Here is a 56,507-nt window from a genome sequence, read left to right on the forward strand (position 1 = left end):
CCTGAACGAAGCGCACTCCCCGAAGTTCGGCGTCTAGGAAGCACCAGCTTCCCTCCACTAAATTTTTTGCTTGCAAAGGAGCACATCATGAGCAAAGAGATCGCAAACCCGATCCCAACCCCTTCGGTGCCAGCGCCGGATATCCTGCGCTGCGCTTACGCAGAACTGGTCGTCACCGACCTTGAGCGCTCGCGCAACTTCTACGTCGACGTGCTGGGCCTGCATGTTTCCTACGAAGACGAGAACCAGATCTACCTGCGTTCCTTCGAGGAATTCATCCACCACAACCTGGTGCTGACCAAGGGCCCAGTGGCCGCGCTGAAGGCCATGGCCTTCCGCGTGCGTTCCACCGAAGACGTGGACAAGGCCGAGGCCTACTACAAGGAACTGGGCTGCCGCACCGAGCGCCGCAAGGAAGGCTTCGTGAAGGGCATCGGCGATGCAGTGCGCGTCGAGGATCCACTGGGCTTCCCCTATGAGTTCTTCTTCGAGACCACCCACGTCGAGCGCCTGCACATGCGCTACGACCTGTACTCGGCCGGCGAGCTGGTCCGCCTGGACCACTTCAACCAGGTCACCCCGGACGTGCCACGCGGCCGCAAGTACCTAGAGGACCTGGGCTTCCGCGTCACCGAGGACATCCAGGACGACGAAGGCACCACCTACGCAGCCTGGATGCACCGCAAGGGCACCGTGCACGACACCGCCCTGACCGGCGGCAACGGCCCGCGCCTGCACCACGTTGCCTTCTCCACCCACGAGAAGCACAACATCATCCAGATCTGCGACAAGATGGGCGCACTGCGCATCTCGGACCGCATCGAGCGCGGCCCAGGCCGCCACGGCGTGTCCAACGCGTTCTACCTGTACATCCTGGATCCAGATGACCACCGCATCGAGATCTACACCCAGGACTACTACACCGGCGATCCGGACAACCCGACCATCACCTGGAACGTGCACGACAACCAGCGCCGCGACTGGTGGGGCAACCCGGTTGTGCCTTCGTGGTACACTGAGGCCTCGAAGGTCCTGGACCTGGATGGCAACGTGCAGGAAATTGTCGAGCGCACCGACGACTCCGAACTGGAAGTCACCATCGGCGCCGACGGCTTCTCCTACACGCGTGCCGGTGACGAGGACGGCTCGTACCACGGCCAGGCATCCAAGGGCTTCAAGCTGGGCAACCAGCTCTAAGCCAGACAAGCTCCCCTAGACCTGGAGCTTGGCAGCTTCCCTGAGCTGCAGCACAAGAATCCCGGGACATCAGCGAATTTCTTCGCCGATGGCCCGGGATTCTTCTTTTTCTGGTTTCGTTCTTCCGAGGAATTCAGACCCGGGCAACGCGCCGTTCGCGCACCGCCTTGCGCCAGCCATCGGCGATGTCCCAACCGACCCCGATGGCGATCCCGAACCCGAGCAGCACCGCCAGGATCCGGAAGACTCCCCCGTTGCCTGCGGAATCCGCGTTCCCGGAAGCGAATTCCTCGCCTCCGGCCTGGGCGATGAACGAGAGGAACTCGGGGTTCACCAGCTCGCCGCCCAGCAGCAGGACCAGCACCCAGGCCGCGAAGAGCAGGGCAAGCACGGTGTTCAGCGCTGCCAGCGCGGTAGTCCAGCGGCGCTGGTCATAAAGCGCGAAAGCGAAGACTGCTTCAAGCACCATCAGGCCGAACAGCGCGCCGATCCACCACGGCCACAGTCCCGGATTGAGGATCGCGATCGGCTCGCCGCCGGTCGGGAAGAATCCGCGCACCGCATCCCACACCACCGCCACGGCGGCGATGGCCAGGAACACCAGCGAGGCGATCAGCTCGCTGCGTCCGGCGCCATCCTCCTGGACCTCAGGCAGCTGGTCGACATCCCACTTCATGCCGGTGTCCGCGCCGGTGCGCTCGAGCACGACGAATACCAGCGTGGTCCAGAAGACCAGATGCACGGCCACCTGCAGCCCGATGGCCAGCGCCTGGACGAGGCTCTCGCCGACCTCAGCTCCGGAGAGCAGCTGGCCCAGCAGCACCGCGCCGACCACGCAGACCGGTACAATCCACAACAGCAGCTTCAGCAGCCGCCACCAGGTCAGGTAGTACTTCGGACCGATCAGGTGCAGCGGCCGGTCCGCGTAGCCCGCGGCAAGCAGGCCGGGATCGCCCAGCTCGGACAGGACTTCGCGTTCAGCCTCGTCCGCGGCCTCACCCTGGTCCGTGCGCGCCTCGATCGCGTCGGCAATCAAGGCTTCGAGCTCGGCGCGGACGTCGTCCTGCAGTTCGGGTTTCAGGCTCCGGATGGTGGCCGAGATGTAGCGTTCGGTCAAGGTGGCAGTCATGTCAGTGCTCCTCTTTGGTGAGCGAGGCGATCGCCGTGGTCAGGGATCGCCATTCGGTGGTCAACGCGTCAGCGAGACGGATGCCGTCGAGCGAGGTCCGGTAGAACTTGCGTGGCCGCGCCTCCTCGGTGTTCCACTCGCTGGTGAGGTACCCCTGCTTCTCCAAACGACGCAGCAGCGGATACAGGGTGTTGGCGTCAGTGGAGAAACCATGATCGCCAAGCTGCTCTAGCAGGCTGTAGCCATACCCGGCGCCGCGCAGCAGCTGCAGGCAGGCCAGTACTACGGTGCCGCGTCGCAGCTCTTGCAGCTGGGTGTCGAACTCTTCCATGTCCACTACATTACTGTGCGCCACACACTACAGTCAATGACACATTAGTGGATCCTGTGGAACGACGTGTTCAGTGTCGTAGCCTGGCAGGCCAAATCCTGCCAACCCGCCTCCCGCCACGCGTAATCTGTAAATCAGCAACAGCCGATCAGTGAGGCAGAACATGGACGAGCAAAAATCGCTAGTTGAATTGGCCAAGGCGATTGCTGACCGCGCCCACGAAGGCCAGGTCGATAAGCTTGGCGCTGCGTATATCGGGCATCCGGCACGAGTGGCCGGCCATGCCCGCGCTCTTGGCGCTTCGCCGGAGGCCATCGCGGCCGCGTGGCTGCATGACGTGATCGAGGATTGCGAGGTGAGCGCGGAGGATCTGCGCAACTCAGGCATTCCCGAAACAGTCATCGAGGCGGTCGAGCTGCTGAGCAAGCGTCCAGGGCAGAGCCTGGAAGAGTATTGCGCAAAAGTACGCGGCAACTCGCTGGCCTTGCTGGTCAAGCAGGCGGATCTGGCCGACAACACCGACCCTGAACGCACCAGCCAACTGGACCCGGTTACCCGGCAGCGGCTGGCCGAAAAATACCGGCGCACCAGGACACTTCTCGGCCTCCTGCAGCAGCCGGGGCTCTAAGGATCGCGTGGAACCCCAAATACTGCAGCTCCCACGCCGGCCCGTAATGCCCCTTGCGTCGACTTTGCAGACTGCCGACTCAAGCACCTGATCACCGCACGCGACATTAAATGCTTGATGTTTCCACCGATGCCCTTGCAATCGAGCGCCATTGGGCAAGACTGGAACCATGGCTACAGGTAGAAGCACAGTGTTCGAAAACCGCAGCCATGCCGGCGCCGCGCTGGGCATGAAGCTGTCCACTCTGCTGCCCGCCGGAGACTACACGGTGCTGGGCCTGCTGCGCGGCGGGGTGCCCATCGCCTACGAAGTCGCAACGGCGCTCGGCGCCGACCTGGGCGCCGTGGCGGTGCGCAAGCTCGGGGTGCCCAGCAATCCAGAGCTGGCATTCGGCGCCATCGCCCGGTATGGGTCCAGCAGCTCCCGCCATATCAACGAGGCCATTTATCGCCGGGCGCTGCAGTATTTCGGCAAGTACGAACTCGAATCCCTGGAACGCGGAACCGGCGCCGATCTGCTGGCCCTCACCGACAGGTTCAGGGACTACTGCCCGGACCTCTCCGGGCGCGACTTGCTGCTCTGCGATGACGGAATGGCCACGGGCGCGACGATGAAGGCCGCGCTGGATCTCGTACAGGAGTTGTCCGCTGCCTCCATCAGGCTGGCAGTACCGGTGGCTTCCCCAGAAACGATTGCCGAATTGGCGCCCCATGTCAATGGCATCTGCGAACTTCTCACCCCAGGCAATTTCACGGCCGTCGGCGCGTTCTACGAGGATTTCGGTCAAGTCAGCCAGGACCAGGTCCTGGAATTGCTGCGCTCGAAGCACTAGAAATCAACATGCTTGCCTTGCGCAGATACTTCTCGCACGTTGGTGCATTTCAGGCTGGTCCCCTTGGACTGCGCCGTAGAAGTCGGAATGGGAAATCAGCAGTATTTCTTCGTGCCCGTAAAGTCCCCGTCCCCGTGGAACTAGAATTGGAACCATGACTGCAACGCTCGTGGCCAAGGACCTTGCCGGTGGCCACGCCCACCGAACCCTCTTCTCGAATCTGAACTTCACCGCCGCACCCGGCGATGTCTATGGCGTGGTGGGCGCCAACGGCGCCGGCAAATCCACGTTGCTGTCGCTGCTAGCCGGGTCCGCAACCCCGCAGGCCGGAACCGTGAGCACCGCCCCGGATTCCGCGTTCATCGGCTGGATGCCGCAGGAGCACGATCGCATTCCAGGTGAAACCATTGCCGCGTATTTGGCCCGCCGGACCGGTTGCGCCGCGGCCACAGCCACCATGGAAACGACTGCCGAAGAACTGGGCAGCGGCAAGCCCGGCGCGGACGATGCCTACAGCGCCGCGTTCGACCACTGGATGGCCTCTGGCGCCATGGATCTTGAAGACCGCATCCCCGAGGTGCTGGCCAAGCTCGGCTTCACCCTCCCGGTCGATACCGAGATGACTGCCCTGTCCGGCGGCCAAGTTGCCCGCGTTGCCCTGGCGGCCTTGCTGCTCTCCCGCTTCGATGTGGTATTGCTCGATGAGCCGACCAACGATCTTGATCTTGAAGGCCTGGAGCATCTGGAGGACTTCATCAAGTCCCTGCGCGCACCGGTGATCCTGGTGTCGCATGACCGCGAGTTCCTCGCCCGTTGCACCACCGGCATCATCGAACTGGACTTGGCCCAGAATCAGGTAGCCACCTATGAAGGCGGCTACGACGCGTATCTCGCCGAACGGGCCATCAAGCGGACCCACGCGCGTGAAGCCTACGAGCAGTTCGAAAGCCAGAAGGCGGATCTCGTCTCCCGCGCTCGCACGCAGCGCGAGTGGTCCTCGCAAGGGGTGCGCAATGCCATGCGCAAGGCGCCGGACAACGACAAGATCCGCCGTCGTGCCAACACCGAATCCTCGGAGAAGCAGGCAGCCAAGGTGCGCCAAATGGAATCGCGCATCGCCCGTCTTGAGGAAGTGGCCGAACCGCGCAAGGAATGGGTTCTGCAGTTCTCCATCGCGTCGGCCCCGCGCGGATCCTCGGTGATGTGCACGCTCAACGAAGCCTCGGTATCCCACGGGGATTACACGTTCGGGCCGGTGTCAGTTCAGGTCAACGCCGGGGACCGGATTGGCATCACGGGCCCTAATGGAGCAGGCAAGTCGACCTTGCTGAACTTGCTGCTGGGCAAGCTGGCTCCGCACAGCGGCTCTGCTTCCTTGGGCAGCTCGGTGAGCATCGGTGAAATCGACCAAGCCCGCAGCCAGCTTTCCGGAGATCTCCCGTTGGGCGAAGCCTTCGAACAGAAAGTCCCCGAGTACTCCGCTGCCGAGGTCCGCACCCTGCTTGCCAAGTTCGGCTTGAAGGCAGACCAGTCCTCTGCATTGGTCGATTCGCTGTCTCCCGGCGAGCGCACCCGCGCATCGATGGCACTGCTCCAGGCGCGCGGGGTGAACCTGCTGGTGCTCGACGAACCGACCAACCACCTGGACGTGCCGGCCATCGAGCAGCTCGAAGAAGCACTGGAAGCATACACCGGCGCGCTGCTGCTGGTCACCCATGATCGCCGGCTGCTGGAGAATGTCCGCCTGTCCGCCCACTGGGAAGTTGCCGAAGGGCAACTAACTGCCCATTTCTAGGGTCTGGCTTGGGCACGTCTTACATAGGCAATTTCACAGCAATCCAACGTAGGATTGGCATCATGGGAGCCGAGTTTTTCAGTTCTTTCGACTGCGAGGTCGACGCCTAGTACCCAAGGATATTCTCTTGAGCAGCACTGCAACACTCCATTCCCAAGGGCCTACACTCAAGCCGGGCGACCCCAAGAGCTTCTTCCACGTCAAGAAGTTGGTCACCGAAGCCGGATTGATTGGCCGCCGACGCGGGCACTATCTCGGCCTGGGCATCGTGCTGACGGTGCTGCTGGCTGGCACCGTTGCCGGATTCATCCTCCTTGGCGACAGCTGGTTCCAGTTGCTGATGGCAGGGGCCTTGGGCCTGCTGCTCACCCAGTTCGCTTTCCTGGCGCATGAGGCGGCACACCGCCAGATCCTCGCCTCGCACAAGCGCAATGACAAGCTGGGCCAGTTCCTGGCCAATATCGTCGTGGGCATCAGCTACCAGTGGTGGATGAACAAGCACAACAAGCACCACGCAACTCCCAATACCGTGGGCAAGGATCCGGATATCGAGTGGGATACCATCTCATTCCAGACGGCCGATGCCCAGCGCCAGCGTGGACTTCTCAAGTGGATCACCAACCGCCAGGGCTACCTGTTCTTCCCACTGCTGACCCTTGAGGGCTTGAATTTGCACATGCACTCGATCAAGTACCTGTTCAAGGCTGAGCGGGTCAAGAACCGCAAGCGCGAAATGACCGGCGTTTCACTGCGTATCGGAATCTACCTAGCCATCGTCTTCTACTTCCTGCCAGTAGGCATGGCTTTCGCCTTCCTGGGCGTGCAGCTGGCAGTTTTCGGCATCTACATGGGTGCATCCTTTGCCCCGAACCACAAGGGCATGCCGATGGTTCCCCAGGACGCACGCATCGACTTCTTCTCCCGCCAAGTACTGACCGGACGCAACGTCATGGCCAAGTCCAGCTGGGGAAACCGCGTGCTATCCCACGTTTACGGCGGATTGAACTACCAGGTGGAGCACCACCTGTTCCCATCCATGCCGCGCGCCAACCTGGCCGGCGTCTCGCGCATCGTGCGCCAGTACTGCGACGAACACCATGTGCCGTACACGGTGGCCAGTGTCCGTGAATCCTACGCGCAGGTCATCACCTACCTGAATAAGGTAGGACTATCGGCCCGGGATCCTTTCGAGTGCCCGATGATCTCCGGTTACCGCGTTAGCGCATAGCGTCTGCGCTAGGCGCACGAGCTAGGAATTGCTGCCACCATAGGCAAGGGTTCCCAGCTCTTCGCCGTTGGCGTCAAGAACAAGCATCTTGTTGCCCTCCTCCAGCTTGGCGGTGGCGGCACGCGAAAGCCAGTCATCCACGCCTTCGCAGTACATCTTGGTCGAAGCCAACGCGCCGAATTCCAGCTCTTCGGATCCGCTCCATGTGCCGGTAATGCGGTTGCAGCCATCACTGCCGGCGACCTTGCCGTCCGCTGAAAGTTCCAGCCACGGCTGGCCTTGTTCCTTGCTGCCCCACAAACCTGCCGGATCCTGCAGTATCACGCTGGTCTCGCTTTCGGTTGGCTGGCTGGCGCCAGACCCGCTCCCGGTAGATGCGCAGGCGGCAACGCCACAGGCCAGAGCTACTGCTGCGCTGCTCAGGAAGAATCGCTTCATGGTCCCAGCCTAGGTCCAGAATCCTCCGCTGACCAGCACCGAATTATGGCTGGGAGTCTACTGGCTGGGTTGGTTCCTTCGGCCCGGCGATCTCGATAGCCCCGGTCACCGTACGCTGCGCGCCGGTGCTGGCCGGAACTACTTCCTCAGCTTCCGGCTTGGCGTGCGCGGCATGGCCATGGCGCAGGTCGATGACGCCGACCACGAGGGTGGCCAAGACCAGCAGCGAAATGGCGACGAAGGAGAGCGACATGGCCAGCGAATAGCCGGCGACGTGATTCATGCCATAGAAGACTGCGGTGATCACCGCAATACCCACGGCCGTGCCCACGCGCTGGGAGGTCTGCATCAAGCCTCCGGCGCTGCCGGAGTTGGCCACGGGAACTTCCATGAGGGTCAGCGCCTGGTTAGGCGAGATGATGAAGCCCTGCGCCACTCCGATGAAGGCCAGCGAAAGCAGCATCCACCAGATGCTCAGCATCCCGCGGTCTTCCAGGATCACCACGGCAATGGTGGCCAGCAGGCCGAACAGTGCGCTGAGGATGCCGCCAATGACCAATTTCCGCCCCAGGGTCATCACGAAGCGGCCAGCGATATCGGAGCTGAAAGCAGAGAGCAGGGCGGCCGGGAGGCAGATCAATCCCGCTTGAAGTGCGCTGAAGCCCTGGGATTGCTGGACATAGATGGCCACCAGCACCCAGACGCTGGAAACCCCCATGAAGTACAGGCCGGCGATCAGCGTGCCGTTGGTGAAGCTGCGGATCTTGAACAGGGCCAGTTCCACCATGGGGTCGCGCCCGCGCTTCTTGTATTTCTTCTCCCACTGGACCCAGAGCACCAGGAGCAGGAAGGCCAAGGCCAGCAGGGACCAGAGCCAAGAGGTTTCTCGGCCCTGCACGAAAGGCAGCAGCAGGGCGAAAATGCCTACCGCCAGCAGCAAACCACCAACTGGATCCAGATCCACCTTGCTCGTTGGCTTGCTGAACAGCGGCTTGGGCAGCCACAGCAACGCCAGGACAATGGCCAGCACGCCAACCGGTACATTGATCAGGAACGTGGAACGCCAGCCGGCGTCTTCGCCAAGCCAGTTGATCAGCAATCCGCCCAGCACCGGTCCGATGGCCACCGAGAAGCCGACGGCAGTGCCCAGCAAGCCATAGGCCCGGCCACGGGCAGCGCCACGGAAATGCTGCTGGATCATGCCCATCACCTGCGGGTTGAGCAATCCGGAGCCGATGCCCATGATGAAGCGCGCAATGTTCAAGACCAATGGATCAGCTGCCAGGCCAGCCAGGACGCTGGCCGCGGTGAAGATCGCGACGCCTGCCACGAACATCACGCCGCGGCCCAGCAGGTCCCCGGCGCGTCCGGCGGCAACCAGCACCACGCCAAAGGTCAGCGCATATCCTGCCAGCACCCACTGCAGGTCGGCCTCGGTAGCGTGCAGGGTGGAACCGATAGCGGGGAGAACCACATTGACGATGCTGACCGATACCAGGGACATGAACATCGCGGCGAGCAGCACGCCGAGCAAACGCCACCGGGCCCCGGCCGAGAGTTCTTCAGCAACTGGTGCCGGATGCGGCTTGCTCTGGGACATGGGCCAACTTTCACACGAATTCCAGGCCGCAGATTCCTGCGGCCCTGCAACCTACAGCGCCAGCCGGTTGGCTATTATTCCCTGTCGACGTGCTTTTTCACTGTTCGGGATTCTCGGCGGTGCGATTGAGCTCAAGCATCTGTGCAATGGCCAGCAACCTCAACTCGATAACTTCCTCGAAGAGGTCGTCGCTGTCTTGCTGAGGCAACTCGAGGGATTGGCGTGCCAGCGGCGTGGGAACTTCCGGGTAGGCGTCAAGCAATTGGAGCGGCACCAGCGAGCTCACATAGTCCAGGCTGTCTTTTGAGCGGCGGTCGTAGTAGTAATCCACATGCATCACGAAACCCAGGACGTCCCGTTCCAGCGCCCGGACCAGCGCTACAGCCTGCTTGAGCGTCAATCCGATATCCACGTAGAACGCTAGGATCCGTTCCATCAATTCGTTGCGGAATGGGCCGGGCTCGACCTTGAGCTTTTCGTCGAGCGCCATCTGCGATGCCCGGGGGTAGGCGCGGTAGGCCTTGCGCGTCGCATTGTAGGCTTCGGTCACACCACGCTTCCAGTCGTTGCAGTCGAATTCAATCAGCGGATTAATCGATATGAATCGCGATACAGCGAGGTTGATGACTTCCTGGCGGTCAGCCACGTAGTTGTACAACGCCCGCGGGGTGACATTGAATTCGGTCGCAAGACGATGCATGGTCAGCGCGTCATAGCCCTCGGCACCGGCTATTTCCAATGCCTTCTGGGCAATCTGATCCTTGCTCAGGGTCTGGAACTCGGAGTCCTTGCGCGGGCGCCCGCGACCTCGTTTTATAGGTTCAGGAGAGGATTTTTCCTTATTTTCGGCCATGCCAAGAGAATATACGCATTCCCTATGGAAAATCCCATAAAGCACCACAAGACCTGAAAACGCTAAAACAGTGCCAGCAACTTCCTGGCCCGCTCATGCCACATGCCCGCGGCTACCGCGAGATGGCCTACGGCGAAGCCCATCCCGCCAGCCAGCCATGGCCACGCTAGAACTGCGCAGTAGGTTCCGGGCAGCGCGGCGACGAATCCAGCAGCCATCACCAGCAGGCCGGCTGCCACCAGGGCAATATGGGCCAGCTTCCAGCGGAACGGCAGCAGCAGCGCCAGCACAGCCAGCAGCGCGGCCGGAGCCGCAATCAGCCACGGTGCACCGCTGAATCCAGCCAGCCCCTGGTAGCTGGCATACCCGACAACAAGGATCAGCAGCACGGCAGCGCAGATGAGCCAGGCTGGCCCTGGCCTGGCCATGGAACCACGCATCATCAGCAGCGGGGTGAATACCTGTGCCCAGAGCAGCACGGTGACCGGGACGAAGTAGAGCGCGAGCGTTCCGCCACCGGCCACGCAGATGGCGGTCATGATCACCGCCCCTAGGATCTGGATGATGGTGCCGGCAATATTCGGAAACCACAACGGCACGAGGCTGAGGATGGCCGGAATGAAGGCCAGCCAAATCAGCTGCGAGCCGATCAGCAATTCAAGTTCCCCCAGGAAGCCGCTTGCTCCCCCGGCAACAAATCCGAAGCCTTGCCCCTCGACCAAGGCGGTCTGGGGCGGGGCGAAGAGCACCACCATCAGGGTGAGCAAGGCAAGCGCGAAGATTGGCCATGCCAGGATGCGCGTCAGGAAGTGCTTGCCGCTGCTGACCTCCAAGGCTTCGGGCTCATGGCGTTCGAATTTGCGCGCACGGGATGCAGGCTCGCCAAGCAGGCGGACCAGATCGCGTTTGCGGCGTCCGCCGCCCGGCAGGCGGAGAATCTCCTGCTTGGTCGTTTCAATGACCTCGTTGCGTTCTTCCAGCGACAAGAAATCCAAGGCCCGGCGAAGTTGCTCCAAATAGTTGCGGGCGGCGCGCGGCAGGTAGGGCTTCATGCCATTTACTCTACGTGCTCCGAGCGCTTGGCCAGCGCAGGAAAAGGGGGCAACGCCAGTGGCGTTGCCCCCTCTTCGAGCAGCGTAGAGGTGTTCGAGCGCTACTTGCCTGCGCCGGCGGTGAGCCCGCCGACAATGTACTTCTGCAGGAATAGGAACAGCGCCATCACCGGGATTGCTGCCAGCACCGCGCCGGCGGCGAAGACCGACCAGTTGGAAGTGAACTCCTCCGAAACGTAGGAGTACAGGCCCACGGCCAGCGTCTGGTTCTCCGGGGAGACCAGGATGACGGAGGCGATGACGAAGTCCGAGGTGCTGGAGATGAAGGACAGCAGGCCGACAACTGCCAGGATCGGCGCCACCAGGCGCAGGATCATGGTGAAGAAGATGCGGGCGTGGCCGGCCCCATCGATCTTCGCCGCTTCATCGATTTCCACTGGAACGGTGTTGAAGAAGCCGTACATCAGGTAGGTGTTCACTCCCAGTGCGCCGCCCAGGTACACCATGATCAAGGCGATCTGGCTGTCGATGCCCAACACCGGGAAGACATCTCCCAGCGAGGTGAGCAGGATGAAGATCGCCACCACTGCCAGCAGCTGGGGGAAGATCTGCACAACCAGCAGGCTGACCAGGCCCACGCGGCGCCCGGTGAAGCGCATCCGCGAGAAGCTGTAGGCGGCCAGCGCCCCGAGGAACACGGAGGCGGCGGCCGTGGTCAGGCCGATGAACAAGGTGTTCACGAACCAAGCACCGAAGGGACGCTGCTCGTTCTGGAACAGCTCCACATAGCTGTTGAAGCCGACGGTGGTGAAGAAGCCGTTGGAGGACAGCAGGGTGCCGTTGGGGTTCAGCGATGCCGAAAGCACATAGAGCAACGGGAACGCCGCATAGATGCACAGGGCTACGCCGATCAGGTGGCGCCAGCCGGTGGTGGCGAACCATTTGCCAAAGCCTCGCCGCAGTGCCCGTTCCCTGGGCGCGCGTGCCGCGGGACGGCCGGTGATTTGGGTGCTCATTAGTTCAGCTCCTCCAGTGCCTTTGTCTGCTTGAAACTGATAATCGAGATGATCGCGACGATCACGAAGATGATGATGGAGAAGGCGCTGGCCAGGCCGTAGTCGCGTTGCGAGCCGACGAAGGCCACCTTGTAGACCATGGAGATCAGGATGTCGGTGGATCCCACGTTCAATCCTGCATCCTGCAGGCGCGGCCCGCCTTCGGTGAGCATGTAGATCACGTTGAAGTTGTTGAAGTTGAACGCGAAGGAGCTAATCAGCAGCGGAGCTACCGAGACCAGCAGCAACGGAAGCTTGATCAAGCGGAAGATCTGAAATGGCTTCGCCCCATCGAGGGTGGCCGCTTCGGAGAGCTCATCCGGAATGGACTGCAGCGCGCCGGTGCAGACCAGGAACATGTACGGGAAGCCGAGCCACAGGTTCACCCAGAGCACCGAGAACTTCGCCAGCCACGGGTCGGTCAGCCACGGGATCTGCGCCCCGCCCAGCAGCACCTGGTTGATGAAACCGAAGTCGCGGTTGAGCATGCCGGCCCAGACCAGGCCGCCCAAGAACGCCGGGAAGGCGTACGGGAGGATCGAGATGACACGGTAGATCTTCCGCCCCTTCATGCGCATGTCGTTGAAGACGATTGCGAGGAACAGGCCCAGGAAGAAGGTGGTTGCCACCGACAAGAAGGCGAAGGCGAATGTCCACACGGTGACGGAGAACAGGGCGTTGCGGATCGAGGAGTCGGTGACCGCGCGGGTGAAGTTGTCGAAGCCCACGTTGATGGACCAGCCGGGCATCAGCTGCGTGCCATCTTCGGCGGTGTACGCGCCGACGCCGGTGTCCTGGTACACCACGCCGGTCTTCCGATCGGTCATGGTGTCGGCGGCTTCGTCGTACTTCAGGGACGAGGTGTACTGGTATGCGGTGCGCCCGTCGCTGGTGCGCAGGGTGCCATCGGCAGGGTTCTCGCTGACCGGAACGGTCAGCGAGGTGACCTCCTGCTGGCGACCCAGCAGGTCGCCGAAGCCCAGTTCGGAGTAGTCCCCCAGGGCTGCAGGATCGACCGGGGCGAACGGCTTATCCGCGTCGCCGAGCATTTGCTGGCCATCGCGCTCGATGAGCATCGCCAGCCCGTCCTGCCCGTCGAGGATGGACACCGGGTAGCCAGCGCTTCCCTCGACGCGGTTCTGGTTGGACTGCAGCAGCGCGGTGATCGCATCGTCCTTGTCCGAGTTGTGTCCCGACCCGTAGTTAGTGAAGGCGATGTACCCCGTGTAGCCGATCACGAAGACCTGGAAGATCAGCAGGAAGATGGTGCCCGGCAGCAGGTACTTGGCCGGCAGCCAGCCGCGCTTGAAGTAGATCACGTTGATCAGCACGGTGATCACGGCGATCGCCGAGGCGATCGCCCAGGCTTCGCGCCCCAGCGCGGTGAAAACCGCGAAGATGGCTGTCGCATCGACGATTGCCACCAGGATGATCTTGGCGAGCATGGCGCCAACGGAGGTGCTGGTGGCGTTGGCGAAGCGCCTGGCCGCCGGTGACAGCTTGGGCTTCGTCTCCTCGGTGCTTGATTGCGGCCCCTGGTGGGCAGTCTTTGTCATCTTCCAGATGTCCCTGTCGATCAAGTGCAGCTAATGCTGCTGGATTGCAGGCGCTGGGGCCAGAAGGATCGCCTTCCGTCCCCAGCGCCATCGGTGTGCCTGGTGGCAGGCGGTACTACTTGGAGATGGCCTTCTCGATATCCGAGGTCATCTGCTTCCAGCGCTTGGCCGGATCAGCCTTGCCGGAGATGATCTCGGCCTCGGCCACACCCCAGAACTCCCATACGGCCGCCATTTCAGGGATGTTCGGCATCGGAACGCCGTTAGCGCCGACCTCGCCGAAGGAGGCGATGGTCTCATCGGACTTGGCAGCTTCGAAGGCCGCCTTGTTGGCTGGCGGTCGGTTGCCTACCTCGTACAGCTCGGTCTGAACTTCCTCGGTGCCGATGTAGTTGGTCAGGAATTCGGTTGCTGCCAGCAGGTTCTCGGTCTTCGAGGAAACGAAGAAGCCCTGGACTGCGACGAAAGGCTGGGCTGGCTCGCCACCAGCCGATGGAATCGGATCGATTTCCAGATTGATGTCAGCGTCTTCGACAGCGTCCACGTTCCATGGACCGGTCAGGAAGAATGGCGAGTCGCCGGAGACGAACTTCTCCTTGGCAATGTCCCCGTCGATGCTGGTCTTCAGGTTGCCTTCTTCGCCCTCTTCAGCCAGCCACTTGGCGAATTCGATGCCGCCTTCGTTGCCGATCTGCAGGTCGGCCGGATCGTAGGCGCCCTTTTCATCGGTGCCGAACACCGGTGCGCCGAAGGAGGTCTGGAATGGGTAGGCGTGGAATGGATCGCCAACATCAGAGACCTGCACCAGGAATGGGAATTCGGTGTCGGCCTTCTCGCCGGCGGCGATCATCTCATCGAACGTCGCAGGGGCTTCGTCGACCAGATCCGCGTTGCGCAGCAGGGCCAGGTTCTCGGTGGCGTACGGAACGCCGTAGGTGTTGCCCTCGTAGCTCATCGCAGTCACTGCCACATCCTGGAACTCGCCGGCCTTGTCGCCCAGCTCAACCGGCTGGACCACGCCGTTGTTAACCAGGTTGCCCAGCCAGTCGTGGGCACCGATGGTGATGTCCGGACCCTTGCCGGTTGGCACCTGGCGCAGGAAGTCTTCCTGGATCTTGGAGAAGTCCTTGATCACCAGGTCCACCTTGACACCGGACTGCTTCTCGAAGTCTGCGGCGGCTTCCTTCAGCACTGGTTCGCGGTTGGCATCGACCCAGACGGTCAGCTTGCCGCCGGAAGCGGCTGCCGGGGAGGATTCCGCGGCGGCCGGGCTCGAAGATGCTGCTGGTTCGCTGGTGGCGGACCCGCCGCAAGCGGTGAGCGAGAGTGCGGCAATCGCCGTCAACGCTCCGCCAAGAAGCCAAGGGTGTTTGTTCACCTTCATGGGATGTCCTTTCGTGACAACTGTGTCATCAGGGACCGGGCTGGCCGCGATATCAGCTATGGCTACCGGTCGGGTCGTGAGTGGTGCGAGTAACACCATATTTGTAAGCGTTTACAGCGTGGCACAGATCATCAGCTTTGACAAGAGTAGCCATAAAATCAGTTTTAATCACCCTTACGTGGAATCACGGCAACTCAAGAGGCGCAATCCGTAGAGCACAATTGCAAGCGTTTACATTCTGCGTCCGATCATTTATCGTTACCGTCATGACTTCAATTCGTTCAGCAGCTGATTTCCCTGTGCAGGCCCAAGACGCGCAGTGGTGGCGCTCCTCGGTGATCTACCAGATCTACCCGCGCTCCTTCGCCGATTCCAATGGTGATGGCATGGGCGACCTGCGCGGCATTACCCAACGCCTGGAAAGCATCGCGCAGCTTTCGGTCGACGCGATCTGGCTTTCGCCATTCTTCACTTCCCCGCAGAAGGACGCCGGATACGACGTCTCGAACTACTGCGACGTGGATCCGCTGTTCGGAACCCTGGAAGACTACGACGCAATGGTGGCCAGGGCCCATGAATTGGGCCTGAAGGTCATCATCGATCTGGTCCCGAACCACTGCTCGGACCAGCACCCATGGTTCCAGGAGGCGCTCCAGGCAGCTCCCGGCTCCCCCGAACGCGACCGCTTCATCTTCAAGGACACCCCGGAAACCGGACACCCGAACAACTGGGGTTCGGTCTTCGGCGGCCCGATGTGGACCGCAACCAGGAACCCGGATGGCAGCACCGGCCAGTCCTACCTGCACATCTTCGATTCCTCGCAGCCTGACTTCAACTGGCACAACGAGGAAGTCCGCGCGATGTTCCGCGACGTCCTGCGCTTCTGGCTGGATCGGGGCACCGACGGCTTCCGCGTCGACGTGGCCCACGGCTTGATCAAGGCCGAAGGCCTGCCCGACTTCACGCCGGACCCCATGGCAGCTTCGATGGGCGGCACCGAAGAACTGGCTCCGTGGTGGGGCCAGGACGGCGTGCATGAAATCTACCGCGACTGGCGCAAGGTCATGGACGAGTACGAGGGCGACCGCGTGCTCTGCGCCGAGGCATGGGTCAATCCCCTGTCGCTGATGGCGAAGTGGGTGCGCAACGACGAGATGCACCAGGCATTCAACTTCCCGTACCTCTCCTGCGATTTCGATGCCAAGCAGATCCGCAAGACCATCGACGAGTCCCTTCATGAGTTCGGCAAGGTCGGCGCACCGAGCACCTGGGTACTCTCCAACCACGACGTGGTGCGCCATGCGACCCGCCTGGCGCTGACCGATGAGAACCCGCAGGGCGAGGGCATTGGCCCGAACACCCCGAACCTGCCAGAGCCTGCCGTCGGATTGCGCCGCGCACGCGCTTCCAGCACGCTGATGCTGGCCCTGCCGGGCGGCGCCTACCTCTACCAGGGCGAGGAACTGGGCCTGCCGGAAGCAATCGACCTGCCCGATGATGCGCGCCAGGATCCGACCTGGTTCCGCACCAATGGCGAACGCTATGGCCGCGATGGCTGCCGCGTCCCCTTGCCATGGGAGAGCGGCAAGCCGGCCTTCGGCTTCAGCTCGACCGGCGAAAGCTGGCTGCCGCAGCCAGCCGGCTGGGATTCCTACGCCCGCGATGCGCAGCTCGAAGACCAGTCCTCCACGCTGAACCTGTACCGCCGCCTGCTGCAGCTGCGCCAGGACCACGCGCTTGGCACCGGCACCCTTCAATGGATCGACGGCACCGAGGACGAGGTCCTGGCCTTCGCCAACGGCAACGTGCTGGTCGTGGCCAACTACGCCGCAACCCCCCTGCCATTGCCGGTGCAGGCGCACAGCGCCACCGAGCTGGTGCGCAGCCAAATGGAGCAGTCCGCGGAACCGGGAATGATCCCGGGCGAAACCGCCATCTGGTTCCAGCTGGCATAGGGAGCAATCAAGTTTCCGGCAGCAGCCGCACCGGGTAACGTTAGGCAGTAGCCGTGGCCATGGGAAAGAGATTTCCCCCCAGCCGCGGCTACTGGCATGAAGGAAGGACATGAAGTGGCCGGAATCAAGGACGTCGCGCAAGCCGCTGGCGTATCCATTGCCACCGTCTCTCGCGCGTTATCTGGGCGGGGTTCGGTCTCTGCGGCCGCGCAGGAGGCGGTGCAGCGTGCCGCCGCGGAACTGGGCTACGTGGTCTCTTCCTCCGCGTCCGGGCTGGCATCGGGCCGCACTCGCAATATCGGCGTGCTCGTTCCGGTGATCAACCACTGGTTCTATGCCTGCGTGCTGGAAGGCATCTCCAGCCGCCTGATGGACGAGGGCTATGACACCACCCTCTACCAGCTGACCAAGGACCGCACCCAGCGCGAGAAGATCTTCTCCGATTTCCTGCTGCGCCAGCGGGTAGATGCGGTCATCGCGGTCAATGTCGAGTTGGCCGAGGACGAGGTCCAGGCGCTGCTGGCGGTGGACAAGCCCTTGGTTGGCGTGGGCGGCCCATTGCCCGGCGTGCCCACGCTGCATGTCAATGACGAAGCGATCTCGGCCCTCGCGACCGGGCACCTGGCTTCCCTGGGCCATGAACGCATCGGCTTCATCGGCGGCAACGCGGAAACCGATGTGGACTTCCTCGTGCCCACCCACCGCCGTACCGGCTATGAGCGGGCCCTGGCCGAGGCTGGGCTTGAAGTGGATGAGTCGCTGATTGTGGGCGCCGACTTCACCATGCCTCAGGGCTACGCAGTGGCCAAGCAGCTGCTGGGCAACCCGGCGTCCCGGCCCACCGCAATCTTCGCGGCCAGTGACGAAATGGCCATCGGCGCCATCCTGGCCGCGCGCGATCTCGGATTGCAGCTTCCGCAGGAACTCTCGGTGGTCGGCGTAGACAACCATGACCTTGCCGAACTTTTCGGCTTGACCACCGTCGAGCAGCGACCGCATGAGCAGGGTCAGCTGGCGGTCGCGATGCTGCTGCGGGCAATCCGCGGAGAGGAACCGGCACAGGCCCACGAATTGGAGCATCGGCTGGTCGTGCGCTCATCTACCACCCGACCGGCCTAGCAGCCTGGACAGGGATTCACCAGCCCGCTGATTCCACTGGCCGCCATCGATATCGCCGATCGCCGAACACGCGAATGCCCGCGCCGGCACCGGATCGCTTGATCCAGTGCCCGCGCGGGCATCGCGCTGCTGTGGAATTAGTGCGCCACAGTCGAGTCGGCCTGTTCGCCCTCGACTTCTTCCAGATGCAGGTTGCGTCCGCGGGTCTCGCCCACCCAGAGCACGGCCGCCACGGAGATGACGGTCAGCACCATGATGTAGACGGCAATCGAGACCGAAGCGCCGGTGGTCTCCAGCAGGATCTGCGCCACGGTGGCGGCGAAGGCACCACCGAGGATAGCACCGAGCGCATAGCCGATGGAGATGCCCGAGTAGCGGATCTGTGCAGGGAACATTTCCGCGTACATTGCCGACTGCGGGCCATAGGACAGGCCCAGGCCAACGGTCAGCACGAAGATGGCGATGGTGTACAGCACGATGTTGCCGGTATCGATCATGAGGAACATTGGGATCATCCAGACGAAGACCAGCGCGTAGCCGATCACGAAGGTCGCGCGGCGCCCGATCTTATCCGAGAGCCAGCCGCCGACCAGGGTGAAGATCAGCCAGCCCACCGAACCAATGGTGGTGGCCAAGAGGATTGGCGCAACCGGCATTTCCAGCACCTTGGTGGTGTAGGAGATGAAGAACGCGATGACCAGGTAGCCGGCGGCGTTGTTCGAGATGAAGATCAGCGCAGCCTGCAGGACCTGCTTGGTGTGGCCGGTCATCAGTTCGCGCAACGGCGTGTGCTCGGCGGCCTTGCGCTGGGAGAGCTGCTTGAAGACCGGGGATTCCTCGACCGCACGGCGGATCATGTAGCCCACGAAGATCAGCGCAATGGAGAGCAGGAACGGGATGCGCCAGCCCCAGGCGATAAAGTCTTCCGGGCTCATGGCAACACGCAGGATGTACAGCAGGCCGGTAGCCAGGATCATGCCGATAGGCACACCGATCTGAGGGTAGGCGCCGAAGTAGCCGCGGCGGTGGTTCGGTGCATGCTCTACCGCCATCAAGGCGGCGCCGCCCCATTCGCCGCCGGCCGAGAAGCCCTGGATCACGCGCAGCAGCACGAGCAGGATTGGCGCGGCCACGCCGATGGATGCGTAGGTTGGCAGCAGGCCGATGGCAGCGGTGGCAATGCCCATGAGGATCAGGGTGAGCACCAGGATGCGCTTGCGTCCGTAGCGGTCTCCCAGGTGCCCGGCAACTACTGCGCCGAGCGGACGGAAGAAGAAGGAGATGCCGATCATTGCGAAGGAAAGGATCTGCGCGATGCCCGGGTTCGACTCGCCCAAGGGCTCGAGGAACAGCGGGGTCAGCAGCGTCGCGGTGAGCTGGGCGAAGATGAAGAAGTCGTACCACTCAATGGTGGTGCCCACGAGGGTGCCGGCAAGTACCCGGCGCTCCTCCTGGGTGCGAGAGACAGTCGATGACATGTGAAGACCTTTTGCGAGTTGTATACCGACCGTTCGGACGGTTATGTGTCGCACACCATCATAAGCGCAGAGTGAAGCGGATCACAAGATCTGCCCCAAACGTGACCCCGTGCAGGCAGGCACTTTGCGACCCGCCCCGCCAGCGAATTCGGTGTTCTAATAGAGAACGACTAAAATCGAAGATAGATCACGGACCTTCCTGGTCCCCATGCTCACTAAGCAGGCCTCGACGACGTTCCCGCAACGCCGCAGGCCAGATTGAAGATCAATGCCTACCTCCCAGACGCTTTCGCGTGGAATCCGCGTCCTTGAAATCGTCGCCAATTCCCCGGTGAACCTATCCATCGCGGAAATCGCCGCGAAGCTGGAAGTCCACCGATCCATCGCCTACCGGATCATCCGCACCCTGGAACAGCATCACCTGCTCAACCGCGATGAGGCCGGCCATATCCGCTCGGCCTCCGGCCTGGCCGTGCTCGCCCGCTCGGTCCAGCGCGATCTGCAGGCGGCCGCCGCTCCCGAGCTCAACGCACTGGCCAACGAGCTGTCCATGACCACCTTCGTGGCCGTCTGGGAACATGACCTGTGCACCACCTTGCAGTCGGTCTCCCCGCTGAACTCCCAGCGAGCGATTGTCCACCGCCCGGGTTCGGTGCACGGCATGGACGTGGGAGCCGCCGGCATCGCAATCCAGTCGCGCTACACCAAGGCCGAGTGGGATGCGCTGGACACGGGCATCGAGTACCGTGACGCTGCCACCCAGGCACGGGTTGACGGCTATGCCACCAGCGAGAATGAAGTCATCCAGGGCGTGAAGTCCATTGCCGTTCCGATCCAGCATTCGGGGCAAACCCCGGCGGCGCTGGCCGTGGTCTTCGCGACCAGCACGGCCGGCAACTACGAGCGCATGATCGAGGAGCTCAAGCACGCGGCGGCACGCATCAGCGACAAGCTCGCGCACTAGGAATTCCCGGCACAGAACGAAATCCCGTGGCACTGCACCTTGATGGCTGCAGTGCCACGGGATTCTGCTCATCCGGCCATGGCGGCCGGATGCACGGTTCTTGGCGTTCGCTCCCTAGCGGACGCGGGCCAGCGACGGAGACTTCGCGACGATGAGCTTCATTGCCACAGCGGCCAGGAAGATCACCAGCGCGCCACCGGTGGAGACCCAGAAGGCGCCGAGATAGCCCAGGGTTTCGGCAAAAACGCCGGCCAGTCCGTTGCCGATCGCGGTTCCCACCACGATGCCGGCAGAGAGCATGGTCATCACGGTGGACAGGCGCTGCGGTGGAGCGACTTCACCGCCCAGGGTCATGACCGTGACAATCACCGGCCCCACGGCAAAGCCTGCGATGAACAGGGCCAGCAGCATCAGCGGCACATTGCCGGCCACGTGCATCCCGAAGCTGAGCACCGTCAGTGCCGCGCCGCACAGGATCCAGCGGTTGATCTGCTTGAAGGATTGCGGCCACGCTGCCACAGAGACTGCAGCAATCGCACTGGAGAAGCCCATGGCGCCATAAAGCAGGCCACCGGAGTTGGAGTCACCCTGCGCGCCGGCAAAGGCCAGGGTACCGGCTGCCGAGGACCCGAAGACCGTGCCCAGCGCCACCATGCCCAGGATCAGGGCGCCGATCGAGGCAACCTGCGCGCCGCTGATCGAGACCTTCGGCGCGTGTTCGGTATTCTTCACCGGCTTCACGGCATGGCCTGTACGGTGCGAGGCGAAGACCGGCACCAGCACGAGGGTCAACAGCGCGGCGAGGTAGAGCGGCAGCACCGGATCCACCAAGGAGGCCAGCAGGCCGACGGCCACCGGGCCGAAGACGAAGCCCAGTTCATCGAACATCGATTCAAGGCTCAGGGCCGCCGACAGCACCTTGTGATTCTTCTTCTGCTGGCGGGTGATGGAGATCCAGCGGACACGGGACATCGGACCGACCTGCGGGCCGGTGGCACCGGTGGCAAGGCACAGGATTGCGAGCAGCGCCGCAGACATGTCGGGGCCGGAATTGCCGAAGAGGGTCAGGGCCACCAGGAGGATCGTGTGGATGACGGCGACAGTGGTCAAGACCGGGCGCTGGCCGACGCGGTCGGCCAGATAGCCGATACTGGGGCCGCCCACGGCGGATCCCAGGCCAACCATGGCCGCGGCCAGGCCGCCCATGGCATAGGAGCCGGTGGTTGCGGTCACCAGGGTCATGGACCCGATGGTGAGCATCGCGAGCGGGAGACGTGCAAGGAAAGTGAGTGGCAGGAACGGTGCTCCCACCAAAGGAACTAACGCGGAGTATCCGGACATTTTCTCGGATTCCTCACTGTTTTCCTTCGACAAAGTATGCTGAGTCAACAAAACTCCATGACGAAGCGTGCGTCGTCCCACACCCCCCGACGCACAAATTTCCCAGACATGCCTGATGGCACTACTTTCAAGATAGCTACTGCCCCAAGGCAAGTCCAATCTATCCAGCCAAGATCACAGCGCCTTCGCGTTCAATGGTGGAACCATGCTGGGTCTTGACCACCGATATCCGGTTGGTGATCCTCTGCTTCATCTCTGCAACGTGCGAGACCAGGCCGATGGTCCGGCCCCCTGCACGCAGGTTTTCCAAGGCCAGCATGACTTCTTCCAGCGTCTCGGCATCCAGCGAACCGAAGCCTTCGTCTACGAAGAGCGTCTGCATGTCCACGGCGCCGGAGTGGTGGGAAATGACATCCGCCAAGCCCAAGGCCAACGCCAGTGAGGCCATGAAGGTCTCGCCCCCGGAAAGCGTCTGGGTCTCGCGGCGCTTGCCTGTCCATGAATCGAGCACCTGCAGCCCCAGCCCGGATTTGGCGTTGCCCTGCTTGGAATCATCATGGTGCAGCGAGTAGCGTCCGCCGGACATCACGTCCAGGCGCTGCGTCGCGGCGATGGCCACTTCCTCAAGGCGAGCTGCCAGCACATAGGTGCTCAGCGTCATCTTGTAGAGGTTCTCTCCCCCGCCGCGCACCACTTCTGCCAGGGAACGCAGCCGGCGATAGGCTTCGATGACCGGACCTGCCTCGGACCGCTGCCGTTCAAGGTCGCTGGTGGCCTGCTCATGGCGAGCCAGCTGGGTCTGTGCCAGGACTTCCTGTTCCCGTGCCGCCTCGAAGCGTTCTTCGGCCTGGGTTGCCAGCACCTGCGCTTGGGCAAGATCTTCCTCGCTGGGTGCGGCGATGCCTTGCCCCGCAAGTTCCTGGGCTTTGATACAGTCCTGGGATGCTTGGAGCGTGGCGATGGCGCTGGCCAAATCCGCATCCGCACGCTGCAATTGGCGCAGGCGATCGCGTTCGGCGCTTTCCAGCAGGGCCGCCTCGAAGGCAGCCAGGTTCTCGAAGCCGGAGGCGGTGCGCTGGCTGTTCCAGGTGGCTTCCGCTTTCCGCACGGCTTCGGCGGCGTCGATCAGGCGGCGCAGGTGCTGCACCGCGCTGGCCAGCCCATTGGACTTCTTCGCCAGTTCCTCCACCAGCTCAGCCAGGTTCTTCCTGCCTTGGCGCAGTTGCGCCAGCTTGGCATCCAGTTCAGCCAGCTGGGATTCCAGGGACTGGGCCTGCTGCTTGGCCGTCGCGTGCTCCAGCGCGGCTTGGCTGGCCCGCGCGTTGTGCTGCTCGGTACGCTGGCGCACCGCATCCAGCTTCGCCACGCGGGCAGCGATCTCTGCCCGCTGCGTGCGCAGCTGTTCCAGTTGTGCCTGGGCCGTGGCGAGTTCTGCCCGCAGGTCAGCGACCGAGGCCTCGCCGGCCGCTTCCTGGGCCGTCTGGAACTTGGCCACCAGCATGTCGCGCGCTTGCGCGGCCTGCTGCCCGGCGGCGCGTGCCGCGGCTTCAGCGGCTTCCCGTTCCTGGATCTGCGCATCGTCGATCAGCGGGGCATCGGCATCGGCCTGGGCCGGGGCTGGATGTTCCTGCGCACCGCAGACCAGGCAGGGTTTTCCGTCTTCCAGTGCGGCGGCCAAGCGCAGGGCGCTTTGGGCCAGCTGCTCGGTGCGCAAGTCGAGCAGGGACTTGGCGGCACCGGCAATGACCAGTTCCTGCGCGCTGGCCTTCTCACGGGCGGCCAGCGCCTTGCGTTCCAGCGCGTCGCGCTCGGTGGCGTGCTTGATCCTGGTCTCCAGCTCCTGGACGCGTGCCTTGGCCTGCTGGAGCTTGTCGCCGGCAGCCACCAGGTCCAGGTCCCCGGCTTCCAGCGTGTCGCGTTCTGCCTTCAGCTTGGCGACTTCGGCTTCGGCCTGGGCACGGGTCTTCTCATGCTCGGCTGCCAATTCGGCGGCCTTGCGCGCCTGGCCGGCGAGCAGATCGCGGCGCTGCTCATCTTCCAGGGCGGCCTTGGCTACCGCCAGTTCCTCGGCCGCCTGCTGGGCGGGCAGGCGCAGCTGTTCCAGGCCGTCGGCATCGGCACCGGGCTCCAGCCCCGTCTCGGTTTCGAGCCACTGCTGGCTGCGCAGCCAGGACTGGTTGGCCTGCTCCTGCGCGGCAGAGGCCTCATGGAGCTGGGCGAGGTAAGCGCGAACCGCCCCGGCCTTGGCATCGGCCTCCAACCGGATGCCAGCGGCCACGGCAGCCTCATGGTTTTCGGCGTAGCCTGCCTGCATGCCCTGCAGCTCGGCCAGGCGAGCGAAAATCCGTCGGCGCTCTTCCAGTCCCTGCGACTGCTCGCGGGTGCGGGTCTTCTCGGCGCGCAGGGCGGCCGCTTCGTCGGCCGAACGCTGGAGGATCGCCGCGATCCGGCGGCGATAGCCGGCGAACTGCTCGGCCTGCGCCATATCCTCGCCCGCCTGCGCCTGGCCAGCGCTCTCGGCGCCGTCCAGCTCGGTTCCGTCCAGCTCGTCGCCGGTTTCGCGGCCGGCCAGGAATGACCGGGCAGCTGAGTGGATGGCTTCCTCGCTGGCGCTCAGGCGCGCTTCCACGCTTTCGGTGTGCTTGCGCGCTTCAGCGAGGCGGGCAGCGAATTCATCTTCGATCCGCGCATAGCCGCTGGTGTCGAAGAGATTCGCCAGCAGCTCTTCGCGGTCCTTGGCCTTGGCCCGCAGGAAGTCGGCGAAGCCGCCCTGCGGCAGCATCACCACCTTGGTGAACTGCTCGCGGTCCAAGCCCAGCAGGCTGCCCAGGATGTGGCCCACTTCGTCATTGCGGGTGGACAGTTCCTGCCAGCCGGAATCGGTGAATTCGCGCAGGAAGCTGGCGGCCTTCTGCTCGGTGGTCTTGTTCTTGCCGCGCTTGGAGGGACGCATCCATGCCGGCGAACGGGTGACCTCGAACCGCCGGTCGCCGATGGTCAGCTCGCAGACCACTTCCGGTGCCAGGCCCGCCGGGGCGTGGTCGGAGCGGATCTGCCGGCTGCCCGCCCGGCTTCCGGGCAGTGCGCCGTACAGGGCATAGCAGATCGCGTCCAGGATGCTGGACTTGCCGGCGCCGGTGGGTCCATCGAGCAGGAACAGCCCGCCGTCGGCCAATTCATCGAAATTGATCTCTTCAGTGCCTGCGAAAGGACCGAAAGCCTGGATTTGGAGTCGGTGGATTCTCACTGGCTGGCCTGTGCCTCTCGGGTGGCTTGGATGACTGAGTCGATGACTTCGCGTTCGGGGTCATCGGCGGCGCGTTCGCGGACGTGCTCCACGAAGTCCCGCACCACCTGCTCGGTGCTGGTTGCCTTGGCCATGCGCTCGGCATAGCTGGCCGGCTGCTCCTTTTCACCGGTTCCTTCAGGAGCGAAGTTCAGCACCACGGTGTCGGGGAAACGGGTTCGGATCGTTGCCATCGCGTCGGCGGGGCGCTCGCTGTCGGTCAGCGTGACCTGGCACCATGCCCCGACCGCGGATTCCAGGTCCGGGTCGGCCAGCAGCTCGGCGAGCTTGCCCTTGAGGATGGCCAATTTCTTCGGCACCGGCAGCAGGATTTCTTCGATGGACTCGATGCCCGAGGCGCTGGTATCGATGAGCCATACGCCCTTGCGCTGGGTGGCCTCGGAGAAAGAGTAGGCCAGCGGCGAGCCCGAATAGCGCACATGCTCCTTGACCTTCTGCCGTCCGTGCAGATGCCCCAGGGCCGAGTAGTCGAAGTGCTCGAACAGCTCGGCCGGCACCACGTCGAGGTTGCCGGTGCTCAATTCGCGTTCCGAGTCGCTGGCGATGCCGCCGGCGGCGAACAGGTGCGCCATAGCGATGGAAACGACCGGCTTCTGACCCGCCCGCAGCTGCTCCAGATGCTCGTCGATCTGCGCGATGGCCGCCTGCACCACAGCTTCATGGCTGGCCTTGGCGACGCCCAAACGTTCCTTCACCATTCGCGGTTCCAGGTACGGGATGCCGTAGACCGCTACCTGGTGGTCGCCGGCATCGCGCAGCACCGGCTGCAGCATGCGCTGGGTATCGGCGATGATGTGTACCCCGGCGGAATCCAGCAGATCGGCGCCGAAGCCCAGGCGGGAGGCCGAGTCGTGGTTGCCGCTGGTGATCACGATGGATGCCCCGGTGGCGCGCAGCTCGCGCAGCACCCAGTTGCACAGCTGGACGGCATCCACATGCGGCAGTGCCCGGTCATAGATGTCCCCGGAGATCAGCACCACGTCAACCTGCTGGTTGATGGTGATGTCGATGATTTCCTGCAGCACTGCCCGCTGCGCTTCGATCAGGGAGGCTCCGTGGAAGGTGCGGCCCAAATGCCAGTCCGAGGTATGAAGCAATCGCATGTGTCCAACCTTATGCAATGCCGCGGACAACTTGGACATTAGAATGGGGGTTGTGAATGAAACCGGTGAAACTGCACTCCTGCCAGAGAACTACTCAGACAAGGTGTTTGCGATCCTCCTCGGCCTGGCCGATGGCGCAACCCACGCCCGTGACGACATTGATCCCGGAGCCACCGAAATCCTCCCGCTCTACCTGGCCGACGGCCTGCTCGAAGCGCTGGAATGGGCCCACGACGGTGTAGCCAGCGACGAAGCGGCCTGCATGTGGCTTGCTGCCCTGCGCGGCTACCGCAAGATCACCGGTTCCTTCCCGGACCGCACCCCGGAACCGCTGGGCCGCTGGATCGACAAGGAATTTTCCAACGTCGAGATCTTCGAGAAGATCCACGACGGCGATCCGCAGAACCTGGCCGGCCTGGACAGCCCCGACATGGGCCAGCCCGGGCGCCCAACCGGTGCCGGTGCCGACTCCACCGGCGTGCTGCCGCGCGCCGCGGCGACCGCGCTGCTGGCCCGGGTCCCGCTGGGCACCACCGAAACCCTGGCCCGTTCGGCGGCCTTCCTGACCCACGACGCCCAGGCGGCCAAGACCGCCGTGGCCGCGGCGAAGATCATCCGCTCGGCCATGGAACGCTCCGAGGCGTCTGCCGGCGAATGGGCTGCGCTGCTCGATGGCCTGGAGGGCCCGTCGGCCGATGCGCTGCGCGAGGTAGCCACCAAGATCGGCGAGAACATCTCGTTGTCCGGACAGGAAGCCTATGACGCCTACTTCGGCGAGCAGGCAGCCGAGCCAGCCGGAGATTCGGACGTGGAGGCCGCCCCGGCGGCTGCCGCCGAGGAAGCAGCCGTGAGGGATCCCGAGGTGGACGCCTACGCTGTTGCGCTGCTGGCGGCCGTCTATGGCACCGAAGCTGTCGGCGAGCGCCCAGCCAGCGCGCTGGATGACATCATCTCCGAGCTGCATGACCGCTGGATGGCGCTGCTCGTCTAGGCGCGCGAAGGGGAGCATGACAAACCTCCGGCCGGCACAGAGCGATCTGTGCCGGCCGGAGTTATCTTTTCTGCTTTTCTCGGCTGCTAGGCGGTGAGCCCGAAGCCGCCCACCATCTGCATGAATTCGCCTTCGGAGATGATGCTGACCCGCTGGCCCTTTTCGCGCAGCCGCAGCACGTGCTTGGCCTTGTTGGTCAGCCGCCCGGTGGCCAGGTCTTCCGGGACGAAGCCGTCGCCGACCACCAGCGCGGTGGTGGCGCGGGTGACGCGCGAGGCGGTCTGCGCTCCGTGCTCGGCCGCCAGTTCCTTGGCCTTGGGGCGCGGCATGGACAGGTTGCCGGTGAACACCATGATCTGGCCGTACAGCGGGTGGCTGGGATCCGCGTTCTCGCTCGGCTTGGGGTTCGGGCCTTCTTGCGGCCAGTTGTTGAAGGCGTCCTGCGGCGGCAGCGGGTTGCCGGCGGCCAGCCAGCCCTGCGCGTCGCGGGTGGCGCGGGACAGTTCGTCGCCTGGCTGCCAGGCCTGGGTCAGGCTCAGCCGGACGCCATAGTGGTCGGCGGTTTCCAACACCGAGGGCTGTGCGCTGCGCAGGGACATGTCGATCATCGCCCACGCGCAGGCCTCGGCGTCGGCCAGCGCTTCGTGGTGGTTCTCGATCGGGTGCCCGGCTTCTTCGGCAACGAAGGGCAGCGAGTAGCTGGGCAGGTCGTAGGCCTTGCGGGAGAGCTTGACGGTGCACAGGTGCGCGATTTCCGGCACGGCGACTTCGCCGGCTTCGCTGGCCGCGCGGATCACGCCCGAATCGAAAGATGAATTGTGGGCCACAAGCACATCGGATCCGATGAATTCCAGCAGCTGCGGAATCTTGTCGGTAACCCGTGGCGCCGCACTCACCATGTCGGGGGTGATGTGGTGGATCGAGACATTGCGCGGGTCGAAGTGGTCGAATCCGGCCGGCGGCTGCATGAGCCACTGCTCGGTTTCGACGATTTTCCCGGAGCGCACCTTGACCAGGCCCACCGAGCAGGCGGAGCCGATAAAACCGTTTGCTGTCTCAAAATCTACTGCTGTGAAGTCCAATGCCACGCCCAATAGCTTACTCGCTTTATCGCTGGCACTGGCATGGGTGTGACGCGCGCGCCGTGCACTGCAGGGTTTTCGCAGGGCGATACCGTGGTGGCAATTCACTGCAGTCCCGGAATTGACCTGTGGATATCAATTGATCGCCAGCCCGCGCGGCGCAATCCAGAGGCAGGGCATCTCACATTCGAAACCTGCAGCCTCGCTCTTGGCGTGCCCGGATCTCAGCTGCGGAACAATTGTCCGTAGTACTCGCTGAGCGCCGGATAGTAATCGGGCTCGAAGACCACGCTCCCCACGTCGGTTCCATCCACCGCGGCGGCCAGCCGATCCAGGTAGAACTCCCATCCCGGCCCGATGGACCCGGCCTGCTGCGGGTCAAGCCCCGGCATCTGGAAGACCAGGCAGCTGCCCTGGCCCGATGCCTCTACCTTCAGCTCCAGCTGCCAAGCCGAATCGCCCGCTCCAGTGCGCACCTGCATCTGGCGCGTGCGCGGATCGCAATGCAGGATCTCCACGCGTTCGGTGGGCGCTTCCTCTTCGGCCAGCAGCACTACCTCGACGGCGCCGCTTTTCGGATCTCCGTGCCAGGATCCGAACCAGAGCGCCAAGTACTCGGAATCGGCCAGATAGCGCCAGATCCTGTCCGGTGATTCAGTGAATTCGCGGCGCAATTCCAGCGCTCCGTGCGCGGTGCGGATTCCGGTGGGCGTAGCGCTCATGGCTGTACTCCTGGGTTGCTCCCCTGCCACCGCGACACTGGCTATTCCAATGCCTTCGCCGACAGTGATTGAAGAATAGCAAAAGCGCTGGTTTCCCTCCCGGAAGGAAAGGAAACCAGCGCTCGTTTCATGTTCTTGGACCCGGCCGGCAAACGGGCTACGCAGTAGCCTTGCGCAAGGTGAGATAGGAGCCGCCAGCCATCAGCAGGGCGACAATGCCGCCCCACAAGGTCACCCCAGCGGCGGTCCAGGTCAGTGCCCACCTCCAGAACTCGCCCCAGGAGTTGGTGAAGGTGAACAGGGCGATGATCCCCAGCACCAGCACACCCAAGCAGATGAAGAATGCCACCATGCCCGTGGTGCGCCACCTCATGTAGATGGTCGCTGCCAGGAATCCGATCATGAACAGCAGCACCATCAGCACGAAGTAGAACAGGATCTGGACCAGCCAGTTGTTATCCGCAATCCATTGCAGCGCGAAGAACTGTCCGCCCATGCCCCAACCATCAGTAGCAACTTCCAGCAGTCCCATCAGGTAGTAGAACACCGAGAGCGCCAGCGCGCATACGGAAAACAGTGCCACGGTGCCCAGATAGAAGGTGCGCCGCGAAATACTCATGGCCATGGAGAACGGGAAGGTCAACGTCAGCGACTGGATTCCCAGGGCCAGAAAGTACCACATGGGCGCTTGGGCGCCGCCGCCGTACATTGCCCCGTCTCCGCCGTTGCGCCGGACCAGCCACCAGATGGCCAGGGTGAAGAGGAATGATGCACCCAGGATGATCAGCGGAATTCCGATGAAGGTGCCCTTGTTGATCAGTTGCATGCGGGCAACTTTGATGACGCGGTTCATTTTCTTGCCTCCGTCCGTTCTTCTGTCCTTTGTGCCGTGGTGCCGCTCAATGCGCTGCGGACCACCAGTTGCTGCAGCGACACGGGGCTCAGGTCCAGGCCCATGAGTTTTGCCTGCTCGCGCTGGTCCGCATCCAGCTTGGCCTTGATCGTGACGCTGGCCAGGGCGCCGAGCGCATCGCGATGCAATACCTGCGCGGTGCCGATGAATTCCTGGACCTTGGCGGCGTCACCGGTGACAGTGACCGCCGTGCCGCGCAGCTCTTCGGCATCCGAGTCGATGACGATCTGCCCCTTGTCGATCACGATGACGTGTTCGAGAAGGTTGGCGACTTCGTCGATCAGGTGGCTGGAGAGCACGATGGTGCGCGGGTATTCAGCGAAGTCTTCGACAAGGCGGTCGTAGAAGATCTGCCGGGCTACCGCGTCGAGGCCGAGGTAGGGCTCATCGAAGAAGGTGATGTCGGCCCGCGAGGCCATGCCGATGATGACGCCGACTGCGGACAGCTGCCCGCGGGAGAGCTTCTTGATCCTCCGCTTGATCGGCAGCGCGAACGCTTCGACGAGCTCCTGGGCAAGGTCCTCGTCCCAGTTCTCGAAGAACAGGGCTGCGGATTCGAAGGCCTGGTGGACCTTGAAGTCATCGGGGTATTTCTGGGATTCGCGGATGAAGCAGATGCGCGAAAGCGTCGGATCATGCTCGAACGGGGCGTGGCCGAAGATTTCGACGGTGCCGTGGTCTGCATAGTTCTGCCCGGTCAGGATGGACATCAGCGTGGTCTTGCCGGCTCCGTTGCGTCCGAGCAGCCCGTAGATCCGATCCGGCTCCAGATCCAGGGTGACGTTGTCGAGCGCTTTCACGTCCTTGTAGGTCTTGCTCAGTTCGCGTGTGGCGATTGCTGTCGTGCGTGGCATGTCGTTCCTCCCTGTGCTGTAGAGATGTTTCAAGATTCCGAGCCGGTCTTGATCATGGCGACCAGCTCATCCACGCCAATGCCCAGCTTGGAAGCTTCTGCGGTCAATGGCGCAATGAATTGCTGCTGGAATTTCTCGCGGCGTTGCGCTCGCAGCCGCTGCGGTGCTCCTTCGGTGACGAACATGCCGATTCCCCGTTTCTTGTAGAGCAGCCCATCTTCCACGAGCCGGTTGATCCCCTTGGCTGCGGTGGCCGGATTGATCCGGTAGAACGCTGCGAATTCATTGGTTGATGGAACCTGTGCTTCTTCCGCCAGAACACCAGAGATGATGTCGTTCTCAATCAGCTCAGCAATTTGCATGAAGATCGGTTTTGAATCATCAATCATGCTGGCTCCCTCCGTGCTCATCCCCACCAGATTAGTTAGTGGGTTAGTTACTCATGTAACTAACCATAGAACCTCGGGAAGTTCTGCGCAAGTACGGAGCTGCAGGATTCCCGTGGAAATTACGGTGCTCCAAACTGTCCGCCTCGCTATCTATGCTGGGACTTGCCAAGAAAGGCCGCCCTGCACGCGCACCATCGATGTTGCGTTCACAGTGGTGAAACCCTGATTGGAAACGCCCGACCGGGAGAGTTGCACGCCCAGCCCGAAACCGTGGAAAACGAGCGCGGGCAGCGAAAAATTGGCCAGGCCTGGCTCGGAAAATTGCGATAGCGCACGTGGAAGCCAACAGCCATCCTCGTGTAGCAGGCCTTTATGGGAGGGACCATGCAAGAAGATTTCAACCGACTTGCGATACCAGATCAGCTTCTTGGAGCGCTGGACCGCCAAGTTCTGCTCGAGCTGTTCAAGGCGTATTTCCCGGATTGCAGCGGTGAAGACCTTGCGCGTGTGAGCCGACGTGAACTGATCACCAGGATCCAGACCGAAAGCGCTTATGCCGTGCAGCGTCCCAGCTGCATTATCGACGAGTATCCCCTGCACCGTCCGAACCTTGGGGCAGTGAAACCCGGATTGCTGGTCCGCGAACCAGGCCAGTCGGTCTACTGGTGCCGGCAAGCCAAGCCCTTGGAATCCGCCACAGCTCTGGGGCAGGTCAACCAGAATTACCTCTGGAATTTGCCGGAAACCATGCAGGCGGGAGATCTGATCCTGACGGCATTGGAGAGCACTCCAGCCTTGATTGCCACCTTGGAAATCGCCCATTCGGATGAGCCGGGCCAGCTCACTTTCAACACATTGGCGACCTTCACTGATCCCATTTCGGTGGCCGACATCGAGTCCAAGATCGGCGATAAGCTGCCGCGGCGTTCGCAATATCTGGAAGATCCGCTGGCCGATAAGGTTCTGGAAAGCATCGCGGAGCTGGTCGAACACCCGCACCCGATCTTCGTCACCGCGGGCCCGTGCTTGCCTTCGGCGCCGTCAAGGGCCAACCGGGTGCTGGGCGTTGCGGCCATTCTCCAGCGCAGCGAGCCGGGCGAACCACTTGCCTGCGAAATTTGCGAGCGGGACATCTCAGCCCGGCCAAGGATCCACCTGCCGCAGGCCCACCAGAACGGCCTGCGCTGGGAGATCCAGGACCACGTGGATGAGGTGGTGCTGCTGTGCGGCGACTGCCACCAGATGGCCCACCAGCCAACGCTGCAGCAGCTGCGCAACTTCGCGAAGCCTGCCTGCCCAGCCTGCGGGGAACGCAATCCGCGGAAAGTCGTCTGGGGCATGCCAGCTTTCGGACCAGATGATGATGAATTCGTGACCGCTGGATGCGTGATGCCTTTCGGGCCTCCAGCGCAATGGGAGTGCCGCGCCTGCAAAACCCGGTACCTGGTGGCCGAATTCGATGACCGGCCGCACCAGGCCTGGGCGTACTACGGGGAGAAGCTCCAGCACTGAGAACAGAACGCCGGCACATCCTGAACTGGACGTGCCGGCGTTCTGCTGTCCTGGCCTTGGCGGCTACTTGGCCAGGGCCTTGGTCACCTCGTCGATGATGCGCGGCAGCAACGCGGCGAAGGCGCGAGCGCGATGCGAAATCGCGTTCTTTTCCTCCGGCGTATGCTCGGCCATGGACTTGCCGGCCCCCGCAGGTTCGAAGATCGGATCATAGCCGAAGCCATGCTCGCCGGCCCGCTCGGTGCGCAGCACGCCCTCGACCTTGCCAAGTTCCACGTGCTCGGCTCCCCCGGGGGCAGCCAGCGCCGCGGCGCAGACGAACTGTGCTCCGCGATGCTCGGCGGCAATATCGCCAAGCTGGCCGAGCAGCAGATCGATATTCGCTTCGTCGTTGCCGTGCACTCCGGACCAGCGAGCCGAGAAGATGCCCGGGGCTCCCCCGAGCACATCAACGCTCAGGCCGGAATCGTCGGCGAGCGCCACCAGGCCGGTGGATGCCGAGATCTCGCGGGCCTTCTTCAGCGCGTTGCCGGCGAAGCTGACCTGGTCTTCGACAGGATCGGGAGCTCCCGCGGTGGCGGCGTCGATGACCTGGGTGTCGACATCCAGACCCGGCACCTTTCCGCGCAGCAGTTCGCGCAATTCGCGTAGCTTGCCCTGGTTGCGCGAGGCGAGGACCAGTACCGGCTCGCTCATTTCGTGCTGTTCAGGGTCTCGCGCTGGATTTCGGCCAGCTCGTTGGTGCCGCCCAGGGCCAGATCCAGCAGGGCATCCAGCTCTTCGCGCTTGAAGGGCACGCCCTCGGCGGTGCCCTGGACCTCGACGAAGTCGCCGGAACCGGTGACCACGACGTTCATGTCGGTCTCGGCGCGGACGTCTTCCTCGTAGGGCAGATCCAGCATCGGGGTGCCGTCGATGATGCCCACCGAGATCGCGGCCACCGAGTCGGTCAGCACCTTGGCGCCGGGCTTCACGATGCCCTGAGAACGGGCCCAGGAGATTGCTTCCGCCAGCGCCACGTAGGCACCGGTGATCGCTGCCGTGCGGGTGCCGCCGTCGGCCTGCAGGACATCGCAGTCCAGCACGATGGTGTTTTCGCCCAGCGCCTTGGTATCCACCACGGCACGCAGCGAGCGGCCGATCAGGCGGGAGATTTCGTGGGTGCGGCCGGAGAGCTTGCCCTTGACCGACTCGCGGGAGTTGCGGGTGTTGGTGGCACGCGGGAGCATCGCGTATTCGGCGGTGACCCAGCCGGTGCCTTCGCCCTTGAGCCAGCGCGGCACGCCCTCGGTGAAGGAAGCGGTGCACAGCACGCGGGTGTTGCCGAATTCGATCAGCGCCGAGCCTTCGGCCTGAGCGGACCAGCCGCGGGTGATGGTAATGTCTCGAAGTTGCGCGGCTCCTCGGCCGTCAGCGCGTAAAGTCATGGTTCCATCCTAACCACGCTCACCGGTCGATCTGCACCGGCGACCCAGAGCGTTACGGTGAAATGCACCTCGTGGGCCATACGCGGCCGCTACTGCGGGTGGATCACAATGCAGCACCGGCCAGGTTGCGGGCTCAGCTCGGCCCTGCTGCAGTCCAGCTGGCAGCCTTCCAGCGCGCCGGAAACCAGTTCGTAGTTCATCGAGCAGACCAATTCGGTTTGCTGCTGGGCGACCTGGTGGAAGGGGCAGTTCCGCATGGATATTTCTCCGTGCTCGTCCACCTCGGGCTCGTAGCCCAGCTCATCGAGCAGCGGCACGAGCCCGTCCCCGTCCTGCCCCAGTTTCCTGCCTTCGCTGCGTGCCGCCTGATGCAGCGCGGCGAGCACCGCCCCCGAGGTGTCGGCGCTGGCCGCCTGGGCCAGCAAGCTGCCCAGCAGCCGGTAGTTGCGCGCCGGCAGGCTCACCGAGACTTCGGATTGGGCGAGCGCGTAGAGCTTGGCCGTGCGCCCGGCTCCTGGTCCGGTTCTCCCTTCAGGCCGGGCGAAGGTCACGGCCAGCAATCCAGCGGTGGCCAGCCGGTCCAGGTGGTAGGCGGCCAAGGTCCGGCTGATTCCCGCGGCCTTGGCTGCCGCCTCGCGTCCTACCGGTTGCGTGCTTTGCGAAATGAACTCGAACAGCTGGCGCCGCACCGGATCATTCAGCGATTTGATCACCGCATCTTGTTGCTTGTCCAGTTTTCCCAACATGGCAAAATTCTATCAACAATGGATCTTGACAAATAGGTCCGGGAGGCGAATTCTGGGTATACGTTCAAATCTTTGGAGGATGATCGCCATGAGCGCCTCATGGAGCGAGAAGCATCCGCTCTCGCACATCCGCGCAACTACAGCTGAACGGGTCAGCACCGACCCGTCGTTGAGCGCATTCTGGATCCTGCGCATTGGATTTGTCGTCCTTCCCCTGCTCATGGGACTGGACAAGTTCGCGAACGTGATGAACTACTGGCCGGACTACCTGGCCCCGTGGGTCATTGCCATCCTGCCGTTCTCCGCGCAAACCGCCATGCACGTGGTTGGCGTGGTGGAACTGGTTGCCGCCGCATCGATGATCATCAAGCCGCGCTACGCGAGCTATGTGCTCGCCCTGTGGCTGCTGGGCATCATCATCAACCTGGTCTCGATGGGCATCTTCCTCGATGTCGCTCTGCGGGACGTGGGACTGCTCGTTGCCGCACTGGCGCTGACCCGGCTGGCCAGCAAGTACGACAAACCGTGGGGCGCCAAGCACGGCACCCGCTGATCCGCTGCAGAACAGAGCAAAGCACCGGCGAGAAGGATTACCCCTTCTCGCCGGTGCTTTCGTTCCGTGCGTCGAGACTGTTCCGCGCACCTACTTCTTGCGCTTGAGCAGCGGGAACTTGCGGGTCTTCTCGTACTTGATGGTCGGCATGGATCCGGTGCGGGTCTTCAGGTAGTCGGTACCGCGATCCCCCTTGAACAGGGTCGGGTCCTTGTCTTCCTTCAGGCTGCCGGAGTACACGCCGTAGGTTACGCCGGATACGGCAACGGCAATGCCGCCGCTGTAGGTTTCCTTGGCCTCTTCAACCACCTTGTTGATGTCGGTCCATACCGGAATGTGGGTGAGCAGCATGCGCTCGGCACCGGCGGCGGCGGCCATTTCGCCAGCGCGTTTCCCGGTCAGGTGCACGCCGTCAATGTGGTCATCGCGGCCTTCCTCGAAGGCCACCTCGCACAGGAACATGTCGGCGCCGCGGGCGGCTTCCACCAGGCCATCGCAGCTGTCGGTATCCCCGGAATAGGTCAGCACGCTGGTCAGCAGTTCGCCGTCGGGGCCCGGTTCATGCGCTTCCACGCGCAGGGCATAGGCTTCCTTGATCGGGTGGCGCACCGGGTACGGGGTGATGGTGAACGGTCCGATATTCACCGGCTTCAGCGATTTCCAGACCTGGAAGTCGTAGTCCTTGGCCATGGTGTCGCCGTCAGGCAGCGAGTAGGCAGTCTCGATGCGCTCGGCGGTGTCTTCCGGGCCGTGCACGAGCATCCGCTCCCGGCCCCAGCCGTTGGGATCCCAGCGGATCGCCACATGCAAACCGCACAAATCCATGCAGTGGTCGGGATGCAGATGGGAAATCATGATCCCGTCGATGTCTTTCAAATCGGTGTAGCGCTGCAGCACGCCCAAAGCCCCGGACCCCAGATCCAGCAGGATCTTCCAGTCGCGGGTGCCATCAAAGGCCGTCACCAGGTAGCAGGACGCGGGCGATCCCGGCCCTGGGAATGACCCGGTGCATCCGATGATGGTCAGCTTCATTCGTTACTCGCTTTCGACGCGGCAATCATTTGCGGAGTGATCCGCGAGATGGCTCCGGTCGGATAGTGGGCGGCTACATGGTCCACGTGGCGCACCTGCAGCACCTCGGGTCCGAGGAAACGGCGAGCCAGTACACCAAAACTATCAGCGTTGCCTGTGGCGAGGAACTCATGACGCGCCGCGGCGCCGTCGTTGCGCACCAGCGAATGCCGGGTCAGCGCCCGGAAAACGTCCTTCGCCGTTTCCTCTGCAGATGACACCAGCGTGACCGAATCCCCCATCACGTAGGAGAGCACGCCGGTGAGCAGCGGGTAGTGCGTGCATCCCAGCACCAGGGTGTCCACCTTGGCGGCCTGCAGCGGCGCCAGATACTCTTGCGCGATCTCCAGCAGCTCGGCGCCGGCGGTGATGCCGGATTCCACGAACTCCACGAAACGCGGGCAGGCCACGGTCGATACCTGCAGGTTCGGGGCAGCGGCAAAAGCATCCTCATAGGCGCGCGAGCCCACGGTCGCCTGGGTGCCGATGATGCCGATCCTGCCATTCTTCGTGCCGGCCACGGCACGGCGGACCGCCGGCTGGATGACTTCGACCACCGGGATGCCATAGCGCGCGGTGTAGCGTTCGCGGGCATCGCGCAGCACCGCTGCGGAGGCCGAATTGCAGGCAATGACCAGCAGCTTCACCCCGGAATCCACCAGTTCGTCCATGACGCCCAGGGCGTTGGCCCGCACCTGGGCGATGGGCAGCGGACCGTAGGGAGAGTTGGCGGTATCCCCCACATAGATCAGCGATTCGCCGGGCAGCTGGTCGATGATCGCGCGGGCCACGGTCAGCCCGCCAACACCGGAATCGAAGATGCCAATGGGAGTATTGGCGTCCGGGGCGGAGACCTGCCCGGTGGCAAAGTAGGAATTCATGGGCTCAGGACTCCGCATCCATCAGCGCGCCCATCAAGGTATCGAGCACCCAAGAGATCAGGTTGTACACCAGGGACATGTATTCCTCGGGGGTTTCCACCTCGGAAGCATCAAGCACCTCGGCGACGCGGGCCGAATCCTCTTCGCTGCGGATCTGAAGGCGCTCGGCGAGCACCAGGCGCACGTCGTTCAGGGCCTGGGCGAAACGCGCCGCGGCGTCCTTGTCCAGCACGAGCTTGTCGGTTTCCAGCAGCAGCTGGGCTTCGCGCAGGCGGCCGACCTTCTGCGCGATCGAATCGGCTTCGGTCAGCCGGCGATGCTCGGCAGCCACCACGGCGTCGTCGCTGGCATCGGGCAGCAGCCTGGCCAGTGCCGGATCGGCAATCGGAGGCAAGTCCATGGACTCGGGCCGCATGCCGGTCAAGGCATAGAGCGGATCGATGTCCTCGGGCAGCTGGTGCAGCCGGGCACGTTCTTCGAGCATTTCGATGACGTCGGAGAAGAGTTCGCGGATCAGCTTGCGTTCGGGCGAATGCAGCGTGCCGGTAATGCCCTTGGAACCGTTCTTGAAGGCCTTGGCCACGTTCAGGCTCCCTGGGTCATGGTTGCGTTCAGTCCGAACCCGTGCATGGCCTGCACATCGGATTCGATGGCTTCGCGGCTGCCGCTGCGCACGGTGCAGAAGCCGTCATGGTGCACCTGCAGCATGAGCTTCTCAGCTTTTTCCGGGCTGAAACCAAAGTAGGAACGGAACACGTAGGATACGTAGCTCATCAAGTTCACTGGATCATTCCACACGACCAAGCGCCATGGCTTGTCTTGGGATACCAGGGTTTCAAATTCGGAAAGTACATCGGGCATTGCGGTCATGGTTACCATTTTACGCGCGGAAGCTGAACGCAACACCGGACACGGCAAATATCACCTTGGGCGAGAGCCGTTATACAGTAAAACGGGTCTGCTTTCCCAAGCAGCACCGCACAAGGCCTTTTCCGATCATCAGGAGCGTCACATGCGCACCAGTCTCTTCACCGACCACTATGAGCTGACCATGCTCCAGGCAGCGCTGGAATCCGGTGCGGCGCACCGCCCATCAGTCTTCGAGGCATTCGCACGCCGCTTGCCCGAAGGCCGGCGCTACGGCGTGGTCGCAGGCACTGGCCGCGTGCTCGAAGGCCTGGCAGATTTCCGCTTTGATGACGAGCAGCTGCGTTTCCTCAGCGACAACAAGGTGGTCAACGCCGAGACCATCAAGTACCTGGAGAACTTCCGCTTCACCGGCAACATCTCCGGCTATGCCGAGGGCGAGCTGTACTTCCCGAACTCGCCACTGCTGACCGTGGAGTCGACCTTCGCCGAAGCCTGCGTCATCGAGACCTTCGTGCTCTCGGCGATGAACCATGATTCGGCCATTGCCTCGGCCGCCTCGCGCATGATCGCCTCGGCCGGCGAGCGCCCCTGCATCGAGATGGGCTCGCGCCGCACCCATGAGGAATCAGCGGTGGCCGCCGCGCGCGCCGCCATGATTGCCGGATTCTCCTCGACCTCGAACCTGGAAGCCGGTGCACGCTACGGCCTGAAAACCGTTGGCACTTCGGCCCACTCCTTCACCCTGCTGCACGACACCGAGCGCGCCGCCTTCGAAGCGCAGGTTGCCTCGCTGGGCAAGGACACCATCTTGCTGGTCGACACCTACGACGTCGAGAACGGCGTACGCACCGCGGTCGAGGTGGCCGGTCCCGAGCTGGGCGGCGTCCGCCTCGACTCGGGCGACCTGGTGCAGCAGGCAGGCTGGGTCCGCGAGCTGCTCGATGATTTGGGCAACTGGAACACCAAGATCACCGTCACCTCGGACCTGGACGAGTACGCGATTGCCGCCCTGGCCAGCGCCCCGGTGGACTCCTACGGCGTGGGCACGGCCCTGGTCACCGGTTCCGGGCACCCGACCGCGTCCATGGTCTATAAGCTGGTGGCCCGCCAGGACGATGCGGGCGAATGGATTCCCGTGGCCAAGGCCGCGGCGAACAAGGCCAGCGTGGGCGGCCGCAAGTATGCGGTGCGCCAGCTCAACGAGCGCAACCGCGCCGTCGCCGAAATCGTCTCCACCTCCGATTACACCACCGGTGGCCCCGAGCGCGACCTGGTTGTCCCGCTGGTGCGCAACGGCGAGATCGACCAGGCCCATGTCGGCGCTGCCGGCGTCAAGCGCGCCACCGAGCGCCACCACGCATCGGTCCAGGAGCTGCCGGGCGTGGCCCGCAAGATGCAGCGCGGCGAACCGGTCATCCCGACCGTCATGATCCAGGACTAGCCAAACACACGAAAAACTCAGCTGCGGAACGTAGGATCCAGATTCAAGGATCCTGCGGTCCGCAGTTGTCCAAGGTCTACATCCACTAGCCAGGGAGGCAGCGATGAGCAGAGCCCTATTGATCATTGATGTCCAGCCGGACTTCTGCGAAGGCGGTGCCCTCGCGGTAACCGGCGGCAATGCTGTAGCTACGGCCATTGCCGCGGACATTGCCGAACGCCGCAATTCCTACTCGGCCATCGTGACCACCCAGGATTGGCACATCGAGCCGGGCGATCATTTCTCTCAGAACCCGGACTTCATTGATTCGTGGCCGGTGCACTGCGTTGCCGGCACGCCTGGCGCAGCGCTGCATCCGCAGCTTGAGCAGGTGCCAGTCGACGCGCGTTTTGCCAAGGGGCGTTTCGCCGCCGCCTACTCCGGCTTCGAAGCCCGGGAGCTGGATCCCTCGGCGGACAAGGCGGATGAAAGCGGGGAACTGCTCGGCGACTGGCTCAAGGCCAAGGGCATCACTTCGGTGGATGTCGTGGGGCTCGCCGCTGACCACTGCGTGAAGGCCACCGCCTTCGATGCGGTGCAAGCCGGGTTCACCACTACCATCATTTCGCCGCTGACCGCCGCGGTCTCGCCGGAGAATCTGCCTGCGATCCGCGAGGAACTGCGCGCAGCCGGGGTCACGGTGCTGTCGCTGGGCTGATCCTTGCCTTGAAAACCACAACGGCTTGGCGCTGACCGAATTCTCCGGTCAGCGCCAAGCCGTTTTTTCGCGGAAACTACTTGCGTCCGACGAACCAGTCCTGCAGCTTGTCGATGCGCGCCTGCAGCTGGTCGGCTGTTGCTTGCGGCACCGCAGGCCCGCCGCAGATGCTGCGCAGCTTGTTGTGGATCTGCCCATGCGGGGTGCCGGTGCGGGCAGCCCATGCAGAGACGTTCTTGGACAGCTTGGTGCGAAGCTCCATCATGCGGCGGTGGTCGGACACCGGCTCGGGCTTGGTGGCGCCCTTGGAAATCTGCTTGGTCTGCTGCTTGCGCAGCAGCTCGGATACCTGCTCGGTATCCAGCAGGCCCGGGATGCCCAGGAAGCCCAGTTCCTCTTCGCTGCCGATGTCGGCACCGGTGCCGAATTCGCCACCGTCGAAGAGCACGCGATCGAAAGAAGCCTGCGAGTTCAGCGCTTCGAACTTGTTGCGTGCCAGCTCGTCGCTGGCCTTCTCTTCCTTGTTCGCCGCTTCCAGCAGCGAATCGTCCAGACCGTCCTCGTCCTTGGAGCCTTCGCGGTCCAAGGCGTGGTCGCGTTCGACTTCCATCTCGTTGGCCAAGGCCATCAGGATCGGCACCGAGGGCAGGAACACCGAGGCCACTTCTCCGCGCTTGCGGCTGCGCACGAAGCGTCCCACCGCCTGGGCGAAGAACAGCGGTGTGGAGGTGGATGTCGCATAGACGCCGACGCACAAGCGCGGCACGTCCACTCCTTCGGATACCATGCGCACCGCGACCATCCAGCGCGCATCGGATTCGGAGAATTCGTCGATCTTCTGCGATGCCTTGGGGTCATCGGACAGGATGGTGGTGACCTTCTCGCCGCAGATGGCTTCGAGCTGGGCGGCATAGCCACGCGCGTCCTCGTGGTCGGTGGCAATGACCAGGCCGCCGGCGTCCTTCACGGTGCGGCGCACCTCGGACAGGCGCCGGTCAGCGGCTTGCAGCACCGAGGGAATCCAGTCCCCGTGCGGGTCCAGCGCGGTGCGCCAGGCATGGGCGGTGACATCCTTGGTGAAGCCCTCGCCGAGGTTTGCTTCCATCTCCTCGCCGCCGGCGGTTCGCCAGCGCATATTTCCCGAATAGGCCATGAACAGCACCGGACGGACCACATGGTCTGCCAGGGCGTTGCCGTAGCCGTAGGTATAGTCGGCCTTGGACCGGCGGATGCCGTCTCCCTCATCGACATACTGCACGAAGGGAATCGGTGCAGCATCGGAACGGAACGGGGTACCGGTCAGGGCCAGTCGGCGGGTGGCAGGTTCGAATGCCTCGCGGATGCCGTCGCCCCAACTCAGCGCATCGCCGGCGTGGTGGACCTCGTCCATGATCACCAGGGTGCGGGCATCCTCGGTCTTCGCGCGGTGCACGGCAGGCTTCAGCGCGACCTGGGCATAGGTCACCACGACGCCCATGTAATGCGAGCCGTGCCGGCCGTCGGAGTTCTTGTAGTTCGGGTCCAGGGCAATGCCCACACGCGCTGCCGAATCCGCCCACTGCTTTTTCAGGTGGTCGGTCGGCGCGACAACGATCATGCGGTTGATCTTGCCCGAGTCGATCAGCACCTTGGCCAGGCGCAGCGCAAAGGTGGTCTTGCCGGCGCCAGGGGTCGCCACTGCCATGAAGTCCCTGGGCTCCTTGTCGAAGTACAAGGCCAGGGCTTCGGCCTGCCAGGCACGCAGCTTCGGCCCGGTTCCCCATGCCGCGCGTTCCGGGTACGCTACCGGAAGCTTGTCTTCTAGTGGAAGCTTGTCGCCAAAATCAAAGAGTGTCTCGGTCATTTACCTTTTCCCGGCCGCGTGCATCGTGTGAAGTAGTGCTAGTTCATTCGCAGCACTACCCCATCAAGGAATCGTAGATTTCCTTGCACTCGGGGCATACCGGGAATTTCTGCGGATCTCGGCCTGGGGTCCAGACCTTGCCGCACAGGGCGATCACTGGGTCGCCGGTCATTGCCGACTCCATGATCTTTTCTTTCTGCACATAGTGGGCAAAGCGCTCGTGATCTCCGGCCTCGACACTCTGGGTTGTCTCGGTACGTTCAATCGTGGCAGTGCCACCGCGGGTTTCTTCAGACTGTTCCACCATGCCTTCAAGTCTAGTACGGATTGCCCCTGCTGTCCGCGTAGCAGGCATGGGAGCTTGTCCACATTGACTTTGCCGCTGTTGCCTACGCAGCTCCACGTTCCGCTTCATATCTTCAAGTCAGTGATCGTTTTCCTGCATCTGCTCGAATGGCTGCCATCCAGTTTGATTTGGATTTCCCCGGCTTGGACGCCACCGGCCAATATCCTGTGAACCTTGTTGCACCAGGGCAGGCAAAAGGCCGCCCGGCGGGAAATTGCTTCCCGCCGGACGGCCCAGAGCGGCTCAGCCGCTGCGGCTACTTGTTGAGCATGACCGACTGCATCAACTCGGGAGTGCGCTTCTCATACCATTTGCCGCCGAGGGCAATGCCGCCGAGCATCAGCCCGATGCCCAGAACCAGGCCCGCACCCAGGGTGATGAAGCCCAAGGCCTGCGAGTGCTGGAACCAGCCGATGGCGTACGGAATGAGCACAGGGATCAGCAAGAGCCCCATGGTGAGCATGATGCTCAGCTGCGTGAGCGCCATGCGCATGCCGCTGCCAGGAGGGGTCTTCATCGGGTTGTCGCCCGGAAGCGGCACCGCATAGGTGTAGCGTGCCGAGGACACCGAGGAAACGCCCAACGCGACGAACAGCGCGGCCAGCGACAGGCCCAGATCACCCGGGATGCGCCACAGCTCGCCAGCGATCAGGCCCGGCAGGATCGCGGCGGCCAGGACCGGAATAATGGCAATCAGGAAGCAGGACAGCGCCCGTCCTGCGCGATCGGCCCGGCCGGATATGCCGGTCAGCGCGTGCAGTGCGAAGGCCGTGTTGTCATAGGAAATGTCTGCGGAGATGGAGAAGCCCAGCAGGATGCCGATTAATGGCCCCATCAGATACATCATCGTGTAGTTGCCGGATTGGCTGCCGGTGAACCAGAAGAGCAATGGAAGCACCGGCACCATCAGCACGCCCACGGCGTAGCGCGGATCCTTGAACCAATAGGTCAGTGCTCGGGCGGCGACGGCGCCGGTCGGCGTTGCCGGCAGCAGCTTGAAGAAGCCCAGGCCCTTGGCCGTGGCAGCGCGCTGCTGCGGCGGCGGGGTAATTGCGGCTTTTGCGGTAGCGCGAGCCAGCAGGACATATAGTCCGCCAAGGTAGGCCGCACCGAGGGCCAGGTGGATGGCCATGTGCCCGTAGAGCGCCGAGGCATAGGCACCGGGAACAGCGGCAAAGGCGCCGAGCGGGGTGTAGCCGAGCACCGTGGACAGCGGATGGATCCAGTCGCCCATGGACTCCGCCGCGGAGAACACCGAGGCCATGATCGGACCCAGCCCGACGAGCAGCAGGAACAGCAGCGCGAACGTCAATTCGCGGAAGCGGCGCTTGGCCCGCAGCGCGGTTGCCATGATCACCAGGTACTGGCACAGCAGGATCGCCATCACCGCGGTCGCCACCGCAGCCAGCAGACCCAGCATCAGCGCACCTGCATCGCTTCGCCACATCAGCGAGGCGCCCAGCAGGCCGAGAACGGTCAGCACCGCGGGAATCGAGACAAATCCAGCCAGCACCAGGGCAGGGCCCAGGGTCTTTTCCGGGATCCCGAATTGGACGAAGCGCGACGGTTCCAGGGTGAGGTCGACGCCGGTCAGCAGCGGCGGGATGATAGCCCAGCCCAGCACCGCGGCCGAACCGATCAGGGTAAAGATTTCGCTTTGGAATGGAATCTCGTCAGCGGCGAACCACACGGCCAAGGTCAGCATGGTGATCATGCCCAGCGCGTACAGGCCGCCGATGATGACGCCGATCAGCTGGCCGACGGAGCGCTTGAAGCCATTGGCCAGCAAGCGCAGTTTCAGGCTTAGGACGTGCGCAACCATGACAGCCCCTCGTTGTTGGCGCGGCCGCCCACCAGATCGACGAAGCGGTCTTCCAGGCTCATGCCGCCGCGGACTTCATCCACGGTGCCCTGCGCCTTGAGCACGCCATCGGAAATGACCGCCACATGCGTGCACATGCGCTGGACCAGGTCCATGACATGCGAGGAAACGATCACGGTGCCGCCGAACTCCACGTAGTTGTTCAGGATGTCGCGGATATTCGCCGCCGAGACCGGGTCCACTGCCTCGAATGGCTCATCGAGCACCAGCAGCTTTGGCGAGTGGATCATCGCGGTAGCCAAGGCGATCTTCTTGGTCATGCCGGCGGAGTAGTCCACCACCAGCTTGTCGCCGTCGTCCAGCAGGTCCATCACGCGCAGCAGGTCCTCGGTCCGCTGGGCAACTTCGGCACGGTCCATGCCGCGCAGCAGCCCGGAATAGGTCACCAGCTGCCGGCCGGTGAGCCGATCGAATTGGCGCACGCCATCGGCCAGGACGCCCAGGGTGGACTTGGCGGCGTGCGGGTCGGCCCAGATGTCCACGCCGTTGACCACCGCCTGGCCCGCATCCGGGCGCAGCAAACCGGTAGCCATCGAGAGCATGGTGGTCTTTCCGGCGCCATTGGGCCCGACCAGCCCATAGAATGAACCGGCGGGAACTTGCAGGCTGACGTTGTTCACGGCAATCTTGGCGCCAAATTGCTTGGCGAGAGACCGGATGTCCAGTGCGATCTGATTCATAGTTCAAGGCTAGCAATGCCCCAAGTCAGAACACATCATCCTTTGGAGTTAAACCTGAAGGCAAGACAAAGCCGCGGCCCGGGAAATATTCCGGACCGCGGCTTGCTAGCTGTGCGCTTCAGCGCTTCGGCATCAGCCTAGAAGAGTACGCGGGCCAGCTTCTGGCGCGAGGCGGCGACGCGTGGGTCGGCATTGCCGATGACCGCATAGAGCTCGATCAGGCGGCGGCGCACCCGCTCGCGGTCCTCATCCGCCAGTTTGGAGATCAGCGAGACCAGCCGGGCGAAGGCGTCCTCGACATGCCCGCCGACCACATCCAGGTCGGCGACATCCAGCTGCGCCGCGATGTCCTCGGGGTTCTGCGCGGCCTGCTCGCGGGCCTTGTTCAGATCCAGGTTGTGCGTGCGCGAGAGCAAGCGGACCTGGTACACGCCAACCTGCGCGTCCTTGTCGTTCGGCTTTTCGTTCAGCGCTTCCAAGTAGGCTGCCTCGGCGGCGGCGTAGTCCCCCGCATCGATGGCGTCGACTGCCTTCTGGTGCAGCGGCGGCAGTTCCGGCTCGGCCTGGCCGGCCTGCCCGGAGAATGCCGGGGCGGTGCCGCTCATGCCCTGCTGCACGGCGAGCTGTTCAAGCTGCGCGAAAACCTGGGCAATTTGCGCTTCTTCGGCAGGACCCTGGAACAGCGGCACCGGCTGGCCCTTGATCAGCGCAACCACCATCGGGATCTGCTGCGCCTGGAAGGCCTGGGCGATCTGCGGGTAGCTTTCGGCATCCACGAGGCCGAGGACGAACTTGCCGCCCTTGGCATCCACCAGCTTGCGCAGGGTCGCATCCAGGTCTGCAGAGACCTGCACGCGCGGCGAGCCGAGGGAAACGATGGCAGGCACCTGCTGGGACAGGCCGACGAACTGCTGGAACGCGGCCTCGTCCAGGCTGGTGGTCCAGCTGGCGGCACCGGCTGGGGTGCTGTCGGTGGCTTCCGGGCCGTGGTTGGCCAGCGCCGAGAGATCCACCGCACCGCGGGTCGAGGGGATGTTCTGATCAGTCATGGGGATTAGTCAACTTCCTTCACATCGAGCAGGACCTGGCTTGCCGAGATCAGCTGGATCTTGTCCTTGGAACCATCGGCCGGCAGGTAGAACATCACTGGTTCGGCGTAGGTGCTCTCGACGTCGCCGTTCGAGGAGCTGGAGCCCAGCAGCTGTTCGGTCAGCTTGTCGGTGCTCTTGAGCGGGTCGGCATCTTCGGTGCGGACGAACAGCGCCTTGTTGTTCAGCTTGCCGGTGACAATCGCGCCGCCGTCCGGGGTGGAGACCACCTTGGTGTCGCCCTCGGTGACCGAGCGCTTGTACTTCACATTCGCCTCGTTGGCTTCCTTGGACTCGTCCTTCTGGGCAGCGTGCACCGCCTTGATGAAGTCCGACTCGGCGAACTTGTCCTTCTCCTTGGCCTTGGGATCGGTCAGCACCTTGCCCAGCGCCTCCAGCGCCTTCTTCGGTGTCATCTGCAGGCCTTCGGCGTCGGCGCCCAGCTGCTTGGTCGACGGATCGCCCACCGCGATGCCCGGGAAGGTGGAGTTCGGCAGCATCTGTCCGGCGAAGACCACCTTGAAGTTCTCGCGGGCATTGGCCTGCACCAGGGTCAGCGCCTGCGGCAGGGTATCTGCGTCATTGTTCTTCGCGGTCACCACGGAGATCACGCGCGGGAACTTGGCTTCGTTCGCATTCGGCACCGCGGCCGAGCGGATTACCTGGGTCGTGAGCGCCATCGGCTTGTCGACCTTGAACTCTTCCTTGAGCATGTCGTAGCGCTTGTTGCGCAGGTACTTGAAAGCACCGGCGCTGCGCTGTTCCAGGGCCTTGGAATCGTTCTTCTCATCGGCCTTGGCGATCTGCTTCTGGGCATCGGCCAGCACGCGCTTGAGTTGCTCTTCGGTGATCACCGGGAAGCTGGCTGCTTCCTCCTCCGAGGAAGCAGCGGATTCGGAGCCCTTGGCCTCGTCGGACTTGGCTTCTTCGGGCTTCGCTTCATCGGACTTCTGCGCAGATTCAGAGGCCTTCGCGCTGTCCTCGCCGCTCGGTGCCATCGGCAGCGAGACGCCGGAGATGGCCAGGGCGACAACCGCCACGGCGGCGACCGAGTGCTGGGTATTCGAGCCGGTCTTCGCCTTGCCCGGGCGCATGGCCAGCAAGGCCAGTCCGAAGACCAGCAGCAGCGCGCCGGCAATGATCAACGGCAGGGCGAACGGCATGGCGTCGTCATTGGCGTAGGTGACCGAGATGTCCACTGGAGCGGCGTCCTTTCCGCCGGAGGCCAGCAGCAGGGACCAGTCGCCGGAATCCGGAGCGGTCCAGCGGTAGGTCATGGTCTGCTCGGCAGTCTGCGAGTCGAAGAAGATGTCATCGCCGGCGGGATTCGGCACTTCGGCCTCGCCCTTGGCGTATTCGGCAATCATCTTGTGGTTAGTCGTGTCGATGCCGGTGACCGATACGTGCGCGGCATCGCCGATCCACGCCTCGACGTCATAGTCGCGTCCCAAGGATGCAGTGAATTCACCCTTCGACTTGATCACCAGTTCCACCGGATCCAGCTTGGGGTCGTTGACCGAGGATTCAATCAGGGTCAGCGGGGCCTCATCGGATAGTTGCGGCATGGTCGCGGTCACCGTTTCGGGCGGCGCCCAAAAGGTCTTCTGTCCGATGCCGACTACCAGGGCCACGGCCCCCAGCAGCATCGCGATCACGGAGATTACTTTTCGCACAAGTTCACCTATTCGCCTACGTCTCACAGCTGTTCTTCGTCAAGTCTAACGAGTTGCGGCGGATCATGGTTCCGATCCGTGCCTGTGAACTGCCTCAACACCGCAAGTGCGTGGTGTCTTGAACCACTTAATAGACGCCAATGCGCGATATGCTCTGACCCATGGAGCCAGATCAGCCGCGCCCGCATCGCGCTCAACACGCGCACGACGAGCAATCGCACGCACCTGAGCGCTCCGTGGAACCAGAGACCCCAGGCCCGGAATCCACAGCGCATTCCCAGCCTCATCAGGCGAATTCCCAGCCAACACCACCCCCATCAGAGGGTTCGCCGGTCACCCGCTATCCCGCTTCTGCGCCATCGGGCGGCACTGCGGCTCGCGAGGGCTGGACCAGGAAGCTCGCCGACCGGGTGGGCAAGCTGCTCAACGCCCCGCAGCGAAGCGCGGCCCTCGGCGAGGAACCCGAGCAGCCGCTGGAGGGCTCCCCCGAACCCATTCCTGCGCTGCACCCGATTTCCATGGGCTTCCTGGGCACCATCGGGGTCGGCATCGCCCTGGGCGGCTTCTACCTGCTGACCAATGTCGGCTCGCTGATGACCTGGATTGCCATCGCGCTGTTCATTGCCCTGGGCCTTGACCCGATTGTGCGCTTCATGATGCGCAAGGGGCTCTCCCGTCCGCTGGCCGTGACCGCGACCATGGTCAGCATGCTGGCAATCTTCGGCGGCTTCATGGCGTTGATCATCCCCACCCTGGTCAATCAGATCACCACCTTCATCACGCGGGCGCCTGAAATCGTCGATAATTTCCTCAACAGCGAATGGGTCAGGGAAATCGACCGCCAATATGCAATCTCCCAGCGCATCACTACCGAGGTGGACCGCTTCTTTGGCGACTCGGGCGCGGTAACGAATGTCTTCGGCGGTGTCCTGGGCGTCTCGCAAACCGTCGCGCAGTCGATGTTCGGCGTGCTGATCGTGCTGGTGCTGGCCATCTACTTCCTGGCGTCCCTGCCTGGCATGATGGGCTTCTCGCTGCGCCTGGCCCCGCGCTCCAAGCGCGAGCGCGTCTCGGAATTGACCGTGCGCATCACCCGCTCGGTGGGCAACTACGTCATGGGCCAAGCCACCGTGGCGATACTGAACTGCCTGGTGGCGCTGCTCCTGATGAGCATCCTGGGCGTTCCTTTCACCGCGCTGCTCACCTTGCTGGTGGCCTTGCTGGCCTTCATCCCACTGGTCGGTGGCGTGATCGCCGGTGTGCTGGTCACCTTGGTGACGCTGTCCCTGGGGTGGCAAACCGCGCTGATCTATGCCATCTGCTACTTCGGCTACCTGCAAATCGAAGCCTACTTCGTCTCGCCGCGCATCATGCGCCGTGCGGTAGCAGTGCCCGGTGCGGTCGCCGTGATCTCGGTGATTGCCGGTGGCAGCCTGGCCGGGGTCACCGGTGCGCTGATGGCCATTCCGGTAGCTGCCAGCGCCATGATCCTGTTGCGCGAGGTATTCATCGCACGCCAGGACCGCCGCTAGCGGACTCCCCCGGCTTGCTGGCCCTAGTAGCGGTAGGAACGAGTTTCCCAGCAGTGCGGATGCCAGTGGCGGCGCGCATTGGCCGCGGCTTCATCCCCCGACCAGTGATCCGCCCGCCAGGCGACCACATGGGCCACGCCCACGCCGATGGAGCGGTGGCACCCAGGGCAGGTGTAGGTCTTGTTGGCGTTCAGCGGCGCGATCTTGCGTACATGCCACTGCCCATCCGGGGCATCCTGGCGGAGCACCACGCCGAAGCGGGCCCGTTGCATCCACTCTTCCTGGTCCGCTCCGTACTCCTGCTCGTCATCCCCATAGCCGTGGCCGGATCCGGAGTTCCGGCCTGTGGCAGGTCGTGAATTCTTCGAGCGGCGCGGGCGGTTGGAACGTGGCATGTCATTAATCATGCCGTATCTGAGGGCACAAGTCGCAACCAGCTAGTAAAGTGTGTGGGGTGCGTTTAGTGGTAGCAAAGTGTTCAGTAGATTACGAGGGCCGTCTGCGAGCCCACCTTCCGTTGGCGACCCGCCTGATCATGGTCAAGGCCGATGGATCGGTTCTCATCCACTCGGATGGCGGCAGCTACAAGCCGCTGAACTGGATGAATCCTCCATTGACCCTGCGCGAGGCCGATCCCGACGAGGAAGCCGCCGCTTTGGGAGCCACCGCCACGTGGATCGTGGCCAGCGCGAAGACCGATGACAAGCTGACCATCCACTTCCACAGCTTCGAGCACGACTCGGCCCACATCCTGGGCAATGATCCGGGGCTCGTCAAGGACGGCGTCGAGGCCGACCTGCAGCGGCTGCTGGCCGAGCAGATCGAATTGCTCGGCGACGGCCACCAGCTGATCCGCCGCGAGTACATGACCGCCATCGGCCCGGTGGACATCCTGGCCCGTGATGCCAAGGGCGACACGGTTGCGGTAGAGCTCAAGCGCCGCGGCGACATTGACGGCGTGGAACAGCTGACCCGCTATCTGGATCTGCTCAACCGCGATCCGCTGCTCAAGCCGGTGACCGGCATCTTCGCCGCCCAGCAAATCAAGCCGCAGGCGCGCACCTTGGCCGAGGACCGCGGCATCCGCTGCCTCACCCTGGACTACGATGCCATGCGCGGTGTCGACGACTCCGCAGGACGTCTCTTCTAGCGCAGAGTCCTGCCCCACGCGCGGCCAGGCTCGAAGCTGCCTGCCGACTGCTAATCTGATTTCCTCTACCAAATGCGCTTGGTGCCGCACGGCCCGAGCCGGCCTTGCCGGGAGGAACATTGGATCCGCTGACAGCTTCGCTCATGGCCATTGGCAGCGGTTCCGCTGCCGGACTGCGGCCCTACTTCACCGTGTTGGCGCTCGGCATTGCGGGACTCGCGATTCCCGACACCGCACCAGAGATGATCGCTTCGGCCACCCGGCAGATCCCCGAGAGCATCACGAATCCTTGGGTTCTGGCGATTTGCGCGGTGCTGGCCATCGGCGAGGCGGGCCTGGACAAGATCCCTTTCCTGAACTTGTCAATGGAAACGGTCTCCGTGTGGCTGCGCCCCGTCTTCGGAGCGCTGGTAGGCATTGGGCTTGGGGCCAACTCGGGAGTGGAAGTTGCCGTGGTGACCGGGTTGCTCGGTGCGGGATCCGCGCTGTCGGTGAGCCTGGGCAAATCATCGCTGACCGCGGCAACCAACGTCGTGCCCGAACCGGTGACCCAGTGGGTGCGCAGCCTGATCGAGGATTTCGGTGCGCTGGTGCTCGTTCTCGCGGCCGTGCTGCTTCCGGTGCTGGCCGCGCTGCTCGGCCTGGCAGCGATGACCATCGGGTACCTCCTCTACCGGATGTTCCGCAAGGCCTACCGCTCGCTGAAGAGCACATTCGGCAACGCGAAGGACAAGCAGGCCGCCGCGCGGGTCGCCCGCGAAGCGCAGCACGCCGCCGGCGGGAATGCCAGCGCCTGGCAATCGCTGAAGCGCATTGCCTCCGGCACCGATCCGGGAAACCCGGATCCTGCCGCCAAGCGCGGCTGAGCGCATGGTGCCCTCCTTCCACGTCCGCTGCGAGAATAATCCGCCAAGTCGGTGACTGGATGCCTTCTCTCTTCTAAGCTGGGAACATGACTACGACGCGCTACGCTTTGTTCGCCACCCTGATTTCCGATGGTCTCAAGGTCACCGAGGGCGTGCTCGCCGTCGAGGGAGACCGCATCCGCTTTGCCGGCAACCGCGATGACTTCACCGCCCTGCCGGACGCCGCCGACTACCCGGTGCGCGAGGTGGCCCCGGGATCCATCATCATCCCGGGCCTCATCGACCTGCACTGCCACGGCGCCCTCGGTGCTGACTTCTCGGCGCCGGATCACAAGAGCGTCACCGAAGCCATCGAGTACCTGCACCGTTCGGGCACCACAACGCTGCTCGCCTCGCTGGTCACCGCTGAGCCGTCATCGATGATCGAGGCCGCCGAACTGCTCGCCGAACTGGCCGAGGCCGGGAAGATTGCCGGCATCCATGCCGAGGGCCCGTTCCTCTCCGAAGCCCGCTGCGGCGCCCAGGATCCGCGGTTCCTGCAGGAACCTGATCCCGGCTTCGTCAGCGAGCTGGTGGCCGCCAGCCGCGGCCAGCTGCGCACCATGACCTATGCCCCCGAGCTGGAGGGCACCGAGGAAATCATCGAGCAGTTGGTCTCGCACGGCGTGGTCCCCTCGCTGGGGCATACCGATGCCAGCGCGCAGGTCACCTCCGATTCGCTGCGTTTCGCCCGCGAGCAGCTGCGCAGCGCCGGGGTGGATGGATTCACCGAACGCCCGACGGTCACCCACCTGTTCAACGGCATGCCCTCGCTGCACCACCGCGAGCCGGGACCGGTGGCTGCCTGCCTGGAAGAAGCGGTGAACCGCAACGCGTTCGTGGAGCTGATCGCCGACGGGGTGCACCTGTCCCCCGACACCGTGCGGCTGGTCTACCGGCTGGTGGGCGGAAGCAACATCCTGCTGGTCAGCGATTCCATGGCAGCCACCGGCCTGGACGATGGCCAGTACACCCTCGGCCCGCAGGAAGTGACGGTGACCAACGGCCAGGCCCGGCTGTCGAGCGACGATTCACTGGCTGGCGGCACCTGCACGCTGCTTCAGATCGTCCAGCATGCGGTGCAGGCAGGGGTCTCGCTGGTCGAGGCGGTCAACTCGGCCACGTCCATCCCCGCCTCGCTGATCGGATTGGCCGATGAAGTCGGCTCCCTGCACTACGGCTTCGCGGCCGACGCGCTGATCCTCGATGCCGACCTGCAGCTGGTCCAGACGATCCGCAACGGGGAATACCTCTAAGCCCGCCACCACCTCAGCTCTGCTGTTCTCCGGTCCTTCCGGCCCGGATAATGCGAATGATCCCGATGGCCATGGCGGTCGCAAGCAGCAGCAGGCCGGCGGCCTCCAGCCCCGCGCTTGCACCGCCAACGCCGCCACGGGCCAGGCCCAGGTCCAGGACCGTGAGCGCGCCTGCCACCAATGCAAGGGTCCGTTCGCCCTCGCGGTACACCTGCTGCGCGTTCTGCCCGGTGATCTGGAAGGGGTAGTTCAGGCGCGCCGGGTATTTCGAGCCCCAGGCGATCAGCGCAATGGTTGCCAGCATCGCCAGGCTGCCCCAGAGCATTTCAGGCCTGCGCCCGGATCCGTCCGGCATCCCCCGGTGTTCCAGGAGCATCCAGGCCGCGATGAGCAGCGCGCCAAGCACGCTGGCGGTCCGCAGCGCCTTCACGGCAGCACCGGTCCGGTAGCTCCGGGCAGGACGCCTGGCTGAGCTCGCATCCATGGGTACGCACCTTCTGAGCCGATGGCCTGCTGGATTCACCAGCCTACCAACTTTGCCCTGGCCCAGGGACGCGAAGACCGCCGCTGCATCTGCAGCGGCGGTCTTCGCGTATTCAAGTGCTAGATCTGCCAGCTTCCGGCTATCGGACCGGCTTCGAGCCAGGCCGAGAAGCCGGTGTAGTCACGGTAGTCCATGGCCAGCAGCAGTTCCTCACCGCTGCGCACCAGCATCACGATGATGAATCCCGGCGGGATCCGCGAGGTTTCCTCATCGGTGGGCTGGCGCGTCCCGGTGATGTCCAGTCCGCGGCGCTCGATCACGAAGCTCGGCACCGGGGAGACAGAGAAAAACCGCAACAGGTCCACATGCGCTCCGCCGTAGCGGCCGATGACCATGATCCATTTGCCCGAGGGCGCGAGGATTGATGCATCGAAGGTGCCCAGCGTGCGCCGCAATTGGATGCGGCGCACGGCCATGGCCCCGAAGAACATGGCGATGCCGATGAGGATCAGCAACGCGATCAGAACTGGTGCGGTTATCTCGAACAATTCATCGCCTACGCTGCGGTACCAAGCACAGCGTTGTCAGCAACGATCACTACGCGATCCGAATCAACGGAGAAGAAGCCCCCATCGATCTGGACCGAGAAGCGGGACTCGGAAACCGGTTCGATTTCCAGATCCCCAGCGGCAAGCACGGACAGCATCGGAACGTGACCGGGCAGAACACCGATCTCGCCGTCCACCGAACGAGCCTTGACCAGCTTCGCTGCGCCCGACCACACGAAGTGGTCGGCCGCGACGATTTCGACCTGAAGCTCAGCCATGATTAGCTGGCCTTCTGGATTTCGGCCCACTGGCGCTCGACGTCGTCCAGACCGCCGATGTTGAAGAACGCCTGTTCTGCAATGTGGTCCAGGTCGCCATCGCAAATGGCCTTGAAGCCTTCGATGGTGTCCTTGATCGACACGGTCGAGCCCTCGACACCGGTGAACTGCTTTGCGGTGTAAGTGTTCTGCGACAGGAACTGCTGGATGCGGCGTGCACGGGCAACGACGATCTTGTCCTCTTCGCCCAGTTCGTCGATACCGAGGATCGCGATGATGTCCTGCAGTTCCTTGTTCTTCTGCAGGATAGCCTTCACGCGGATGGCTACATCGTAGTGATCCTGGCCGATGTACTGCGGATCCAGGATTCGCGAGGTCGAGGTCAGCGGGTCGATTGCCGGGTACAGGCCGCGCGACGCGATTTCACGCGACAGCTCGGTGGTTGCATCCAGGTGGGCGAAGGTTGCTGCTGGAGCCGGGTCGGTGTAGTCATCGGCCGGGACGTAGACAGCCTGCATCGAGGTGATCGAGCGGCCCTTCGTCGAGGTGATGCGTTCCTGCAGCAGACCCATTTCATCGGCCAAGTTCGGCTGGTAGCCCACGGCGGAAGGCATGCGGCCCAGCAGGGTCGACACCTCGGAACCGGCCTGGGTGAAGCGGAAGATGTTGTCGATGAAGAGCAGCACGTCCTGGTTCTGCACATCGCGGAAGTATTCCGCCATGGTCAGAGCCGACAGTGCCACGCGCAGACGGGTGCCTGGTGGCTCATCCATCTGGCCGAACACCAGTGCGGTGTCCTTGAGCACGTTGGCTTCGTCCATTTCGACCCAGAGGTCGTTGCCTTCACGGGTGCGCTCGCCCACGCCGGCAAATACCGAGGTACCGCCGAAGTTGCGTGCCACACGGGTGATCATTTCCTGGATCAGCACGGTCTTGCCCACGCCAGCGCCGCCGAACAGGCCGATCTTGCCGCCCTTGATGTAAGGGGTCAGCAGGTCGATCGACTTGATGCCGGTTTCCAGCATCTCGGTCGAGCCCTCGAGCTCCGAGAACTTCGGTGCTTCGCGGTGGATTGGCCAGCGCTCGGAAACCTGGATCTCCGAGTTGTCAACGTCCAGGGCATCGCCCAGCACGTTGAAGATGTGGCCCTTGACGCCGTCGCCGACTGGGACGGAGATGGCAGCGCCGGTATCGATAACCTGAGCGCCGCGGACCAGGCCGTCGGTGCCCTGCAGCGATACTGCGCGGACCAGGCCCTCACCGAGGTGCTGGCTGGTCTCGAAGGTGATCTTCTTGGTTTCGCCGTTGAGGGTCAGCTCAGCGGTCAGTGCGTTGTAGATAGCAGGCAGTGCGTCGGCTGGGAACTCGACGTCCACGACCGGGCCAGTCACGCGCGCGACGCGACCAATGGCCCCTGCGGTAACCTGCTCGTTGAGTTGGGCAGTCATCTTTCTCACTTCTTGTCTGGTCGGAATCTCGGAAATCAGCTGTTCAGCGCGTCGGCGCCGGCAATAATTTCCGAAAGCTCCTGGGTGATTTCAGCCTGACGGGCATTGTTGAGCAATCGGGTGTACTTCTTGATCAGTTCACCAGCGTTGTCGCCTGCGGCCTTCATTGCGCGCTGGCGGGCAGCGAGCTCGGAAGCAGCGGACTGCAGCTGGCAGTTGAACAGTCGAGAATCGATGTAGCGCGGCAGCAGTGCGTCAAGCACTTCTTCCGGCGATGGCTCAAACTCGTACAGTGGCAACAGCTCGTCGGCCGGGGTCTCGGACTCGTCCTCGACAACCTCCAACGGCAACAGACGGATGACCGTCGGTTCCTGCGTGACCATCGACTTGAACTGGGTGTAGACGACATGGATCTCGTCCACGCCTCCCTGCTCGAAGTCGGTGTCGAAGTCCTCAAGGAGGACATCGCGCAGCTCGCGTGCGGTTTCGAAACGCGGGGAATCGGTTTCCCCGGTCCACACTCGTGCGTACTCGCGTGAGCGGAAATCAAAGTAAGCCTGGGCCTTGCGGCCGACCAAGTAGGTCTTGACTTCCTTGCCTTCTTCACGCAGGAGTTCCACGAGGTGCTCTGCCTGCTTCAGAACGCTGGCGGAGTAGGACCCGGCAAGTCCTCGGTCCGAAGTCATCACCAGGACCGCGGCACGGCGTACCTGCGCCGGCTCGGTGGTCAGCGGGTGATCGACATCGGCCTGGGACGCGACGGCGGTTACTGCACGGGTAATCGCATTGGCATACGGCAGCGAGGCCGAGACACGCGTACGTGCCTTACCAATGCGGGATGCAGCGATCAGTTCCATCGCCTTGAAGATCTTGCGCATCGACTTGGTCGATCCGATCTTC

The 56,507-nt window shown here is 63.5% G+C and carries 55 protein-coding genes and 1 pseudogene (2 of these 56 cut by a window edge); 18 read left to right on the plus strand and 38 right to left on the minus strand.

What is annotated here, in order from left to right:
- Together hpaE and hpaD are read left to right on the plus strand one after the other, a co-directional pair.
- Window positions 1-37: the final stretch of a 5-carboxymethyl-2-hydroxymuconate semialdehyde dehydrogenase gene (hpaE, locus tag EKH49_RS08910; protein ID WP_128470562.1), read on the plus strand. It extends 1,460 nt beyond the left edge of the window; only the last 37 of its 1,497 coding nucleotides appear in the window; its start codon lies beyond the left edge, outside the window; it ends in the stop codon at window positions 35-37.
- A gap of 62 nt (window positions 38-99) precedes the next feature.
- Window positions 100-1,197, plus strand: coding sequence for a 3,4-dihydroxyphenylacetate 2,3-dioxygenase (gene hpaD, locus EKH49_RS08915; RefSeq protein WP_038991538.1), 1,098 nt, complete (start codon window positions 100-102; stop codon window positions 1,195-1,197).
- A gap of 133 nt (window positions 1,198-1,330) precedes the next feature.
- Here the strand turns inward: hpaD and EKH49_RS08920 are convergent, their stop codons facing one another.
- Both EKH49_RS08920 and EKH49_RS08925 read right to left on the minus strand, forming a co-directional pair.
- Window positions 1,331-2,326, minus strand: a complete 996-nt coding sequence (locus EKH49_RS08920; protein ID WP_128470563.1) for a permease prefix domain 1-containing protein — start codon at window positions 2,324-2,326, stop codon at window positions 1,331-1,333.
- A gap of 1 nt (window position 2,327) precedes the next feature.
- Window positions 2,328-2,657 carry a PadR family transcriptional regulator gene (locus tag EKH49_RS08925; RefSeq protein WP_073707605.1) on the minus strand — a complete coding sequence of 110 codons (330 nt, stop codon included), beginning with the start codon at window positions 2,655-2,657 and terminating at the stop codon, window positions 2,328-2,330.
- 163 nt (window positions 2,658-2,820) lie between these two features.
- On the opposite strand from EKH49_RS08925, the gene EKH49_RS08930 reads away from it, so the two are divergent.
- The 4 genes from EKH49_RS08930 (at window position 2,821) to EKH49_RS08945 (ending at window position 7,140) form a co-directional block, all read left to right on the plus strand.
- Window positions 2,821-3,285: an HD domain-containing protein gene (locus EKH49_RS08930; RefSeq protein WP_128470564.1), complete on the plus strand. Its 465-nt coding sequence runs from the start codon at window positions 2,821-2,823 to the stop codon at window positions 3,283-3,285.
- 169 nt (window positions 3,286-3,454) lie between these two features.
- Complete coding sequence (locus EKH49_RS08935) at window positions 3,455-4,117, plus strand: phosphoribosyltransferase (RefSeq protein WP_128470565.1); 663 nt, start codon at window positions 3,455-3,457, stop codon at window positions 4,115-4,117.
- A gap of 154 nt (window positions 4,118-4,271) precedes the next feature.
- Window positions 4,272-5,912 (plus strand): ABC-F family ATP-binding cassette domain-containing protein, encoded by a 1,641-nt coding sequence (locus EKH49_RS08940; protein WP_128470566.1) that lies wholly within the window; start codon window positions 4,272-4,274, stop codon window positions 5,910-5,912.
- Window positions 5,913-6,039: 127 nt separating this feature from the next.
- Complete coding sequence (locus tag EKH49_RS08945) at window positions 6,040-7,140, plus strand: fatty acid desaturase family protein (RefSeq protein WP_128470567.1); 1,101 nt, start codon at window positions 6,040-6,042, stop codon at window positions 7,138-7,140.
- A 21-nt stretch (window positions 7,141-7,161) separates the two neighbouring features.
- Here EKH49_RS08945 and EKH49_RS08950 read toward each other — a convergent pair whose 3' ends face one another.
- The 7 genes from EKH49_RS08950 to EKH49_RS08980 form a co-directional block, all read right to left on the minus strand.
- Window positions 7,162-7,578, minus strand: coding sequence for an META domain-containing protein (locus EKH49_RS08950; protein ID WP_038992131.1), 417 nt, complete (start codon window positions 7,576-7,578; stop codon window positions 7,162-7,164).
- Between the two features lie 43 nt (window positions 7,579-7,621).
- Window positions 7,622-9,178, minus strand: coding sequence for an MFS transporter (locus EKH49_RS08955; RefSeq protein ID WP_128470568.1), 1,557 nt, complete (start codon window positions 9,176-9,178; stop codon window positions 7,622-7,624).
- A gap of 97 nt (window positions 9,179-9,275) precedes the next feature.
- Complete coding sequence (locus EKH49_RS08960) at window positions 9,276-10,031, minus strand: TetR/AcrR family transcriptional regulator (RefSeq protein WP_128470569.1); 756 nt, start codon at window positions 10,029-10,031, stop codon at window positions 9,276-9,278.
- A gap of 62 nt (window positions 10,032-10,093) precedes the next feature.
- On the minus strand, window positions 10,094-11,083 hold the full coding sequence (locus EKH49_RS08965; RefSeq protein ID WP_128470570.1) for an HAAS signaling domain-containing protein: 990 nt from the start codon (window positions 11,081-11,083) through the stop codon (window positions 10,094-10,096).
- Between the two features lie 101 nt (window positions 11,084-11,184).
- The gene (locus tag EKH49_RS08970) at window positions 11,185-12,099 is read right to left on the minus strand and encodes a sugar ABC transporter permease (protein WP_128470571.1); all 915 of its coding nucleotides are present in this window, start codon (window positions 12,097-12,099) and stop codon (window positions 11,185-11,187) included.
- On the minus strand, window positions 12,099-13,694 hold the full coding sequence (locus tag EKH49_RS08975) for an ABC transporter permease subunit (RefSeq protein ID WP_128470572.1): 1,596 nt from the start codon (window positions 13,692-13,694) through the stop codon (window positions 12,099-12,101). The genes EKH49_RS08970 and EKH49_RS08975 overlap by 1 nt, the downstream gene beginning before the upstream one ends.
- Window positions 13,695-13,809: 115 nt before the next feature.
- The gene (locus tag EKH49_RS08980) at window positions 13,810-15,078 is read right to left on the minus strand and encodes a sugar ABC transporter substrate-binding protein (protein WP_128470573.1); all 1,269 of its coding nucleotides are present in this window, start codon (window positions 15,076-15,078) and stop codon (window positions 13,810-13,812) included.
- A gap of 266 nt (window positions 15,079-15,344) precedes the next feature.
- Here EKH49_RS08980 and EKH49_RS08985 point away from each other — a divergent pair, with 266 nt between their 5' ends.
- Window positions 15,345-17,033, plus strand: coding sequence for a glycoside hydrolase family 13 protein (locus EKH49_RS08985; RefSeq protein WP_128470574.1), 1,689 nt, complete (start codon window positions 15,345-15,347; stop codon window positions 17,031-17,033).
- Between the two features lie 114 nt (window positions 17,034-17,147).
- Window positions 17,148-18,152, plus strand: coding sequence for a LacI family DNA-binding transcriptional regulator (locus EKH49_RS08990; protein ID WP_128470686.1), 1,005 nt, complete (start codon window positions 17,148-17,150; stop codon window positions 18,150-18,152).
- 137 nt (window positions 18,153-18,289) lie between these two features.
- Here the strand turns inward: EKH49_RS08990 and EKH49_RS08995 are convergent, their stop codons facing one another.
- On the minus strand, window positions 18,290-19,630 hold the full coding sequence (locus EKH49_RS08995; protein ID WP_128470575.1) for an MFS transporter: 1,341 nt from the start codon (window positions 19,628-19,630) through the stop codon (window positions 18,290-18,292).
- A gap of 268 nt (window positions 19,631-19,898) precedes the next feature.
- Between EKH49_RS08995 and EKH49_RS09000 the strand changes: the two genes are divergently transcribed.
- The gene (locus tag EKH49_RS09000; protein ID WP_066137671.1) at window positions 19,899-20,594 is read left to right on the plus strand and encodes an IclR family transcriptional regulator; all 696 of its coding nucleotides are present in this window, start codon (window positions 19,899-19,901) and stop codon (window positions 20,592-20,594) included.
- 114 nt (window positions 20,595-20,708) lie between these two features.
- Here the strand turns inward: EKH49_RS09000 and EKH49_RS09005 are convergent, their stop codons facing one another.
- The 3 genes from EKH49_RS09005 to EKH49_RS09015 form a co-directional block, all read right to left on the minus strand.
- Window positions 20,709-21,935 (minus strand): MFS transporter, encoded by a 1,227-nt coding sequence (locus EKH49_RS09005; protein WP_255209557.1) that lies wholly within the window; start codon window positions 21,933-21,935, stop codon window positions 20,709-20,711.
- 160 nt (window positions 21,936-22,095) lie between these two features.
- Window positions 22,096-25,182 carry an AAA family ATPase gene (locus EKH49_RS09010; protein WP_128470576.1) on the minus strand — a complete coding sequence of 1,029 codons (3,087 nt, stop codon included), beginning with the start codon at window positions 25,180-25,182 and terminating at the stop codon, window positions 22,096-22,098.
- On the minus strand, window positions 25,179-26,345 hold the full coding sequence (locus EKH49_RS09015) for an exonuclease SbcCD subunit D (protein ID WP_128470577.1): 1,167 nt from the start codon (window positions 26,343-26,345) through the stop codon (window positions 25,179-25,181). Before EKH49_RS09015 ends, EKH49_RS09010 begins: the two co-directional genes overlap by 4 nt.
- A gap of 52 nt (window positions 26,346-26,397) precedes the next feature.
- Here EKH49_RS09015 and EKH49_RS09020 point away from each other — a divergent pair, with 52 nt between their 5' ends.
- Window positions 26,398-27,336, plus strand: a complete 939-nt coding sequence (locus tag EKH49_RS09020) for a hypothetical protein (RefSeq protein ID WP_128470578.1) — start codon at window positions 26,398-26,400, stop codon at window positions 27,334-27,336.
- An 86-nt stretch (window positions 27,337-27,422) separates the two neighbouring features.
- Here EKH49_RS09020 and EKH49_RS09025 read toward each other — a convergent pair whose 3' ends face one another.
- The 6 genes from EKH49_RS09025 to EKH49_RS09050 form a co-directional block, all read right to left on the minus strand.
- Window positions 27,423-28,424: an exonuclease domain-containing protein gene (locus EKH49_RS09025; protein WP_128470579.1), complete on the minus strand. Its 1,002-nt coding sequence runs from the start codon at window positions 28,422-28,424 to the stop codon at window positions 27,423-27,425.
- Between the two features lie 218 nt (window positions 28,425-28,642).
- Window positions 28,643-29,140, minus strand: coding sequence for an SRPBCC domain-containing protein (locus EKH49_RS09030; RefSeq protein WP_128470580.1), 498 nt, complete (start codon window positions 29,138-29,140; stop codon window positions 28,643-28,645).
- 157 nt (window positions 29,141-29,297) lie between these two features.
- Complete coding sequence (locus EKH49_RS09035) at window positions 29,298-29,993, minus strand: hypothetical protein (RefSeq protein ID WP_128470581.1); 696 nt, start codon at window positions 29,991-29,993, stop codon at window positions 29,298-29,300.
- Window positions 29,990-30,907, minus strand: a complete 918-nt coding sequence (locus EKH49_RS09040) for an ABC transporter ATP-binding protein (protein ID WP_128470582.1) — start codon at window positions 30,905-30,907, stop codon at window positions 29,990-29,992. The genes EKH49_RS09035 and EKH49_RS09040 overlap by 4 nt, the downstream gene beginning before the upstream one ends.
- Before the next feature lie 29 nt (window positions 30,908-30,936).
- Window positions 30,937-31,296: a GntR family transcriptional regulator gene (locus EKH49_RS09045; RefSeq protein WP_038992147.1), complete on the minus strand. Its 360-nt coding sequence runs from the start codon at window positions 31,294-31,296 to the stop codon at window positions 30,937-30,939.
- Window positions 31,297-31,446: 150 nt separating this feature from the next.
- The gene (locus tag EKH49_RS09050) at window positions 31,447-31,896 is read right to left on the minus strand and encodes a hypothetical protein (RefSeq protein ID WP_128470583.1); all 450 of its coding nucleotides are present in this window, start codon (window positions 31,894-31,896) and stop codon (window positions 31,447-31,449) included.
- A gap of 18 nt (window positions 31,897-31,914) precedes the next feature.
- Between EKH49_RS09050 and EKH49_RS09055 the strand changes: the two genes are divergently transcribed.
- On the plus strand, window positions 31,915-32,808 hold the full coding sequence (locus EKH49_RS09055; protein ID WP_128470584.1) for a hypothetical protein: 894 nt from the start codon (window positions 31,915-31,917) through the stop codon (window positions 32,806-32,808).
- Between the two features lie 63 nt (window positions 32,809-32,871).
- On the opposite strand, the gene rdgB is transcribed toward EKH49_RS09055, so the two are convergent.
- The 3 genes from rdgB to EKH49_RS09070 form a co-directional block, all read right to left on the minus strand.
- Window positions 32,872-33,504: an RdgB/HAM1 family non-canonical purine NTP pyrophosphatase gene (gene rdgB / locus EKH49_RS09060; protein WP_128470585.1), complete on the minus strand. Its 633-nt coding sequence runs from the start codon at window positions 33,502-33,504 to the stop codon at window positions 32,872-32,874.
- Window positions 33,501-34,235 (minus strand): ribonuclease PH, encoded by a 735-nt coding sequence (gene rph / locus EKH49_RS09065; protein ID WP_038992098.1) that lies wholly within the window; start codon window positions 34,233-34,235, stop codon window positions 33,501-33,503. Before rph ends, rdgB begins: the two co-directional genes overlap by 4 nt.
- Before the next feature lie 89 nt (window positions 34,236-34,324).
- Complete coding sequence (locus EKH49_RS09070) at window positions 34,325-34,981, minus strand: helix-turn-helix transcriptional regulator (protein WP_128470586.1); 657 nt, start codon at window positions 34,979-34,981, stop codon at window positions 34,325-34,327.
- Between the two features lie 88 nt (window positions 34,982-35,069).
- On the opposite strand from EKH49_RS09070, the gene EKH49_RS09075 reads away from it, so the two are divergent.
- A complete protein-coding gene (locus tag EKH49_RS09075; protein WP_128470587.1) occupies window positions 35,070-35,534 on the plus strand; it encodes a hypothetical protein in 465 nt (154 codons plus the stop codon).
- Between the two features lie 237 nt (window positions 35,535-35,771).
- Here EKH49_RS09075 and EKH49_RS09080 read toward each other — a convergent pair.
- The 4 genes and pseudogenes from EKH49_RS09080 to clpS all read right to left on the minus strand — a co-directional run.
- Window positions 35,772-36,566: pseudogene (locus tag EKH49_RS09080) on the minus strand (MBL fold metallo-hydrolase); the annotation flags it as partial.
- The gene (gene murI / locus EKH49_RS09085; RefSeq protein WP_073707631.1) at window positions 36,563-37,486 is read right to left on the minus strand and encodes a glutamate racemase; all 924 of its coding nucleotides are present in this window, start codon (window positions 37,484-37,486) and stop codon (window positions 36,563-36,565) included. The gene murI and the pseudogene EKH49_RS09080, both read right to left, overlap by 4 nt.
- Window positions 37,487-37,490: 4 nt before the next feature.
- The gene (locus EKH49_RS09090) at window positions 37,491-38,069 is read right to left on the minus strand and encodes a DUF2017 domain-containing protein (protein ID WP_121866568.1); all 579 of its coding nucleotides are present in this window, start codon (window positions 38,067-38,069) and stop codon (window positions 37,491-37,493) included.
- Between the two features lie 2 nt (window positions 38,070-38,071).
- Entirely contained in the window at window positions 38,072-38,356 is a 285-nt protein-coding gene (gene clpS, locus EKH49_RS09095; protein WP_038992076.1) for an ATP-dependent Clp protease adapter ClpS, read from the minus strand.
- A gap of 142 nt (window positions 38,357-38,498) precedes the next feature.
- On the opposite strand from clpS, the gene EKH49_RS09100 reads away from it, so the two are divergent.
- Window positions 38,499-39,797: a nicotinate phosphoribosyltransferase gene (locus EKH49_RS09100; RefSeq protein ID WP_128470589.1), complete on the plus strand. Its 1,299-nt coding sequence runs from the start codon at window positions 38,499-38,501 to the stop codon at window positions 39,795-39,797.
- A gap of 103 nt (window positions 39,798-39,900) precedes the next feature.
- Window positions 39,901-40,494: an isochorismatase family protein gene (locus EKH49_RS09105; protein ID WP_128470590.1), complete on the plus strand. Its 594-nt coding sequence runs from the start codon at window positions 39,901-39,903 to the stop codon at window positions 40,492-40,494.
- A 76-nt stretch (window positions 40,495-40,570) separates the two neighbouring features.
- Here EKH49_RS09105 and EKH49_RS09110 read toward each other — a convergent pair whose 3' ends face one another.
- The 6 genes from EKH49_RS09110 to EKH49_RS09135 all read right to left on the minus strand — a co-directional run bounded on the left by EKH49_RS09110 (window position 40,571) and on the right by EKH49_RS09135 (window position 48,006).
- On the minus strand, window positions 40,571-42,337 hold the full coding sequence (locus tag EKH49_RS09110; RefSeq protein WP_128470591.1) for a DEAD/DEAH box helicase: 1,767 nt from the start codon (window positions 42,335-42,337) through the stop codon (window positions 40,571-40,573).
- Between the two features lie 55 nt (window positions 42,338-42,392).
- Complete coding sequence (locus EKH49_RS09115; protein WP_128470592.1) at window positions 42,393-42,644, minus strand: DUF3039 domain-containing protein; 252 nt, start codon at window positions 42,642-42,644, stop codon at window positions 42,393-42,395.
- A 295-nt stretch (window positions 42,645-42,939) separates the two neighbouring features.
- Complete coding sequence (locus EKH49_RS09120) at window positions 42,940-44,505, minus strand: transporter (protein WP_128470593.1); 1,566 nt, start codon at window positions 44,503-44,505, stop codon at window positions 42,940-42,942.
- Window positions 44,487-45,245 (minus strand): ABC transporter ATP-binding protein, encoded by a 759-nt coding sequence (locus EKH49_RS09125; RefSeq protein WP_128470594.1) that lies wholly within the window; start codon window positions 45,243-45,245, stop codon window positions 44,487-44,489. Before EKH49_RS09125 ends, EKH49_RS09120 begins: the two co-directional genes overlap by 19 nt.
- Before the next feature lie 137 nt (window positions 45,246-45,382).
- On the minus strand, window positions 45,383-46,294 hold the full coding sequence (locus EKH49_RS09130) for a co-chaperone YbbN (RefSeq protein WP_038990505.1): 912 nt from the start codon (window positions 46,292-46,294) through the stop codon (window positions 45,383-45,385).
- 5 nt (window positions 46,295-46,299) lie between these two features.
- Entirely contained in the window at window positions 46,300-48,006 is a 1,707-nt protein-coding gene (locus EKH49_RS09135; protein ID WP_128470595.1) for a hypothetical protein, read from the minus strand.
- A gap of 161 nt (window positions 48,007-48,167) precedes the next feature.
- On the opposite strand from EKH49_RS09135, the gene EKH49_RS09140 reads away from it, so the two are divergent.
- Entirely contained in the window at window positions 48,168-49,538 is a 1,371-nt protein-coding gene (locus EKH49_RS09140; protein ID WP_128470596.1) for an AI-2E family transporter, read from the plus strand.
- A gap of 23 nt (window positions 49,539-49,561) precedes the next feature.
- Here the strand turns inward: EKH49_RS09140 and EKH49_RS09145 are convergent, their stop codons facing one another.
- Complete coding sequence (locus EKH49_RS09145) at window positions 49,562-49,933, minus strand: ATP/GTP-binding protein (RefSeq protein ID WP_128470597.1); 372 nt, start codon at window positions 49,931-49,933, stop codon at window positions 49,562-49,564.
- A 59-nt stretch (window positions 49,934-49,992) separates the two neighbouring features.
- On the opposite strand from EKH49_RS09145, the gene nucS reads away from it, so the two are divergent.
- The 3 genes from nucS (at window position 49,993) to nagA (ending at window position 52,849) form a co-directional block, all read left to right on the plus strand.
- Window positions 49,993-50,688, plus strand: coding sequence for an endonuclease NucS (nucS, locus tag EKH49_RS09150; protein ID WP_128470598.1), 696 nt, complete (start codon window positions 49,993-49,995; stop codon window positions 50,686-50,688).
- Window positions 50,689-50,831: 143 nt separating this feature from the next.
- A complete protein-coding gene (locus EKH49_RS09155; protein WP_161567492.1) occupies window positions 50,832-51,554 on the plus strand; it encodes a DUF4126 domain-containing protein in 723 nt (240 codons plus the stop codon).
- Between the two features lie 86 nt (window positions 51,555-51,640).
- The gene (gene nagA, locus EKH49_RS09160; RefSeq protein WP_128470600.1) at window positions 51,641-52,849 is read left to right on the plus strand and encodes an N-acetylglucosamine-6-phosphate deacetylase; all 1,209 of its coding nucleotides are present in this window, start codon (window positions 51,641-51,643) and stop codon (window positions 52,847-52,849) included.
- Window positions 52,850-52,862: 13 nt separating this feature from the next.
- Here nagA and EKH49_RS09165 read toward each other — a convergent pair whose 3' ends face one another.
- The 5 genes from EKH49_RS09165 to EKH49_RS09185 form a co-directional block, all read right to left on the minus strand.
- Window positions 52,863-53,333 (minus strand): hypothetical protein, encoded by a 471-nt coding sequence (locus EKH49_RS09165; protein WP_128470601.1) that lies wholly within the window; start codon window positions 53,331-53,333, stop codon window positions 52,863-52,865.
- Between the two features lie 119 nt (window positions 53,334-53,452).
- Window positions 53,453-53,881 carry a DUF2550 domain-containing protein gene (locus EKH49_RS09170; protein ID WP_066137627.1) on the minus strand — a complete coding sequence of 143 codons (429 nt, stop codon included), beginning with the start codon at window positions 53,879-53,881 and terminating at the stop codon, window positions 53,453-53,455.
- Window positions 53,882-53,889: 8 nt separating this feature from the next.
- Entirely contained in the window at window positions 53,890-54,159 is a 270-nt protein-coding gene (locus EKH49_RS09175; protein WP_038990466.1) for a F0F1 ATP synthase subunit epsilon, read from the minus strand.
- Between the two features lie 2 nt (window positions 54,160-54,161).
- Entirely contained in the window at window positions 54,162-55,607 is a 1,446-nt protein-coding gene (atpD, locus tag EKH49_RS09180) for a F0F1 ATP synthase subunit beta (protein WP_066137625.1), read from the minus strand.
- Window positions 55,608-55,642: 35 nt separating this feature from the next.
- Window positions 55,643-56,507 carry the 3' portion of a F0F1 ATP synthase subunit gamma gene (locus EKH49_RS09185; protein ID WP_066137623.1) on the minus strand. 29 nt of this gene lie beyond the right edge of the window, so 865 of the gene's 894 nt are visible here — the last part of the coding sequence; the start codon falls outside the window, past its right edge; its stop codon occupies window positions 55,643-55,645.

Source organism: Glutamicibacter sp. HZAU, from assembly GCF_004100365.1.
Taxonomy (GTDB): Bacteria; Actinomycetota; Actinomycetes; order Actinomycetales; family Micrococcaceae; genus Glutamicibacter; species Glutamicibacter nicotianae.

Coding starts and splice junctions, on each gene's coding strand:
- EKH49_RS09040 (WP_128470582.1), bottom strand. CDS start 30,907: ATGCCACGCACGACAGCAATCGCCACACGCGAACTGAGCAAGACCTAC.
- EKH49_RS09045 (WP_038992147.1), bottom strand. CDS start 31,296: ATGATTGATGATTCAAAACCGATCTTCATGCAAATTGCTGAGCTGATT.
- EKH49_RS08960 (WP_128470569.1), bottom strand. CDS start 10,031: ATGGCCGAAAATAAGGAAAAATCCTCTCCTGAACCTATAAAACGAGGT.
- EKH49_RS09120 (WP_128470593.1), bottom strand. CDS start 44,505: ATGGTTGCGCACGTCCTAAGCCTGAAACTGCGCTTGCTGGCCAATGGC.
- EKH49_RS09105 (WP_128470590.1), top strand. CDS start 39,901: ATGAGCAGAGCCCTATTGATCATTGATGTCCAGCCGGACTTCTGCGAA.
- EKH49_RS08985 (WP_128470574.1), top strand. CDS start 15,345: ATGACTTCAATTCGTTCAGCAGCTGATTTCCCTGTGCAGGCCCAAGAC.
- EKH49_RS09005 (WP_255209557.1), bottom strand. CDS start 21,935: ATGTCCGGATACTCCGCGTTAGTTCCTTTGGTGGGAGCACCGTTCCTG.
- EKH49_RS08965 (WP_128470570.1), bottom strand. CDS start 11,083: ATGAAGCCCTACCTGCCGCGCGCCGCCCGCAACTATTTGGAGCAACTT.
- EKH49_RS08955 (WP_128470568.1), bottom strand. CDS start 9,178: ATGTCCCAGAGCAAGCCGCATCCGGCACCAGTTGCTGAAGAACTCTCG.
- EKH49_RS08950 (WP_038992131.1), bottom strand. CDS start 7,578: ATGAAGCGATTCTTCCTGAGCAGCGCAGCAGTAGCTCTGGCCTGTGGC.
- EKH49_RS09000 (WP_066137671.1), top strand. CDS start 19,899: ATGCCTACCTCCCAGACGCTTTCGCGTGGAATCCGCGTCCTTGAAATC.
- EKH49_RS09075 (WP_128470587.1), top strand. CDS start 35,070: ATGAGCGCCTCATGGAGCGAGAAGCATCCGCTCTCGCACATCCGCGCA.
- EKH49_RS09140 (WP_128470596.1), top strand. CDS start 48,168: ATGGAGCCAGATCAGCCGCGCCCGCATCGCGCTCAACACGCGCACGAC.
- EKH49_RS09035 (WP_128470581.1), bottom strand. CDS start 29,993: ATGAACCGCGTCATCAAAGTTGCCCGCATGCAACTGATCAACAAGGGC.
- rdgB (WP_128470585.1), bottom strand. CDS start 33,504: ATGAGCGAGCCGGTACTGGTCCTCGCCTCGCGCAACCAGGGCAAGCTA.
- EKH49_RS08980 (WP_128470573.1), bottom strand. CDS start 15,078: ATGAAGGTGAACAAACACCCTTGGCTTCTTGGCGGAGCGTTGACGGCG.
- EKH49_RS08930 (WP_128470564.1), top strand. CDS start 2,821: ATGGACGAGCAAAAATCGCTAGTTGAATTGGCCAAGGCGATTGCTGAC.
- murI (WP_073707631.1), bottom strand. CDS start 37,486: ATGAATTCCTACTTTGCCACCGGGCAGGTCTCCGCCCCGGACGCCAAT.
- EKH49_RS09110 (WP_128470591.1), bottom strand. CDS start 42,337: ATGACCGAGACACTCTTTGATTTTGGCGACAAGCTTCCACTAGAAGAC.
- EKH49_RS09015 (WP_128470577.1), bottom strand. CDS start 26,345: ATGCGATTGCTTCATACCTCGGACTGGCATTTGGGCCGCACCTTCCAC.
- EKH49_RS09125 (WP_128470594.1), bottom strand. CDS start 45,245: ATGAATCAGATCGCACTGGACATCCGGTCTCTCGCCAAGCAATTTGGC.
- EKH49_RS09115 (WP_128470592.1), bottom strand. CDS start 42,644: ATGGTGGAACAGTCTGAAGAAACCCGCGGTGGCACTGCCACGATTGAA.
- EKH49_RS08940 (WP_128470566.1), top strand. CDS start 4,272: ATGACTGCAACGCTCGTGGCCAAGGACCTTGCCGGTGGCCACGCCCAC.
- EKH49_RS08925 (WP_073707605.1), bottom strand. CDS start 2,657: ATGGAAGAGTTCGACACCCAGCTGCAAGAGCTGCGACGCGGCACCGTA.
- clpS (WP_038992076.1), bottom strand. CDS start 38,356: ATGACCGCAATGCCCGATGTACTTTCCGAATTTGAAACCCTGGTATCC.
- rph (WP_038992098.1), bottom strand. CDS start 34,235: ATGACTTTACGCGCTGACGGCCGAGGAGCCGCGCAACTTCGAGACATT.
- nagA (WP_128470600.1), top strand. CDS start 51,641: ATGACTACGACGCGCTACGCTTTGTTCGCCACCCTGATTTCCGATGGT.
- EKH49_RS08920 (WP_128470563.1), bottom strand. CDS start 2,326: ATGACTGCCACCTTGACCGAACGCTACATCTCGGCCACCATCCGGAGC.
- EKH49_RS08970 (WP_128470571.1), bottom strand. CDS start 12,099: ATGAGCACCCAAATCACCGGCCGTCCCGCGGCACGCGCGCCCAGGGAA.
- EKH49_RS09155 (WP_161567492.1), top strand. CDS start 50,832: ATGGCCATTGGCAGCGGTTCCGCTGCCGGACTGCGGCCCTACTTCACC.
- EKH49_RS09175 (WP_038990466.1), bottom strand. CDS start 54,159: ATGGCTGAGCTTCAGGTCGAAATCGTCGCGGCCGACCACTTCGTGTGG.
- EKH49_RS08975 (WP_128470572.1), bottom strand. CDS start 13,694: ATGACAAAGACTGCCCACCAGGGGCCGCAATCAAGCACCGAGGAGACG.
- EKH49_RS09100 (WP_128470589.1), top strand. CDS start 38,499: ATGCGCACCAGTCTCTTCACCGACCACTATGAGCTGACCATGCTCCAG.
- EKH49_RS09130 (WP_038990505.1), bottom strand. CDS start 46,294: ATGACTGATCAGAACATCCCCTCGACCCGCGGTGCGGTGGATCTCTCG.
- EKH49_RS08995 (WP_128470575.1), bottom strand. CDS start 19,630: ATGTCATCGACTGTCTCTCGCACCCAGGAGGAGCGCCGGGTACTTGCC.
- EKH49_RS09145 (WP_128470597.1), bottom strand. CDS start 49,933: ATGCCACGTTCCAACCGCCCGCGCCGCTCGAAGAATTCACGACCTGCC.
- EKH49_RS09165 (WP_128470601.1), bottom strand. CDS start 53,333: ATGGATGCGAGCTCAGCCAGGCGTCCTGCCCGGAGCTACCGGACCGGT.
- EKH49_RS09070 (WP_128470586.1), bottom strand. CDS start 34,981: ATGTTGGGAAAACTGGACAAGCAACAAGATGCGGTGATCAAATCGCTG.
- EKH49_RS08935 (WP_128470565.1), top strand. CDS start 3,455: ATGGCTACAGGTAGAAGCACAGTGTTCGAAAACCGCAGCCATGCCGGC.
- EKH49_RS09030 (WP_128470580.1), bottom strand. CDS start 29,140: ATGAGCGCTACGCCCACCGGAATCCGCACCGCGCACGGAGCGCTGGAA.
- atpD (WP_066137625.1), bottom strand. CDS start 55,607: ATGACTGCCCAACTCAACGAGCAGGTTACCGCAGGGGCCATTGGTCGC.